The sequence below is a fragment of the Undibacterium sp. RTI2.2 genome (genome assembly GCF_035018705.1).
Lineage (GTDB): Bacteria > Pseudomonadota > Gammaproteobacteria > Burkholderiales > Burkholderiaceae_D > Undibacterium.
Genome location: NZ_JASJXN010000019.1, coordinates 57,672 through 99,344 on the forward strand (window position 1 = coordinate 57,672; position 41,673 = coordinate 99,344).

Annotated in this window: 34 protein-coding genes (1 of these 34 cut by a window edge); 21 read left to right on the forward strand and 13 right to left on the reverse strand. The window is 46.4% G+C overall.

Going from position 1 to position 41,673, the window contains the following annotated elements:
* The 3 genes from QN395_RS12165 to QN395_RS12175 form a co-directional block, all read left to right on the forward strand.
* Positions 1-245, forward strand: the final stretch of a protein-coding gene (locus QN395_RS12165) for a hypothetical protein (protein ID WP_322119008.1). 277 nt of this gene lie to the left of the window's left edge; 245 of the gene's 522 nt are visible here — the last part of the coding sequence; the start codon falls outside the window, past its left edge; the stop codon is at positions 243-245.
* 200 nt (positions 246-445) lie between these two features.
* Entirely contained in the window at positions 446-1,612 is a 1,167-nt protein-coding gene (locus tag QN395_RS12170; protein ID WP_322119007.1) for a cystathionine beta-lyase, read from the forward strand.
* A 56-nt stretch (positions 1,613-1,668) separates the two neighbouring features.
* On the forward strand, positions 1,669-2,169 hold the full coding sequence (locus QN395_RS12175; protein ID WP_322119006.1) for a hypothetical protein: 501 nt from the start codon (positions 1,669-1,671) through the stop codon (positions 2,167-2,169).
* A gap of 257 nt (positions 2,170-2,426) precedes the next feature.
* On the opposite strand, the gene acnA is transcribed toward QN395_RS12175, so the two are convergent.
* The 4 genes from acnA to QN395_RS12195 all read right to left on the reverse strand — a co-directional run bounded on the left by acnA (position 2,427) and on the right by QN395_RS12195 (position 7,843).
* Positions 2,427-5,162 carry an aconitate hydratase AcnA gene (gene acnA / locus QN395_RS12180; protein WP_322119005.1) on the reverse strand — a complete coding sequence of 912 codons (2,736 nt, stop codon included), beginning with the start codon at positions 5,160-5,162 and terminating at the stop codon, positions 2,427-2,429.
* Between the two features lie 90 nt (positions 5,163-5,252).
* On the reverse strand, positions 5,253-5,747 hold the full coding sequence (locus QN395_RS12185; RefSeq protein WP_322119004.1) for a hypothetical protein: 495 nt from the start codon (positions 5,745-5,747) through the stop codon (positions 5,253-5,255).
* 62 nt (positions 5,748-5,809) lie between these two features.
* Complete coding sequence (locus QN395_RS12190; protein ID WP_322119003.1) at positions 5,810-6,781, reverse strand: HpcH/HpaI aldolase/citrate lyase family protein; 972 nt, start codon at positions 6,779-6,781, stop codon at positions 5,810-5,812.
* 72 nt (positions 6,782-6,853) lie between these two features.
* Positions 6,854-7,843, reverse strand: coding sequence for a malate dehydrogenase (locus QN395_RS12195; RefSeq protein WP_322119002.1), 990 nt, complete (start codon positions 7,841-7,843; stop codon positions 6,854-6,856).
* A gap of 397 nt (positions 7,844-8,240) precedes the next feature.
* On the opposite strand from QN395_RS12195, the gene QN395_RS12200 reads away from it, so the two are divergent.
* The 13 genes from QN395_RS12200 to QN395_RS12260 all read left to right on the forward strand — a co-directional run bounded on the left by QN395_RS12200 (position 8,241) and on the right by QN395_RS12260 (position 22,290).
* Entirely contained in the window at positions 8,241-9,053 is an 813-nt protein-coding gene (locus QN395_RS12200; RefSeq protein WP_322119001.1) for a GntR family transcriptional regulator, read from the forward strand.
* 169 nt (positions 9,054-9,222) lie between these two features.
* Positions 9,223-9,630 carry a succinate dehydrogenase, cytochrome b556 subunit gene (sdhC, locus tag QN395_RS12205; RefSeq protein WP_322119000.1) on the forward strand — a complete coding sequence of 136 codons (408 nt, stop codon included), beginning with the start codon at positions 9,223-9,225 and terminating at the stop codon, positions 9,628-9,630.
* Positions 9,631-9,999 carry a succinate dehydrogenase, hydrophobic membrane anchor protein gene (gene sdhD / locus QN395_RS12210; RefSeq protein WP_322118999.1) on the forward strand — a complete coding sequence of 123 codons (369 nt, stop codon included), beginning with the start codon at positions 9,631-9,633 and terminating at the stop codon, positions 9,997-9,999.
* A 2-nt stretch (positions 10,000-10,001) separates the two neighbouring features.
* Positions 10,002-11,780 carry a succinate dehydrogenase flavoprotein subunit gene (sdhA, locus tag QN395_RS12215; protein ID WP_322118998.1) on the forward strand — a complete coding sequence of 593 codons (1,779 nt, stop codon included), beginning with the start codon at positions 10,002-10,004 and terminating at the stop codon, positions 11,778-11,780.
* A gap of 19 nt (positions 11,781-11,799) precedes the next feature.
* Complete coding sequence (locus QN395_RS12220) at positions 11,800-12,510, forward strand: succinate dehydrogenase iron-sulfur subunit (RefSeq protein WP_322118997.1); 711 nt, start codon at positions 11,800-11,802, stop codon at positions 12,508-12,510.
* Between the two features lie 133 nt (positions 12,511-12,643).
* Positions 12,644-12,949, forward strand: a complete 306-nt coding sequence (locus QN395_RS12225; protein WP_416200105.1) for a succinate dehydrogenase assembly factor 2 — start codon at positions 12,644-12,646, stop codon at positions 12,947-12,949.
* 78 nt (positions 12,950-13,027) lie between these two features.
* Complete coding sequence (gene gltA / locus QN395_RS12230; RefSeq protein WP_322118996.1) at positions 13,028-14,335, forward strand: citrate synthase; 1,308 nt, start codon at positions 13,028-13,030, stop codon at positions 14,333-14,335.
* A 276-nt stretch (positions 14,336-14,611) separates the two neighbouring features.
* Positions 14,612-17,467 (forward strand): 2-oxoglutarate dehydrogenase E1 component, encoded by a 2,856-nt coding sequence (locus QN395_RS12235; RefSeq protein WP_322118995.1) that lies wholly within the window; start codon positions 14,612-14,614, stop codon positions 17,465-17,467.
* A 105-nt stretch (positions 17,468-17,572) separates the two neighbouring features.
* On the forward strand, positions 17,573-18,841 hold the full coding sequence (gene odhB, locus QN395_RS12240; protein WP_322118994.1) for a 2-oxoglutarate dehydrogenase complex dihydrolipoyllysine-residue succinyltransferase: 1,269 nt from the start codon (positions 17,573-17,575) through the stop codon (positions 18,839-18,841).
* A gap of 1 nt (position 18,842) precedes the next feature.
* The gene (locus QN395_RS12245; RefSeq protein WP_322118993.1) at positions 18,843-19,178 is read left to right on the forward strand and encodes a PspC domain-containing protein; all 336 of its coding nucleotides are present in this window, start codon (positions 18,843-18,845) and stop codon (positions 19,176-19,178) included.
* A 39-nt stretch (positions 19,179-19,217) separates the two neighbouring features.
* A complete protein-coding gene (gene lpdA, locus QN395_RS12250; protein WP_322118992.1) occupies positions 19,218-20,645 on the forward strand; it encodes a dihydrolipoyl dehydrogenase in 1,428 nt (475 codons plus the stop codon).
* A 79-nt stretch (positions 20,646-20,724) separates the two neighbouring features.
* Positions 20,725-21,822: a cell division protein ZapE gene (gene zapE, locus QN395_RS12255; protein ID WP_322118991.1), complete on the forward strand. Its 1,098-nt coding sequence runs from the start codon at positions 20,725-20,727 to the stop codon at positions 21,820-21,822.
* Positions 21,823-21,843: 21 nt separating this feature from the next.
* A complete protein-coding gene (locus QN395_RS12260; RefSeq protein WP_322118990.1) occupies positions 21,844-22,290 on the forward strand; it encodes a hypothetical protein in 447 nt (148 codons plus the stop codon).
* Between the two features lie 417 nt (positions 22,291-22,707).
* On the opposite strand, the gene QN395_RS12265 is transcribed toward QN395_RS12260, so the two are convergent.
* From QN395_RS12265 to QN395_RS12280, 4 genes are all read right to left on the reverse strand, one after another.
* The gene (locus QN395_RS12265) at positions 22,708-23,556 is read right to left on the reverse strand and encodes an alpha/beta fold hydrolase (RefSeq protein ID WP_322118989.1); all 849 of its coding nucleotides are present in this window, start codon (positions 23,554-23,556) and stop codon (positions 22,708-22,710) included.
* 245 nt (positions 23,557-23,801) lie between these two features.
* Positions 23,802-24,971 (reverse strand): pyridoxal phosphate-dependent aminotransferase, encoded by a 1,170-nt coding sequence (locus QN395_RS12270; protein ID WP_322118988.1) that lies wholly within the window; start codon positions 24,969-24,971, stop codon positions 23,802-23,804.
* Between the two features lie 122 nt (positions 24,972-25,093).
* Positions 25,094-25,729, reverse strand: coding sequence for a uracil phosphoribosyltransferase (gene upp / locus QN395_RS12275; RefSeq protein WP_416200155.1), 636 nt, complete (start codon positions 25,727-25,729; stop codon positions 25,094-25,096).
* A 122-nt stretch (positions 25,730-25,851) separates the two neighbouring features.
* On the reverse strand, positions 25,852-25,986 hold the full coding sequence (locus tag QN395_RS12280) for a hypothetical protein (RefSeq protein ID WP_322118986.1): 135 nt from the start codon (positions 25,984-25,986) through the stop codon (positions 25,852-25,854).
* A 78-nt stretch (positions 25,987-26,064) separates the two neighbouring features.
* Here QN395_RS12280 and QN395_RS12285 point away from each other — a divergent pair, with 78 nt between their 5' ends.
* Positions 26,065-31,392, forward strand: coding sequence for a hypothetical protein (locus QN395_RS12285; RefSeq protein WP_322118985.1), 5,328 nt, complete (start codon positions 26,065-26,067; stop codon positions 31,390-31,392).
* A 404-nt stretch (positions 31,393-31,796) separates the two neighbouring features.
* On the opposite strand, the gene QN395_RS12290 is transcribed toward QN395_RS12285, so the two are convergent.
* The 3 genes from QN395_RS12290 to QN395_RS12300 form a co-directional block, all read right to left on the reverse strand.
* Entirely contained in the window at positions 31,797-33,110 is a 1,314-nt protein-coding gene (locus tag QN395_RS12290) for a DEAD/DEAH box helicase (protein WP_322118984.1), read from the reverse strand.
* Positions 33,111-33,197: 87 nt separating this feature from the next.
* Positions 33,198-33,461 carry a hypothetical protein gene (locus tag QN395_RS12295; protein ID WP_322118983.1) on the reverse strand — a complete coding sequence of 88 codons (264 nt, stop codon included), beginning with the start codon at positions 33,459-33,461 and terminating at the stop codon, positions 33,198-33,200.
* A gap of 102 nt (positions 33,462-33,563) precedes the next feature.
* Positions 33,564-33,998 (reverse strand): EamA family transporter, encoded by a 435-nt coding sequence (locus QN395_RS12300; RefSeq protein WP_322118982.1) that lies wholly within the window; start codon positions 33,996-33,998, stop codon positions 33,564-33,566.
* Positions 33,999-34,463: 465 nt separating this feature from the next.
* Between QN395_RS12300 and QN395_RS12305 the strand changes: the two genes are divergently transcribed.
* The 4 genes from QN395_RS12305 to QN395_RS12320 all read left to right on the forward strand — a co-directional run bounded on the left by QN395_RS12305 (position 34,464) and on the right by QN395_RS12320 (position 39,314).
* Positions 34,464-34,895 carry a MarR family transcriptional regulator gene (locus QN395_RS12305; protein WP_322118981.1) on the forward strand — a complete coding sequence of 144 codons (432 nt, stop codon included), beginning with the start codon at positions 34,464-34,466 and terminating at the stop codon, positions 34,893-34,895.
* A complete protein-coding gene (locus QN395_RS12310) occupies positions 34,895-36,475 on the forward strand; it encodes an MDR family MFS transporter (RefSeq protein WP_416200104.1) in 1,581 nt (526 codons plus the stop codon). The genes QN395_RS12305 and QN395_RS12310 overlap by 1 nt, the downstream gene beginning before the upstream one ends.
* A gap of 98 nt (positions 36,476-36,573) precedes the next feature.
* A complete protein-coding gene (locus tag QN395_RS12315) occupies positions 36,574-38,040 on the forward strand; it encodes an efflux transporter outer membrane subunit (RefSeq protein WP_323492388.1) in 1,467 nt (488 codons plus the stop codon).
* A gap of 116 nt (positions 38,041-38,156) precedes the next feature.
* Positions 38,157-39,314 carry an HlyD family efflux transporter periplasmic adaptor subunit gene (locus QN395_RS12320; RefSeq protein ID WP_322118979.1) on the forward strand — a complete coding sequence of 386 codons (1,158 nt, stop codon included), beginning with the start codon at positions 38,157-38,159 and terminating at the stop codon, positions 39,312-39,314.
* 331 nt (positions 39,315-39,645) lie between these two features.
* Here QN395_RS12320 and QN395_RS12325 read toward each other — a convergent pair whose 3' ends face one another.
* Together QN395_RS12325 and QN395_RS12330 are read right to left on the reverse strand one after the other, a co-directional pair.
* Positions 39,646-40,854 carry an MFS transporter gene (locus QN395_RS12325; protein ID WP_322118978.1) on the reverse strand — a complete coding sequence of 403 codons (1,209 nt, stop codon included), beginning with the start codon at positions 40,852-40,854 and terminating at the stop codon, positions 39,646-39,648.
* Between the two features lie 243 nt (positions 40,855-41,097).
* On the reverse strand, positions 41,098-41,301 hold the full coding sequence (locus tag QN395_RS12330) for a cold-shock protein (RefSeq protein ID WP_126129050.1): 204 nt from the start codon (positions 41,299-41,301) through the stop codon (positions 41,098-41,100).
* Positions 41,302-41,673 lie beyond the last annotated feature (372 nt).

Genomic DNA, 41,673 nt, shown 5'->3' on the forward strand with positions numbered 1-41,673 from the left:
GCCATAAAATCTTGTTGGCCGGCGAGGTCAATGGGACTACCTTAAGCATGGAAGAATCTGAAGATGGTATCGACGTTTCTGGTCAATGGGATGGTAAGTTAGAGGGCAAAATTCTGCGTGGCAAATGGCAGTCCGATGACGGTAAGACCATCAAAGATTTTATTCTCGAATTAATGCCGTCAGCAGTAAGTAAGACTGGTAAATCTAAGAGAGCATCTTCGTTGCATTTGAAGGCTGCACAATAATTCCTAGTCAAAGCTGGCTTTCCTGTCTGCTCAGAATATTAAAATTGCATTGCCTGGCACTCAGCCTCAGATAACGGACTTATAAAATTGTCCCTCGCTGTACTTCCAAGTAATCGCGTGATCTGTAACAATAGGTTCAACACCGCGTCAGAGTTTATATTTATCTTTGGGCGCTTCTATCTAAATTTCCGCGAGCGTTCATGATGACAATCCCAGGTACAAACACGACATTAATTCATTCTGATTATGTAGCACCAGATGGATTTGCGGCTTTTCCTACGGCGATTCATCACGCTTCTACGGTGTTATTTAAAGATGTTGCTGCAATGCGTGCTCGCAGTTGGCAAGATAAATCAGCCTATACATATGGTCTGCATGGAACGCCCACAAGTTTTACTTTAGAGGCGCGATTAGCTGAGATAGAGCAGGGCGACCATTGTTTGCTGGCACCTAGTGGCTTGGCTGCAATTACGCTGATCGATCTGGCTTTGTTGCAAAGCGGTGACGATGTTTTGATTCCAGATAATGTCTACAATCCCAATCGTGAATTAGGTGATTGGCTGGCAAGTAGTTTTGGGTTGAGTGTACGTTACTACGACCCGCTCATTGGCGCTGGTATTGCGGCACTAATCAAGTCAAATACCAAATTGATTTGGACCGAAGCGCCGGGTTCTGTATCGATGGAAGTGCCAGATATCCCCGCCATTTGTGCCGCAGCGCATGCGCAAGGTGTGGCGGTGGCGCTAGATAATACCTGGTCTGGTGGATTGGCTTTCCCCGCCTTTGCGCATGGTGTGGATATTGTTATGCAGGCATTAACCAAATATCAAAGTGGTGGTTCTGATGTCTTGATGGGGGCTGTTATTACCAAAGACAAATTATTGAATCAACGTCTTCAATCAGCCCATATGCGTTTGGGTTTTGGCGTCGGTATGGATGATGCCTATCTAATATTGCGTAATTTACCTAGCTTGAAATTACGTTTTGATGCGCATGATGCCAGCGCCCGTAAAGTCGCGACTTGGTTATCAACTCGTCCGGAGATCAATAAGGTTTTGCATCCAGCTTTGCCAGACTGTCCCGGACATCATATTTGGAAGCGCGATTTTAGTGGTGCTGGCGGTTTGTTTTCTGTGTTATTTGATAGCGCTTATACCGAGCAGCAAACGGACCGCTTTGTCGATGCCTTGAAGCTGTTTAAAATTGGCTTTAGCTGGGGCGGTGCGAATAGTTTATGCGTACCTTATCGTATTCAGCAGATGCGGACGACATGGCCACATCAAGGTGTGCTGGTGCGTTTTAATATTGGATTGGAAGACGCCGATGACTTAATTGCTGATATTGCGCAAGCGATGTCTGCTTTATAGCACTCAGCTTTTCTCAATTATTTAAAAGACGTAAATTCTGCTGGAAAGGCGTATCCATGATGAAAAAATCAAAACTGGTCATGCTCGTTGTGTTTGTATTGACCGGCTGTGCTACGCGTTCGTTAGAAGAGCCAGCCCCGCGTGGTCAAACTCCAGACGCAGGCAAAGCCGCGACCCCAAAACCTGTGACCGCTCCCAGCTCTTCGACTGCTTTTACGATCAATGGATACAAACGCGATCTTGCTCAATATATTACAAAGCACAATGCGGATAAATCATATTCAGAGCAGCCACAAGCGTTGTTGCGGTCTGTCATTGTTTTAAAATTTATTTTGGCGTCAGATGGTAAGTTAATCAAAAGCGAAATTATGCGCAGTAATCACGACAAAGTGACAGAGGCGACTGCTTTGAATAGTCTGCGAGTCAGTGCGCCATTCCCCAAGCCTCTGCCACATCTGGTGCGTAATGGACGCTTAGAAATTATTGAAACTTGGTTGTTTAACGATGACGGTCGCTTTCAATTACGGAGTATTGCTTTACCGCAAATCGACGAGTAACGATTGATTTTCAGTATTTATTTTAAATATACTGCTGACTAGTATATTTTAGTTGTCCAATGATTCTTTGGACGATCTGGCATAATTAGTATAAAAAATAGGGAGTATATGAAACTCCTTGGTCCAATCGTAGCTTGTTTGATTTTTGACTACGCAAAAAAAGAGGGCTGGATTTTGATCCAGCCCTCTTTTCATTTCATTCCTTAGTTACCGGCCTAAGTCGGTAACTAAGGTGATGAATGTCAGTTTTTCAACCCTTAAGCCGCTAACAGTTGACGCAATACAAATGGCAAGATGCCGCCATGCTTGTAATAGTCAACTTCAATTGGTGTATCGATACGCAACAAGACTTTGACTTCTTGTTTGTCACCATTGGCACGGTTAATCACCAGTGTCACTTGCTGTTGTGGCTTGATATCATCTTCGATACCTTTCAGGTCGTAGGATTCTGTGCCTGTAATACCCAAAGAATCAACGCTGTCAGTACCCAGGAACTGCAATGGCAATACGCCCATGCCGACCAGGTTAGAGCGGTGGATACGTTCGAATGAACGAGCGATGACAGCTTTAACGCCCAGTAATTGCGTGCCTTTAGCTGCCCAGTCGCGGGATGAGCCCGTGCCGTACTCTTCGCCACCGAAGATCATCGTTGGCGTGCCTTCAGCAACATATTTCATCGCGGCATCGTAGATCGCCATTGGCTCGCCAGTTGGCTGGAACAGCGTTTCGCCACCTTCAACACGAGAGCCGTCTTCTTTCGCTGGAATCATCAAGTTTTTGATACGCACGTTGGCAAAAGTACCGCGCATCATGATTTCGTGGTTGCCGCGACGTGAGCCGTAGGAATTAAAATCTGCTTTCAGTACGCCATTTGCTTTCAACCAAATACCTGCTGGGCTAGATTCTTTGATTGAACCAGCAGGAGAGATATGATCGGTTGTAATTGAATCACCAAACACACCCAATGCACGTGCACCAGTGATGCCAGTAGCAGCAGCTTTTGGCTCCATAGTAAAGTCAGCGAAGAACGGTGGCTCAGCGATGTAAGTGGAGGTTGGCCAGTCGTAGACTTGACCTTCTGCCACACCTTTGATGTTTTCCCACAATTTGCCTGGTGCACCTTTGACGTCAGCGTAGTTCTCTTTGAATGTTTTTGAGTTCATCGCGAACTTCATTAACTTCTGGATTTCTGCGCTGGTTGGCCAGATGTCGCCAAGGAAAATATCTTTACCTTTTACGCGGCCAACTGGTTCAGTCATCAAATCTCTTGTCATATTGCCCGCGATTGCATAGGCAACAACCAAAGGAGGGGAGGCCAAGAAGTTGGAGCGAATATTCGGATGAATCCGGGCTTCAAAGTTGCGATTGCCGGAGAGAATTGCAGATGCCACGATGTCGTTTGCTACGATGGCTTCGTTCATGGCAGGTGTTAAATCACCAGCGTTACCGATACATGTCGTGCAGCCATAAGCGGTTACGCCGAAGCCGAGTTTTTCTAGATATGGCAACAGACCCGCAGCTTCCAGATACTTGGTAACAACACGCGACCCTGGTGCCAGCGATGTTTTAATGTGTGGTGCAACTTTCAAGCCAGCTTCGACAGCTTTCTTAGCTAACAAACCAGCTGCCAATAGTACGCTTGGGTTGGAGGTATTTGTGCAAGACGTAATTGCAGCAATCAGGATATCGCCGTTTTTAACTTTAACGCCGTCTGCATTGGTGTAAACCGCATCCAGATCTTCAGCTTTTTTATTAAAGCCGTTCTCTGAGGTTGGTTTAGCAAACAAATCAGCGAAGGTCGATTTGACGTTACCGATTTCAATCCGATCCTGCGGACGTTTTGGACCAGCCAAAGATGGTGCAACGGTGTCCAGTGCCAACGATACTTCTGTTGTGTAATCAATGTCACCAGCTTTAGGAATGCCGAACATTTTCTGGGCTTTGAAATAGCCTTCAAATGCATCGATCTCAGCTTTAGTACGACCGGTACCTTTAAAATAATCAATCGTTGCTTCATCAACAGGGAAGAAACCCATAGTCGCGCCATATTCTGGTGCCATGTTGGCGATAGTTGCACGGTCTGTCAGAGACAATGTGCGTGTACCTTCGCCAAAGAACTCAACAAACTTGCCTACAACTTTTGCTTTACGCAGCAATTCTGTAATGGTCAATACCAAATCGGTTGCAGTACAACCTTCACGCAACGCGCCTGTCAGGTTTACGCCAACTACGTCTGGCGTCAGGAAATAAACTGGCTGGCCCAGCATGCCCGCTTCAGCTTCAATACCGCCAACACCCCAGCCAACGACGCCGATACCGTTGATCATTGTTGTATGTGAATCTGTACCTACCAGTGTGTCTGGATAGTAGATATCATTTTTCTTTGCATCTTTTACTTTATGTACGCCGCGTGCCAAGTATTCCAGGTTAACTTGATGGACAATGCCGAAACCTGGAGGTACAACGCCGAATGTATCAAAAGCTTGCATACCCCATTTCATGAACTGGTAACGCTCGTTATTGCGTTGAAACTCCAATTTCATGTTCAGATCCAAGGCTTTCTTTTCACGGAAATGATCAATTTGAACAGAGTGGTCGACTACTAAATCAACTGGTACTAAAGGCTCGATATTTTTTGGATTTTTACCTTGTTTCGCAGCGACGTTACGCATTGCTGCCAAGTCAGCCAGTAATGGGACGCCGGTAAAGTCTTGCAAAACTACACGAGACACGACGAAAGGAATTTCGTCAGTACGGTCGCCAGTAGCGCTCCAGTTAGCGAGTTGCTTAACGTGTTCGTCAGTGACTTTTTTGCCGTCACAATTGCGTAGGACAGATTCCAGCACAATACGGATGGAAATTGGTAAGCGCGAAATCTTTACACCCAGATTTTTTTCTAGTGCTGGCAATGAGTAGAATTTGCCTTTTTTAGAATCTGAAATCTTGAAATCTTTCAGGGTTTTGAATGCATCTTTATACGCATTTTGGCTCATGGCTATTCCTTTTTTTTACAAAAATCAATGATCAAAAAAATCTACTTATTAAATCACTTCAGTTAAATACGAAATGTACAAAACGCTTGTTTATTTCGCTTGCGATGCGGTCGAGAGTCGTTCGGTTTCTGCTACAACTTGCTCTGGTGTTTTACATTCATTGGCTAACTGTTGGCCATGACGTGAATCTAACAACATACTTTTAGATGGAATGCCGATAAATACAAATCCAGCTTTTTTATTTTCAAACCGGTTAGCACCGGTTGTCGTATCAATTCTGCTGAGACGATATAAACGTTTTTTCCAACGTATCGCAACGTGTTTATCATCGTCTGCGTTGGTATAAATAGTGAAGAAATTGCCGAGTTCACATTTGTAATCGAAAGTTTTATTTTCGGTGATGTCTGGTTCTAAATCATCTTCATCAGGTACAGCTTTTACTGGAGATAGTTTTTCCGCAATTTTATTTGTTTTGGCAGTTGCTTTTTTGCTGGTACTTGTTGTTTGCGCTTGTGACAAAAGTGGCGAACACAAAATGCTGGACGTGAGCGCCATAAAGCTGACGATGTAGATAATTTTCTTCATTCATATCTCCTGATTACATAAGTTCTTGGAACGTTGTTGAGTTTTATAACGATTACGATAAATCACAATAATATCAGCGCAGAATCTGGTAATGCTAACTGGCAGCGCTGGGCTTTTTTTAACAAAGTCCAATAATATCGGTAGCTGGCTCGATCATGTAGTCGTCCGGCGATCTGTATCGGCCCCCAGTCATTCTGTTGAGCCTCAATCAAAATTGAAATTGCCTCGTTAATTTCTGCAGTTCTTGGTGACAATGCTTTGACGATGGGCTTAATTTGATCAGGATGTATGCTCCACATTCTAGTGTAACCACATTCGATGCCTGCACGATTAGCATCACCTGCAACAATTGCAGTGTCTTTGATTTCAGTGGTTACATTATGTGACGCTACTTTGCCGAAACGATGGCAAGCTGCGGCAATCTCTAGCTTGGCGCGCATGACTAATGGATGCGTAAACTGTCCTGGTGATCGCATTGCACTAGACGGAATAGCACCATAATGCGCTGAAATAAAATCCATAATGCCAAATGACAGGCACTCGACTTGAGGTAAAGCGGCAATTTGATGAGCGTTGGCCAATGCGCCGTGAGTTTCTATTAAGACGTGAATGGGTGCGGGACTTTGTCGAGAACTCGTCGCGTACTGGTTAATTTTCTGTATGGCTTTGATGACTTGCTCTACGCCATCAACTTTTGGCAGTACCCAATAAGCAATTTTTTCTCCGGCAACAGGTGCAATCAGATCAATATCTTGTTCAAAATAAGGGCTGTTGACATCATGTAGGCGTACGCCAATTCGCTGCAGATAATTACTCTCTGATGCAATCAGATTGCCAACAAGTTTTGCATGTGCGACCTCATTGCCTGCTGCTGCGCCATCTTCACAATCAAATGTAATATCAAATACAGCACCCAGCGCATTTTGCAGCGACATGGATTTATGCATGAGTTTTTCAGATCCGGCATAGTGATCACATACCGGCAAAAATGTCGGTTGTTCCTGATCCTGAAATAAAACTTGGGAAGGGTGCATCTTCACGCTATGAGAGAGGAAGTGATTTGGCAAGTTGGACATAGACTACGACCAACTTGCCTCTGATAAAAATCAGCCAACCAGGTGTTTTACGCCATCACGCTCTTCTTGCAATTCTTTAAGCGTAAGGTTGATACGTTCTTGAGAGAATGCATCGATTTCTAAACCTTGAATAATTTTGTATTCGCCGTTTTCTGTTGTGACAGGAAAACCAAACATAGTACCTTCAGGAATCCCATAAGATCCATCGGAGGGAACGCCCATCGTTGTCCACTTGCCGTTAGTGCCAAGTACCCAGTCGCGAACATGATCGATCGCTGCGTTTGCCGCAGATGCGGCAGAAGACAAGCCGCGTGCCTCAATAATGGCTGCACCGCGTTTGCCAACTGTTGGCAAAAATACGTCTTTATTCCATTCTTGATCGTTGATCAAATCTTTAACCGATGCACCATCAGCAGTTGCAAAACGATAATCAGCATACATGGTTGGCGAATGATTGCCCCATACGCAAAGCTTTTCAATTGCGGCAACTGGTTTACCAATTTTTGCGGCTACTTGTGACAACGCACGGTTGTGATCCAAGCGCAACATTGCAGTGAAGTTTTTGGATGGCAAGCTTGGTGCCGATTTCATTGCGATGTACGCATTAGTGTTTGCAGGATTACCAACCACCAAGATTTTCACATTACGCGAAGCAACGGCATCTAATGCTTTACCTTGAACTGTAAAAATTTGTGCATTCGCTTCCAATAAATCTTTGCGTTCCATTCCCGGTCCACGTGGACGCGCACCAACTAACAGGGCAACATCGATATCCTTAAAAGCAGTCATCGGGTCACTATGAGCAGTCATGCCAGCGAGTAATGGGAATGCGCAATCGTCGATTTCCATCATAACGCCTTTAAGTGCTTTTTGCGCTTTTTCGTCAGGAATCTCTAACAATTGCAGAATAACCGGTTGGTCTTTGCCAAGCATGTCGCCATTGGCAATGCGGAATAAAAGGGAATAGCCAATTTGGCCAGCAGCGCCTGTTACAGCTACGCGCATAGGGGATTTTGCCATGATGCATCTCCGAAGTGGTGTGAAAATTATGTCGACTTAACGCTTTATAATCAATCATTTCAAACTCGATTATTAAGCATAAAAAGCACACAATGATACCGTTGAAAGTAGGGCGCGTCAGCCAAATTCACAAGCGACCTCTAATTTCTTAATCTATCAATATTAAGCTTCAATCTTTATATCAATCTACGGTGTTTGTGGATTTCTTCTTTACTTTGAATCTATAAGAACTAATATTGCTTGACGACTTTAATGTTGGTTCGTGTCAACTCGTTCATACGGGAGTTTAGGTTGGCTAGAACGAAGTGTCAATCAATATCTTATGTCTTATATAAGACATATTACTTGTTAATTTGTTGTGGACGGAATGCTACTTTCTGTGGTGAAATTGTGGTCTATGAATTCTACTGTGCCAACCGCCAATAATCAGGGTAATAATCCTAATAGCTCGACTGTAGGTGTTGCTGCGCCTGGTTATGTGACATCTGGCGCATCTCCTACTTTTAGCCCTTTATATCAGCAAATTAAAGCTTTGATTACCCAGAGTTTGCAGTCGGGCGAGTGGAAGCCTGGTGAGTTGATCCCTAGTGAGATGGAATTGGCTAGTCGTTTTAAGGTAAGTCAGGGTACTGTTCGCAAGGCGATTGATGAGCTATCTGCAGAAAATTTGGTTATACGTAGACAGGGGAAGGGTACTTTTGTCGCAACTCATCATGAGGCGCGCTCCCAATTCCGTTTTTTGCGCTTGGTGCCAGATGTTGGCATTCCACATTATCCTGAGAATAGAATTATCGAGGTGAAGCGGCTCCGTGCACCAGCTGATGTTGCGCGTGCACTAGATATCAAGTCAGGTGACTCTGTTGTGTTTATCCGAAGAGTTCAATCTTTTTCTAACGTACCCACCATTTTGGATGAATTGTGGTTGCCAGGGGTGATCTTTAAGGGATTGACTGCTGAGCGCCTTAATGAATACAAAGGCCCGATGTACGGTTTGTTTGAAACTGAGTTTGGTACGCACATGATCCGAGCGTCCGAAGAAATTCGAGCGGTTTGTGCTGATGAGGTTTCCGCTAATTTGCTTCAGTTAGATGTTGGTGCACCTTTGTTAAAGGTGGAGCGAATTTCGTTTACCTATGGCGATAAGCCTGTCGAGTTACGACGTGGGCTTTATCTGACCGACCAACATCATTATCGTAATGAACTGAGTTAATGCGGGTCATATAGGACGATTATTGGCATTACGTGTCAAAATACGTATTCAGATTTCGCAGTAAGATATGACTATTTTGTAGCAAAATGTCTTTTTGGTTGGTGCAATGCACCAAAATAGGCGAAAATTATAAAGTTCATGTACAGACTAGTTAATGGGGAGATTATTTATGTCTGAAGTAGTAAAAGCTAAACCTCGCTACGGGGTGATGCGGCTGATTGATGCCACAGGATATCGGCTGCCACTAGCTGGATTCGTTTCTATTCTGCACCGCGCAAGCGGAATGCTGATGTTTTTGCTCTTACCATTCATTTTGTATTTATTGGATAAAAGCATTACTTCAGAACTGTCATTTGCAGTGCTCAAAAATTTCACTTCGGGTATTTTTGTTAAATTGACTATTTTGGCGCTGTCATGGGCTTATTTGCACCATTTTTGTGCTGGTATTCGTCATTTGTTCATGGATTTTCATGTTGGCTTGAATAAAGACTCTGCACGTCAATCTGCCGTTGGTGTATTCGCTGTGAGCCTGTCTTTGGCTGCTTTGATTGCTCTTAAATTATTTGGAGTATTTTAAATGGCAAATAACAATATTGGGCCTAATCGGTTTGTCACTGGTGCGCATTATGGTTTGCGCGATTGGTTGGCGCAACGTGTCACAGCTATCGTTATGGCGCTGTATACCGTGTTGCTACTTGGATTGTTTTTAACGGCAAACGACTTCAGTTATGCTGGCTGGGCAGGTATTTTTGCGCAACAGTGGTTTAAGTTGGCGACCTTTGCTGTCTTTATGTGTTTGTTTTATCACGCTTGGGTAGGTATGCGTGATATCTGGATGGATTATGTGACGCACAGCGTTGCATTGCGTCTGGTGTTTCAAGTCGCCACTATTTTGTGGCTGATCGCTTGTGTCGGATATGCGGCACAGATTTTGTGGAGAGTGTAACCGTGGCAGCAATCAAACCCGCAATTCCATCCCGCCGCTTTGATGCGGTGATCGTTGGCGCAGGTGGCTCGGGCATGCGTGCTTCCTTGCAATTGGCAGAAGCTGGCCTGAACGTCGCTGTATTGTCTAAAGTATTTCCTACGCGTTCGCACACAGTTGCGGCACAAGGTGGTATCGGCGCGTCACTAGGTAATATGTCCGAGGATAATTGGTACTGGCATATGTTTGATACCGTAAAAGGATCAGATTATTTGGGCGACCAAGATGCAATTGAATTTATGTGTCGTGAAGCACCTAAAGTAGTTTATGAGTTAGAACATTTCGGTATGCCATTTGACCGTAACGCTGATGGCACTATTTACCAGCGCCCGTTTGGCGGACACACTGCAAATTTCGGTGAAAAACCAGTACAGCGAGCATGTGCGGCTGCAGATCGTACTGGTCATGCGTTATTGCACACTTTGTATCAGCGTAACGTTCGTGCTCGTACTCATTTCTTCGTCGAGTGGATGGCAATTGATTTAATTCGTGATGCTGATGGAGATGTCTTGGGCGTAGTTGCCTTGGAAATGGAAACTGGCGAAGTGATGATGCTTGAAGCCAAGCAAACCATCTTTGCAACCGGAGGTGCAGGTCGTATCTGGGCTGCCTCAACAAATGCATTTATCAATACTGGTGACGGTATGGGTATGGCTGCACGCGCTGGTTTGCCTCTGGAAGATATGGAGTTCTGGCAATTCCATCCAACGGGTGTTGCTGGAGCTGGCGTTTTGATCACAGAGGGCGTGCGTGGTGAAGGCGGTATTCTGGTCAATAGCCAGGGCGAGCGTTTCATGGAGCGTTATGCACCGACACTAAAAGATCTTGCTCCTCGCGATTTCGTTTCCCGTTCTATGGATCAGGAAATAAAAGAAGGTCGCGGTTGCGGTCCAAATAAAGATCATGTCATGCTGGATTTACGTCATATCGGAGCAGATACCATTCAGAAACGATTGCCATCGATTCTGGAGATCGCACATAAGTTTGCTAACGTAGATGCGACCAAAGAACCGATCCCGGTAGTGCCAACTATTCATTATCAAATGGGTGGTATTCCAACTAATATTTACGGTCAGGTTGTCGCCCCTAAAAACGGTAACCCTAATGAAATAGTGAATGGTTTATATGCGATTGGTGAGTGTGCATGCGTTTCAGTGCATGGCGCTAATCGTTTAGGTACCAATTCGCTGTTGGACTTACTAGTATTTGGTCGCGCAGCAGGTAATCATATCGTTGCCAGCAATTTGAAGGCTCGCAGCAATAAGGATCTGCCAGCGGATGCAGCAGATCTTGCATTATCTCGTTTGGCCAAACTGGAAACTAGCACGGGTACCGAGCGTGTACAGTACGTCGCGAATGCGATTCGTAAAACGATGCAATATCACTGCGGTGTATTCCGCACTGACGAGTTGCTGCAAGAGGGCGTCAAAGAGATCATGGAGTTAGATGAACGTCGTAAGCATGTCTCGTTCAAAGACAAATCTAAGGTATTTAACACAGCACGTGTTGAAGCCTTAGAATTGGATAATTTGATTGAAACCGCAAAAGCGACCATCACATCTGCTGCTGCGCGCAAAGAGTCGCGTGGTGCTCATGCGCATCGTGATTATGAGAAGCGCGACGATGAAAATTGGATGAAACACACGCTATGGTATTCGGAGGCTAATCGTCTGGATTACAAACCAGTTGTTACCAAGCCGCTGACTGTAGAGACCTTCAAGCCTAAAGCACGTACTTTCTAAGAATTGCGAAGAGAACAAAATGGCACGTACACTCAAATTTAAAATTTATCGCTACGATCCTGACAAGGATGCAAAGCCTTACATGCAAGATCTTACAGTTGAGCTGCAAGACACAGACAAAATGTTGCTAGATGCATTGCAACGCATCAAAGCTGACGTTGATGATTCTCTTGCCTTGCGTCGTTCATGCCGTGAAGGTGTGTGTGGTTCGGATGCAATGAACATCAATGGTAAAAATGGTTTGGCTTGTACCACTAATCTGAACGAATTGACTGAGCCTATTGTTTTGCGTCCTTTACCTGGTTTGCCAGTCATTCGTGATCTGATCGTGGACATGACGCAGTTCTTCAAGCAATACAACTCCATCAAACCATATTTGATGAACGAGTCGATTCCGCCTGAAAAAGAGCGCCTGCAAACGCCTGCAGAACGTGAAGAATTAGATGGCTTGTATGAATGCATCTTGTGTGCTTGCTGCTCCACATCTTGCCCTTCGTTTTGGTGGAATCCAGACAAATTCGTTGGCCCTGCCGGTTTATTGCAAGCTTATCGTTTCATTGCAGATTCACGCGATGAGGCGACCAATGAGCGCTTGGATAACTTAGAAGATCCGTATCGTTTGTTCCGATGCCACACGATCATGAATTGCGTTGATGTTTGCCCTAAGGGTCTTAATCCGACCAGGGCTATTGGCAAGATTAAAGAGTTAATGGTTAGGCGAGCTGTCTAGTCGTTGCAGAATTTAATCGAGTAAAACAATCGAGAGCTACAAGTTCGTTATTCCTCGAATGTTGAATTTGGAGCTCTTATTTTATGTAATTTTTGTTTTGCTTCGAATGGCAGTCTCAAGAATTGCATGAAATATGAATTCAGTATTGAAAGCAATTATGTCTGAAATTAAAATCGTATCCCATCAAAGTGACCCCGTAAAACGAGCTCGCCTAAGGTGGCGCTCCAGACGCGGTCTTTTGGAAAATGATCTCATACTCACTCGCTTTTTAGATTTACATGAGACATCTCTTACAGATGATGAAGTGGATGCTTTTGGTCGATTGATGGAATTGCCTGATAATACTTTGATGGACCTTATTTTGGCTAAAAAGCAACCAGAAGCTGAAGTTGATTTGCCGCACGTGCACGCACTTTTGGCTCGCTTGCAGATTGCCTGATGTTGATAGAGATTTATTGATAAAAATTTTCTCTCGTTTTTTTGATTAACGACTCAACTCTATGTTGAAGGAAGAGCCATGACGAATTCTGAAACAAAAGCCACACTATCTTTCTCTGATGGTTCTGCATCATTAGAAATGCCAATTTACAAAGGTACAGTTGGTCCTGACGTAATCGATATACGTAAATTGTATGGCGCAACAGGGATGTTTACTTATGATCCAGGCTTCATGTCAACGGCAGCATGTAACTCGTCAATTACTTACATTGATGGCGACAAAGGCGAACTGCTGTATCGCGGCTACCCCATTGAACAACTAGCAGTTAATGGCGGTGATTTTTTAGAAACTTGTTTCCTGCTATTGAACGGTGAGTTGCCAACAGTTGAGCAAAAGGCTGAATTTGTTGCTACTGTAACGAATCACACTATGGTGCACGAGCAGATGCAATTTTTCTTCCGTGGCTTCCGTCGTGATGCACATCCGATGTCTGTTCTGGTTGGTACAGTAGGCGCTTTAGCGTCGTTCTACCATGATTCCCTCGATATTAATAATCCACGTCACCGCGAAGTATCTGCAATTCGCTTGATCGCAAAAATGCCAACTCTGGTTGCTATGGCCTATAAGTATTCCATTGGGCAGCCTTTTGTTTACCCTCGTAATGACTTGTCATATAGCGCTAACTTCATGCACATGATGTTTTCTACGCCATGTGAGCCATATAAGGTAAATGAAGTTTTGGTTCGCGCTTTGGATCGTATTTTGATACTGCATGCTGATCACGAGCAAAATGCATCTACTTCTACAGTTCGTCTGGCGGGTTCGTCTGGGGCAAACCCATTTGCGTGTATCGCTGCTGGTATCGCTTGTTTGTGGGGGCCTGCACACGGTGGTGCTAATGAAGCTGCTTTGAGCATGTTGGAAGAAATAGGAAGCGTTGATAATATCTCTGAATTTATTGCCCAAGTAAAAGATAAAAACTCTGGCGTAAAATTGATGGGCTTCGGTCATCGTGTTTATAAAAACTATGATCCACGTGCTAAATTAATGCGTGAAACTTGCTATGAAGTTCTGCAAGAACTCGGTTTGCAAGATGATCCATTGTTTAAACTTGCGATGGCGTTAGAAAAAATTGCGTTGGAAGATGAATACTTCGTCTCTCGTAAATTGTATCCAAATGTCGATTTCTATTCCGGCATCGTACAACGTGCACTCGGTATTCCGACTTCCTTATTTACGGGTATTTTTGCCTTGGCTCGTACAGTTGGCTGGATCGCGCAGTGGAAAGAAATGATTTCTGATCCAGAGCAAAAAATTGGTCGACCACGCCAATTATTTGTCGGATCTCAGACGCGTACCGTGTTGCCTATTGATCAGCGTGGATAGTTGGTATCGAAAAAAGCGAGTCAGCTAGACTCGCTTTTTTTTACATTAAATATGTTATGCTTCAATTAGTAAGTAGATTTTTAGATGTAAATTCATTTTTAATTCAAAAAAGTTATTTTTTTAAATATACGAATGACAGTTTTGATTTAAAAGTGGAGTAGTTAGAAACCAGCCCTTCCCCACAACTTGATGTGCAATCCGCTAACCGGTCAGGCCGTGTCGCGGAAGGTTAGATTAACCCGCTAATCTCGCGAAACGCGAAGAAAGGTGAGCAAGATGATGCAACAATATAACGCTAACTCGTATTTGTTCGGCGGCAATGCGCCGTACGTAGAAGAACTTTACGAAGCGTATCTAAACAATCCCGGATCTGTTCCTGATAACTGGCGCGCGTATTTTGACGCGATGCAAAACGTTCCTGCGGTCGATGGCTCAAGTAAACCGGACGTAGCGCATGCACCTGTGATTGCTTCGTTTGCTGAGCGAGCCAAACAAGGTCCTATTCGTACAGTCAGTGCGAGTGCCGACGCCGAAATGGGTCGTAAACGTGTCGCTGCACAGCAATTGATTGCTGCCTATCGGTTCTTAGGTAGCCATTGGGCGAATTTGGACCCTTTGCAACGTCAAGAACGTCCAAATATCCCAGAACTTGAAGCTAGTTTTTATGGCTTTACAGATGCTGATATGGATATTCAGTTCAACATTAGCAACACCTATTTTGGGCCAGAAACCGCATCATTGCGCGATTTGCTGAATTCTTTGCGCGATACTTACTGTCGTTCGATCGGTGCTGAATTTATGTATATCAGCGACCCAACTGAAAAGCGCTGGTTACAACAAAAGCTTGAGTCCATTCGTTCGACTCCAAGTTTTTCCGCTGAAAAGAAAAAACATATTCTTGATCGCTTGACCGCAGCAGAAGGTTTAGAGCGCTACCTTCATACTCGTTACGTTGGTCAAAAACGTTTCTCACTCGAAGGTGGTGAGAGTTTTATCGCCTCCATGGACGAGACTATTCAACGTGCTGGTGAACGTGGTGTTGAAGAGATCGTTATCGGTATGGCGCATCGTGGTCGTTTGAACGTGTTGGTCAATACTCTGGGCAAGATGCCACAAGATTTGTTTGCTGAATTTGAAGGTAAACATGGTGACGATCTGCCAGCAGGTGACGTTAAATACCACCAAGGCTTCTCATCAGATATTTCCACTCCGGGCGGACCAGTCCATTTGTCCCTTGCATTCAATCCATCCCATCTTGAAATCGTTAATCCAGTAGTTGAGGGTTCGGTTAAGGCGCGTATGGAGCGTCGTGGCGACAAAGATGGTTCTCAAGTTCTACCTATATTAGTTCATGGTGACGCTGCGTTTGCAGGTCAGGGCGTTGTCATGGAAACGCTGAACCTCGCGCAAACACGTGGTTATGGTACTGGCGGAACGGTACATATCGTGATCAACAATCAGATTGGTTTTACTACATCTGATCCGCGCGATTCCCGTTCTACTTTGTATTGTTCCGACGTCGTAAAAATGATTGAAGCACCTGTATTGCACGTTAATGCTGATGATCCTGAAGCCGTTGTTCTGGCAACACAGATCGCTTTGGACTACCGTATGGAGTTCAAGAAGGATGTCGTTGTTGATATTATTTGCTACCGCAAGCTAGGTCATAACGAGCAGGACACACCAGCGCTGACGCAGCCTTTAATGTATAAAAAAATTGCTCAGCACCCTGGTACTCGTAAAATGTACGCCGATAAATTGGCAGCGCAAGGTACGATCCCAGCTGATGGTGGCGATACGATGGTCAAGGCTTTCCGTGATGCTATGGATGCAGGTAAGCATACGGTTGATCCGGTCATCTCCAACTTCAAGAACAAATATGCAGTGGATTGGATTCCTTTCCTAAACCGTAAATGGACTGACGCAGCAGATACAGCAGTACCTCTTTCTGAGTTGAAGCGTTTAGCTGAGCGTATTACGACGGTGCCAGAAAGCTTCAAGCCGCATAGTCTGGTTGAAAAAGTTTTGGGCGACCGCGCCACCATGGGTCGCGGTGAATTAAATCTTGACTGGGGTATGGGCGAGCATCTTGCCTACGCATCTTTAGTTGCGTCTGGTTATGCAATCCGTTTGACGGGTCAAGATGCCGGTCGCGGCACATTTGTACATCGCCACGCGGTTTTGCATGATCAAAATCGTGAGCGTTGGGATGCAGGTACTTATATTCCTTTGCAAAACATTTCAGACAAGCAAGCTCCATTCGTCGTGATTGATTCTGTATTGTCAGAAGAAGCTGTATTGGCATTTGAATATGGTTATTCCACTGCAGAACCAAATACATTGACAATCTGGGAAGCACAATTCGGCGATTTCGCTAACGGTGCTCAAGTTGTTATCGATCAATTCATCAGCTCCGGTGAAGTAAAATGGGGTCGTGCTTCTGGTTTGGTGCTGATGTTGCCGCATGGTTACGAAGGCCAAGGTCCAGAGCATTCATCTGCACGTCCTGAACGCTTCTTACAGTTGTGCGCTGACAATAATATGCAAGTGGTTCAGCCGACGAATGCTGCGCAAATTTTCCATCTCTTGCGTCGTCAGATGATCCGTCAGTTCCGTAAGCCTTTGGTCATCATGACGCCGAAGTCCTTGCTGCGTAATAAAGATGCGGGTTCTCCGTTGTCTGAATTAGCAAAAGGTAGTTTCCATACAGTGATTGGCGAAGTGGATGACAAGATCGATGCCAAAAAAGTGAAGCGTGTGATCGCTTGTTCAGGCAAGGTTTACTATGATCTGGTCAACGCACGTAAAGAGCGTGGTCAGACTGATACGGCGATTATCCGTGTGGAGCAGTTATATCCGTTCCCACATAAGAGCTTCTCAGCTGAGTTGAAAAAATTCCCACAATTGGCTGAGTTGGTTTGGGCACAAGATGAGCCGCAAAATCAGGGACCTTGGTTCCAGATTCAGCACAATATTTTTGAAAGTCTGGATGAAGGTCAAAAACTGGCATATGCCGGTCGTCCAGCTAGCGCATCGCCTGCTGTAGGTTACTACGACAAGCACTACGCACAACAAAAAGCATTGCTGGATACGGCATTTTCTAAACTCAAAGGCTACGTCCTGACTAAATAACGATCTTGTATTGACTGTGCGTATTCATTACGCATAAATCAATTAGTGATCCGTGGCGCAGCAGAAGCTGCTGCGCCCAACAGATATCCGAAACGGAGAAAAAACATGGCAATTATCGAAGTAAAAGTACCGCAATTATCCGAGTCAGTTGCAGAGGCAACTTTGCTCACATGGCATAAAAAAGTTGGTGAATCCGTCGAACGTGACGAGAACTTGATTGATGTAGAAACGGACAAAGTTGTTCTGGAGTTACCTGCACCAGAGGCCGGTATTATTACTCAAATCATCAAACCAGACGGTAGTACCGTGGTTGCTGGTGAAATCATTGCTATTTTGGATACTGACGCATCTGCCAAGGTTAGTCCGCTCCAAGTCACCGCACTCCCAGTTGCTTTAACAACTGATCCAGTAACTGATGCAATCAATAGTCTTGCTGCTAAATCTGCTGGTGTTGCAATGCCAGCTGCTGCAAAAATTTTGTCTGAAAACAATATGTCTGCCAGTGCAATTGATGGCACAGGCAAAGACGGTCGCGTTACCAAAGGCGACGCCTTAGCCGCAGTTGCAAAACCTGCCGTTACAGCGACTGCACCAGTAGTTGCGCCAATCGCAGCACCAGTTGCAAGCAAGCCAGCTTTGCAGCAAGTCAATGCGCCGGCAATGAACTTAGGTGATCGCCCTGAAGAGCGCGTGCCAATGAGCCGTTTGCGCGCCCGTATTGCAGAGCGCTTGTTGCAATCTCAATCGATGAATGCGATTTTGACGACCTTCAATGAAGTCAACATGGCACCAGTTATGGAATTGCGCAATAAGTACAAAGACAAATTTGAAAAAGAACATGGCGTTAAACTGGGTTTTATGTCTTTCTTCGTTAAAGCTGCCGTTGCTGCTTTGAAAAAATATCCGGTTATTAATGCTTCTGTTGATGGCAATGACATCGTGTACCACGGCTATTTTGATATCGGTATTGCAGTCGGTTCCCCACGTGGTTTAGTAGTACCTATCTTGCGTAATGCGGATCAAATGTCGATTGCTGAGATTGAGAAGAAAATTGGTGAATTTGGTGCCAAAGCCAAAGACGGCAAACTGACACTGGAAGATTTGACTGGCGGTACGTTCTCCATCTCCAACGGTGGTACTTTTGGATCGATGTTGTCCACACCGATTATTAATCCACCGCAATCCGCAATCTTAGGTGTGCATGCAACTAAAGACCGTGCTGTTGTTGAAAATGGTCAAATTGTAATCCGCCCGATGAACTATCTTGCGATGTCTTACGACCACCGTATCATTGATGGTCGCGAAGCAGTTTTAGGTTTGGTCGCAATGAAAGAAGCATTGGAAGATCCAGCTCGCTTGTTGCTAGATCTGTAATATGAACTTCGCTGACGAAATCAAACGTCTGCACGAACTGCATCAGTCGGGCGCACTGACTGATGCCGAATTCGCGCAAGCCAAGGCTAAGTTGCTGGCGTCGAATGAAAGTGCTGAACAATCATGGTCTGGCACTGATCAAACGATCAATCAATTAAATCAGTTCCGCCGGTCCAGAAAAGATCAATGGCTAGGTGGCATTTGTGGTGGTCTTGGCAAACTTACCGGAGTCGAATCCTGGATCTGGCGTTTGCTTTTCGTTATGTTCACTTTCTATTTTGGTTCTGGTCTGGTGGCTTATATCCTTGCATGGATATTTATCCCGGAAGAAGAATAAATAGAGCGAACACAATCTGAACACATCAGGAAAATATTCATGAGTAAACAATTTGATGTCGTCGTTATCGGCGGCGGCCCTGGCGGCTATATAGCAGCGATCCGTGCAGCACAGCTCGGTTTTTCCACCGCATGTATCGATGCATGGAGTACTGATAAAGGTACGCCAGCATTAGGCGGCACCTGCACCAATGTTGGTTGCATTCCTTCCAAAGCTTTGCTGCAATCATCCGAGCATTATGAGCATGCCGGCCATTCCTTTGCAGATCATGGTATCGAAGTCAAAGGCCTGGCGCTTAACATCGGCCAAATGCTGGCACGTAAGAACACCATCGTTAAGCAAAATAATGACGGTATTGTGTATCTCTTTAAGAAGAACAAAGTAACGTTTTTCCACGGTCACGGGTCTTTTACCAAGGCAGTTGAAGGCGGCTATGAAATCAAAGTCGTAGGTAAAACAGAAGAGAGCATCGTTGGCAAGCATATCGTTCTGGCGACGGGTTCTAATGCACGTGCTTTGCCGGGTGCGGAGTTTGATGAAGAATTGATTCTGTCCAACACTGGCGCCTTAGAGTTGCCAGCAGTACCGAAAAAACTGGGCGTCATCGGTGCCGGTGTAATCGGTTTGGAAATGGGCAGCGTCTGGCGTCGTCTGGGTGCTGATGTGACTGTGTTAGAAGCTCTGCCAACCTTCCTTGGCGCAGTGGATGAGCAAATCGCAAAAGAAGCGCACAAACTGTTTGTGAAACAAGGTTTGTCCATCAATCTCGGCGTAAAGATTGGCGAGATCGTCAAAGGTAAGAACGACGTCACCGTCAATTACAGTGATGACAAAGGTACTGTGCATGTAGCGGTATTCGATAAATTGATCGTCTCCATCGGTCGTACACCTAACACCAACGGCTTGAATGCGGATGGTGTTGGTTTAAAACTCGATGAGCGTGGTTTTATCGCGGTTGATGGTGATTGCAAAACTAATTTGCCAAATGTCTGGGCGGTTGGTGACGTCGTGCGTGGCCCTATGCTGGCACACAAGGCGGAAGAAGAAGGCGTTGCAGTTGCTGAGCGCATCGCTGGTCAGCATGGTCATGTCAACTTCAATACGATTCCGTGGGTTATTTATACTTCACCTGAGATCGCCTGGGTTGGCCGCACTGAGCAACAGTTGAAGGCAGATGGTGTTGCTTACAAAGCTGGCACATTCCCATTTATGGCGAATGGTCGAGCCCGTGCTTTAGGTGATACGTCCGGGATGGTCAAATTCTTGGCAGATGCGACGACGGATGAAATCTTAGGCGTACACATTGTCGGTCCAATGGCATCGGAGTTGATCGCAGAAGCTGTTGTAGCAATGGAGTTTAAAGCCTCAGCAGAAGATATCGCCCGTATTTGTCACGCACATCCATCTCTGTCGGAAGCGACTAAAGAGGCGGCGTTGGCAGTAGACAAACGTTCGTTGAACTTCTAATCAGAACGATTTTTGAACATGACGCCGCTGATGGGATAAATATCCTCTCAGCGGCGTATTTATTCCTAAGCGGTAAAAAATGAATGTTCTAGAGTTTTATCAAGAAGCCCTGACCAAGCGTGGTTTTCAAGCGGATGCTGCACAACAACTCGCAGTCGATCGGCTGCAACAATCCTATGATGAATGGGTGGAATACAAATCCAAGCGCGCCAACAAGTTCACCCGTTTGATCACCCGTCCCGATGTACCACGCGGCGTGTATATGTGGGGCGGGGTAGGGCGTGGCAAATCGTTTTTGATGGACAGCTTTTATTCTGTCGTGCCAGTTGTGCGTAAAACTCGTCAGCACTTTCATGAATTTATGCGTGCAGTCCATCGGCAGTTGGATGAGTTGACTGGTGTAGCGGATCCGCTGGATGAAGTCGCACGTCGCATTGCTAAAAAATACCGTCTGATTTGCTTTGATGAGTTCCACGTATCCGACGTGGCTGATGCCATGCTCCTATACAATCTGCTGAACGCCTTGTTTGAAAACGGCGTGTCATTTGTCATGACATCCAACTATCAGCCCGACACTTTATATCCAGACGGACTGCATCGCGATCGTATGTTACCCACCATTGCGCTATTGAAAGACAAGCTAGATGTCTTAAATGTCGATTCGGGTAACGATTACCGCAAGCGTGCGCTGGAACAGGTGGATGCTTATCTCACACCGCTCAATGCAGCGACCGATAAAGCGTTACGCACAGCATTTTCCAAACTGGCAGACACCGCTGATGAAGACTCCAGAGTCAATATTGAGGGCAGGGACATCAAAGCCTTACGGCGCGCCGGTACTGCAGTGTGGTTTGACTTCAGCACGCTTTGTGGCGGCCCCCGTTCGCAGAATGATTATCTTGAAATTGCCAGCCGTTTTCATACCGTGATATTGTCCTCGGTCCCGCGCATGTCGGCAGCAATGTCGTCTGAGGCACGTCGCTTTACCTGGTTGATTGATGTGTTTTACGATAACAAGGTCAAGCTGATTATGTCGGCTGAAGTGCCTGCAGAAGAGTTGTACACACAAGGTACTTTATCGAATGAGTTTCACCGTACCGTATCGCGTATTATCGAGATGCAATCGCGTGAATACATGGAAACCGATCAGCGGCACAGTACTGATACTCTCACTTAACTTATTCTGAAAGCTTGATCTATGACACCGTTTCACCGCAGATTTACTTATTTGTCGTCTGTCCTGGCTATTGGTTTATTCAGTTTTTGCTCAGTATCCTCTGCTCAGATACAAGATCCGCCTTTGACGCTGGATGAGTTGGCTAGTGTTGTCGGCAAACTGGATCAGACGTATGCACCAAAAGCCATTCAAACCGTCGAAGCTGCCGATGCCGCATTAGCCCAAGTAGAGCCAACCCAAAGACAATTGCAAGCTTGGTATATTCGCACTCAACACACCTGTTACGAACGTTTTTTCGTCAACTCTTGTCTGGACAACGCCAAGCTTAGTCGCCGCAAGCATTCTGTTATTTTGCAGCGTATCTCAGTAGAAGCAAAAGCTTATAAACGCAAAGAGCATATTGAAGAACTAGATGCTGAGTTGAAATTAAAAAATGAGCAAAAACAGTTGGACGAGCAGAAAAAGTAATAACAATGATAATGCGCACTGCATGGTGTTGCCGGGCTGGCACCGAATATTGCGTTATTGTTGCGCTGCTTAAAGAGCGAGATCAATATAAATAAATCCCCTAAAATATCTAAAAAAAGGGGAGTATGTGTCAAAAATAGCCTCATTGTCCAGAATAAACCTAGACGTTAAAATATACTGTGGGTAAGTATATATGATGCTTGAATGCCGGTTTAGGCGTCAGCTATAGCGCCAATCTAATGTTTAATTCAATGCTAACTTAGGTGCGAATTCAGGTGCAAATTCAGAGCGTACTCAAACGAGTTAGCGCCTTCTGCAAGGTCTGCTCTTGCTTAGTAAAACGAAACCGTACGATGTCGGATTCGCTTGCTTGCTGATAAAAGCCCGATAGCAGAATTGCTGTCACATCACGATCACTCAATGGACGGCGACACCGGTGCCGCTTAACTGTGTTTTGGCAATCGAGTCCTTGATCGCTTTTGCAGTCATTATTCTGCGAATAGCTGCTACAACGACCTCTGGATTGGCGACTTGTATTTGATGGTCAGAATCGACGATGGTCGTGTTGGCGTTTGGGTAAAGTCCCTCGACCATAGCTGCTAGTTTGGGGCCAGAATCAGTAACGCCGAAATCGACAGCAATTGCGCCTGCTGATTTGGGGACGTTAAACAGTCGCTCTACAGGAATTTTATTTGCCCATGGTAATGCAAGAACTTCTTCGCCGGTATTGAAGATTTGGTCTATCTCGTGATTAATTACTGTACTAAAAAAGATCTGTTTGGCAATTCGGGTATAAAGCGGGAAGTCGGCTGTTTTTTTGATGACGCCAGGATAGATGGCATCAACCAGAACAACACCCGCAACGTCCTGGGGATACATCCGGGCAAATAGCTGCATGTACAACCCGCCTAATGAATGACCAACCAGCAGATAAGGTGGTTTTAAGCCTTGGTGTTGCAAAGTCTTGCGTAGTTCTTCCACAATCGTTCGGCCATCACGTAGCGCTTCCGTTTCATCACTTTTGCCATAGCCGGGACGGTTGTAGGCAAATACGGTCGCCTCGTTTTTAATATCTTCAATAACTTTGCTCCACTTATCCAGAGTTTCGCGTGATCCGTTTTCAAATACGACGATGGCTTTGGATTTGGTAGTCTCAATCTGCAACACTTCAATATTGTGATTGTTGATCTTTTCGATTCTGCTTTGTGCATATGTATTGAGTGATATGGCGAATGCGACGAAAGCGAGAGTTAAGCGTAATAGCATAATTGAATCCACAGGTTGAAAATCCTGAGATTATACGAATGACAATTTGAAATTAGATGTGAAGCGACAAAGCACAAAATCTTCGGGATGAAATGCAATATTTGACCGATAGCCCGTATTGGTGAAAACCAGCAGAAAAGCCAAAGGGAAATAGAAAGGGGATTAAAAAAATAGGGAGTATGGTTAAATATAGCACCTACGTGCATGTATATAAAAGGTGCCGTAAATATACTCTATCTAAGTATTTATATTTCCTGCAGGCGTTGCAATGCGGCATGCAAGGTCTGCTCTTGCTTAGCAAAGCAAAACCGTACAATCCCGGATTCGTTTGCCTGCTGGTAAAAGCCGGACAGTGGAATCGCTGCCACACCTATTTCGCTGGTCAACCAGCGTGCAAAATCCAGCTCTGACTGATCAGAAATCGCTGAATAATCGACACATTGGAAGTAAGTTCCTTGTGCTGGCAGCAACTTAAAGCGGGAGTTTTTTAAACCGTCACGGAAAAAATCCCGTTTTTGCTGATAGAACGCAGGCAAGTCCAGATACGGTGCAGGATTTGCTAAATAGTGCGCCAGTCCCAATTGCATTGGCGTATTGACAGTGAATACATTAAATTGATGCACTTTGCGGAATTCTTGCATCAGTGCGACCGGGGCGGTGACATAACCTACTTTCCAGCCAGTGACATGATAGGTTTTGCCGAAGCTGGAGATAATAAAGCTGCGAGCCGCCAGTTCTTCGTAACGCGCAAGAGACTCATGACGCAAGCCGTCAAATACCATATGCTCATACACTTCATCCGATGCAATCAGCACCTTGGTGTTGCGCACAATCTCGGTTAGCGACTGAATATCTGCCGGACTCAGCACAAATCCGGTGGGATTGTGCGGCGAGATCAGCATGATCAGACGGGTTTTATCTGTGATCTTGGCAGCTAGCTTGTCCCAGGGAATGCTGTAACCGTCCGTGCCTAGTTCCATCGACACCAATACCGGCACGCCGCCAGCTAAGCGGATGGCTGGCACATAGCTGTCATAGGCAGGTTCAATCACGATCACTTCGTCACCAGCGTGTACGCAAGCCAGCAAAATCGTCAATATGCCCTGAGTTGCACCCGCAGTGACGGTGATTTCTGTTACCGGATCATAGCTATGGCCATAAATTGCGTAGATTTTTTTAGCAATTTCGGCCCGTAATAGCGGTAGACCAGGCATTGGCGGGTACTGATTATGCCCATGGCGCATCGCACTACTGACTGCATCCAGCAAAGCAGGATCGCAATCAAAATCAGGAAAGCCTTGCCCCAGATTGACCGCATTTTTCTCCGCAGCCAAAGCCGACATAATCGAAAAAATCGTCATGCCGACGTCGGGCAATTTAGAGCTGAGTTGCAATGGGGGATTGAAAGAAGTCATCTGAATCAGATTGAAAGGTGTGATCAAGAAGAGCAATACCAGCTAGTCAGAATAGTTAGCGGTATTGCTCTTGGGTACTAAACTCGACTAGTTTAGTGTTCTTAATATTGCATTGAATAAATTTACTTAGTTCCGAATAAACGATCACCCGCATCACCAAGACCAGGGATGATGTAGCCATGTTCGTTCAGGCAATCGTCTATCGATGCTGTCAGGATAGACACATCAGGATGGGCCGCTTGCATCACTTTGATGCCTTCAGGTGCAGCCAGCAAGCAAACAAATTTGATTGACGTCGCGCCATTTTGTTTGATGCGGGTAATCGCCGCTGCTGCCGAATTGCCGGTTGCCAGCATAGGATCGACCACGATCACTAAACGTTCTGCGATATCTTCTGGCACTTTAAAGTAATACTCGACCGGCTCCAATGTTTCAGGATCGCGGTACAAACCAATATGACCAACGCGTGCCGCCGGTAACAAATCCAGCATGCCATCCAAAATACCGTTACCAGCACGCAGTACTGAGATGACGCACAGCTTTTTGCCGCTGATGGTCGGCGCCTCGATGGTCGCCATCGGGGTTTCTATTGTCACTTTTTCCAAAGGCAAATCGCGGGTGACTTCATATGCCAGCATCTGGCTAATTTCACGCAACAGACGGCGGAAGTTATCCGTGGTCGTTTCTTTGCTGCGCATGAGAGTGAGTTTGTGTTGCATCAGAGGGTGTCTGATTTCGGTCACATAGTCTGACAAGATAATTCTCCGTAATGAGGTCGGGGGTCTGAGTTAAGTAACAAATGAGTTTCAGATGAGTCACAGATGACAGACCCTAGCGTGTCCAAATTGAACCAGCAGTTATTTTACGTCCCCAAGCGCATTTATGGGCGCCGGCAATGGAATTGTTTCTGTTTATCTTCATCAATAACTAGCTCTGATTTGATCCCGCCTTCGTAAAAATTGGAAATGAAGGACTTTTCCGCTTCTACTCCCGCAATTGTTTGCAAATCGTTCATTGATAATCCATGTTAAGAAGTTCCGGTAGGGCGCTATCCACAGTGCCAAAGGAGCGGTCAGACAATCAGGAGCATGGCATGGACGCAAATCAAACATTGTTAAACAGATTATCCTTAGGGTCGTACCCTCTGGACGCTGGACAACGAGACGATTTCCATACCTCGGATGCCGCGCTGGAGTCACATTCTCGCATCGATGTTAAAGGCATACGCGAAGCCATCGCCCGCGTAGAGACAGAAGCGAGAGCCACCGTCGCTACAGAGGCAAGAACACAAGCCGAAGCCCGCGCCCGTGCGCTGGCAGAAGCCCGTGCCGAAGCCGAGGCAGAGTCAGCCAATCTGGCGCAAGAGAAATTACAGTTAGAAGAAGAAGCCAGTGCCAGTAGCCATGCGCGCTTGCAGGCAGAGCGTCAATCGCGTGCCGCCAGTCAGGCCAGAATTGCCGCCGACAGCCAAGAAACACAAGACATGCTAGAGCGCACCAGATTAGATACCCTGGCGCGCGAGCAAGCAGAAAAGCGTTCTAAACTAGAGCTGCAAGCCACACAACGCGCCAGCGAACAATTGCAAGCCGATACCGAAATTAACGCCAAAGCCAAAGCAGCCGCAGAACGATTAGCCAAAGAAAGCCAAAATGCCCGCAACTGGGCGGCAGAACGTTTTGCCGCATCCCAGGCAGCTAAAAACGAGGCCGAAGAACGCGCACGTGCCGATGCACGGATGGCCGAGCTGGCTCGTGAGCGCGAGCGGCGCGATAAAGAAGCACGCGAAACCACAGAAATGCTCGCCAAAGTCCGTAGCGAAGCACTACAAGTCAGCAAAGAGCGCGAACAAGCAGAAGCCATGGCGCTAGAATTTGCCATCAACCGTGCCCCGGCAGAAGTCCGCGCACGCGAAGATGCACTTGCCCGCGTCGCCGTAGAACAAGAGCATGAAGCTATCGCCCAAGCCCGAGCAGAATCAGATCGGCGCGCCACTGCAGCCATACAATTACGCATGCAATCTGAGCTGGAATTGCGTAATGCGTCCGCCAGAAGGGAGCAAACCGAAGTCGTCGCCGCCACCACAGCCCAAGCCCGTCGTGATGCGGAAGAACGGATAGAGCAAGTTACTCAACAAAGGATACAAACCGAAAAAGAGCTACAGTCCAAGGCCCTGATCCGTATCGAGGAAGAGCAACAAGCCGATGCAGAAAACCGCATTAGATTAGAAGCAGAAGCACAAGCGACTGAACAGGCCAAGCAGCGCCGTATTGCAGAACTGCATGCCACCAAGTTAGCTCAGCAACGCATGCAGGAAGAACAGCGCGCCGTCACGTTGGCCAAACAGCGCGCTACTATCGACCAGCAAGCAGAGCAACTCGCCCGCGAACAAGCCGATGCAGAACAACAAGCGTTGAAAGCAGCAACGTTTCAAGCCACCGTCTTAAAGCAAACCTATGCCGTCGCGCAGCAAAAAGCCAAGAGTGCATTGGAATTGGCGCAGGCAGAAAAATTAAGAGCAGATGCCGAACAAAAAGCGGCCTTGGCGTTGCAGCAAAAACTCCAGGCAGAGCAACAAAAAATAGAAACAGCCAATGCCCGTGCGCAAGCAGAGCAAGCCCGCGCCGCTATTTTAATCATGCAGCAAGAAGCCGAGCAAACTGCCCGTATTGCGGCAGAGACTAGCTGCACGGCAGAGAAGTTAACCTTGGAAAAAACCATGGAACAAGTCGCCTTGCAACAACAGCTTGCCGCCGTTAATCTCAAAAAAGAACAAGAAGCCAGCGAACTGGTTCGGGTTCAGCAGCAACGCAACGATAACGAGCTAAAAGCACTCGATGCCGTACAAGAAAAACTCATTGTCGAGCGTAAACGTGCAGACGCCGTTCAGCAAGTATTAAAGCTGACGCAAGAAAAATTAGTGATTGAACAGGTCGCCCAGATCGAGACAGAATCACGCATACGCGCAGAACAAGAAGCCAAAGCCGTAGCGCAAGCCAAAGAACAATCCGAGCGCGAGCAACGACTGGCCTTAGAGGCATCTGCTACAGCAGAAAAATATGCGCTAGAACAAGTGCGTGTACAAACGGAAATGCAACGCCAGGCGGCCAAAATTGCGCTGGTCAAAACCCGCCAGGTAGTAGAGCAAACCAAGGCTGAACAAATCCGTTTTGAAGCAGAACGCGATGCCGCCTTAGCAGCACAAGAAAAACTCGAAGCCGAGAAAAAAACCGCAGAAGAAATCATTGCCCGTGCCAGCGCCGATCGCCAGCATGCGTCCTTGTTACAAGCGCGTCAGGAGCAAGAAGTGCAAGCGCGTGAAGCACGTCAGGCATTGATTGAGGCAGAGCAGTTACGCTTACAAAAAATCACTGAACACGCTGCCTTACAAAAACAGACAGCTGCCAATGCACAACTAAAAGTGGCTGAATTAGCCGAGCTGCAAAAAACCTTGCAGCAACGTGCAGAATCCGAGCAAAAAGCGCTGGATATCGTGCAACAAAAATTACAGGTAGAAAAACAATTATTGGCTGAAATTGATGCCAAAATCAAACTAGAGCAAGAGCAAAAAGAAGCGCACTCGGCCCGTCTGCAAACAGAGCAACAAGCAAAAATAGCAATAGAAGCACAAGCCAAAGCCGAACAAGAACAATTAGTACAAGCGAAGGCGCAAGCAGAGGCAGAGCAACAATCCGCCATTGCCGCAGAGGCGCGTGCCGTTGCTGCAACTCATTTGTCGCGTTTAGAAAAAGAAAAAGCTCTGGCACAACAAAGTGCTTTGGCTGCACTGCAAGACAAACTGATTTTGGAAGAAAAAAAATCCAAAGCCGTACAAGAAGAAAAGCAATTGCAGCAAGATCGCCTCGCTGCAGAAAAAATCGCCACCGAAGCCGCAATCGCAAAAGCAGAAGCAGAACGCCAGGCCAATGTGCTGGCGCAAGCCCGAGTGATCGCAGAACAGCAAGCAAAAGAATTGGCAGAAGCTAATTTGCAGGCAGAAAAAGAGCTGTATGAAAATGTCAGAATCTATGCCGATACCAAGCACAAAGCACATCAACTTAATGTAGAAAAATCGCGCAAACTATCTGACTTAGAGCACGTTGCACGTCAGCGGCTAGAAGCAGATGCAGCACTGGTAGCAGCAACTGAAGCAAAATTACAAGCTGAGCAACAGGCCTTACAAGAAACTACCGCCAAGCACAATGCAGAGCAAGCCCTGACTCAGTTTGCACAGGCAAAACAAGAGGCAGAAAATCTCGCCAGAACCGCTATCGAAGCCAACTTGATCACCACGCAACTCTTGTATCAGGAGGCTGCCGCTCAGGCCGATGCGCAACAGTTGGTACAACAACTCGCTGAACAAAATCTGCAAGAACAACAAGCTTTATCTGCACTAATCGCACAACGTCAGACAGCAGAGCAAGCGACACAAATCTCTATCCAGCAAAGACAAGATGCAGAGATACAAGTGTTGCTCATCGCAGAGCAACGCCAGTTAGCGGAAGAAGAAAAAAATGTCTTAGTACAAGCACGTTTGCAAGCAGAGCAAGAGACCAAACTCAGCGTAGAGCAATTCAATTGTCATGAAAAACAATGGCTGGCAATCTCAGTAGAAGAGTCGATGGTCAAGCGCCAGGCTGCTACTGCCTTACATGAAAAAACACAATTGCTGATTGACTCCAGCGCAGCAGAGCAAGTACGGTTAGAGGCAGAGCGCGAGCTAGCACAACAGCTGCAGAAAAAATTAGAGGCAGAACAACAGGCGCATGTTTTTGTGCAACAACGACTGCAAGCAGAAGCACAGTTGGCACAAACAGCCATTGATATTGCAGAACAAGAAGCCCAGGCCGCAGCAGAGGTACAACAATTACTGGCGACTCAGCAGACGTTGTTTGCTGCATCTGCTGATCACGCAGATGCGCAGCGTGAAGCAGTCCGTGCTGCAGAATTAAAAGCGCAGGAAGCTAGCGAGTTAGCTCGTTTAGAAAATGAAAAAGCCGCCAATGAATTGCTGGCATTAAGCCTGATCCAACAAAAACGGGCAGCAGAACAAATCGCTGCGGACGAAGCCGCACAAAGAGTGCAAATCGAGCAAACCTACCTGGCCTTGTGCACAGCTAGAGCCTTGGCAGAACAAGAGGCAAAAGCTGCAATACATGCAAAACAAGAAGCCGAGCAAGAAGCCGCTACATTTGCGCAGCAATATGCAAGAACACAAGAACACAATGCCAACCTGGCGCAAGCTCATGCTGACCAATTATTGGCTTTGCAGCATGCAGAATTACAGGCAGCAGAGCTGGCGCAAATTAAATTGCTGGCAATGGAAGAGCAAGCGCAATTACACACAGTCACCATTAAACGAAATCAATTGGCAATGGAGGCAATAAGCCAAAAAATGGAATTTGAAAAAGTACTCGCTGCCGAGGCAGAGCAACGTCTTCGTATCGAACAAGAATTATGTCAGCAAAGTGCAGAGCGAGTCACCTTAGAGCAAGCCGCCAGCATCGCTGCACAAGAAAAACTGGCAATAGAACAAACACTGAGCCAAGCCGCACAAAACATCATCAACGCGCGTGCCAATCTTGAGGCTGAGTTGAATCATCAAACCGGCTTGCAAACTGAGTTAGATGCAAAATTGGTCGAGGCAGAAAAAAATCGTTTGCAAGAGTTGATGCAAGAAAATCAGGCGATTGACCAGGCACTACAAAGTCAGCAAGCCATTAATGAAGAAATGCATCAAAAAATGCTGCGTCGGATTGCGCAAGAACAAAAAACCAATAACTTGCTGCAAGAGAAATTGATGGCTGAAAATCAGGCTGCGATCATCGCTGATGCTGCCGCTGTTCAGGCGCAACAAGCAGCGCAGCAAGCGGCAGAGCTGGTGGCAACGCGTCTGCAACAAGCACAGGCTGACGCTAATTTACTCAAAGAACAATTTCAACAAGACTTGCAACTGGCTGAACAATTAACCGAGCAGCAAGCAGAACAATTGCGTCTGCAATTACAGCAAGAGCATCAACAGGCAGAAACAGTGGCCAATGAACTGATTAGCCGTTTATCGCACAATCAGGCGACCAGCGCAGTGTGGCGTCAGCGCGCTCAAGAGATGTTGTTGCAAGCGCCAGTTGCCGTTGTCATCCCAGAGATGCCAGCAATGCCAAGTCAAAACTTGCCACCGTTCCGCTTACGCAGCTCTGTTGTGGCAGGCGTATTGGCATTCGCCGGGGTTGCAACAGCAGCGACTTGGGGCACGCTCAGTTTTCAACAAACGTCACAAGCGGCAGTAGTAAAAAATAATGCACCGGTGGTTAGCCAAACTCGCCAAGTCAGCCAAGTCAGTCAGTTAGCACAAAAAATACAAAAACCGGATGCGTCTTTGCATATGTCGTATCAAATTGCGAGCGTGGATAAAGCAGTAAAGTAAACACAAGCCGGCGTCAGGTTTTGGGTGAACTACAGGAATAACGATCAGACTGTCGCTGAAGCTGTTAGTAAATTATTTCATAGTGGATGCAAATATACTTGGGGTAGGTATATATTAATCGTCCATATATTCATTGGACTATATGGAATAAATTTAAAAAATATAGGGGAGTATATGGATTTCTCTACATTTATTTGTAAATTAAAAAAACAATAGACCAGTGATGGTCTATTGTTTTTGTCTTTAATTATCCTAGAAACGGCAGCTGGAAGAGTCTGAGTTTGCATTTTTTCGGTTCCCCAGCAAGACCAGATGAAGACCTAAGCTTCATGTTGCAATGAGGAGCGATGCAGCTGGGTGTATTAGAAAATGTGCAATCAGATTGGTAGCGCCATCAGCAAAATTTACGTTTTGGGCTTTCTGGACCCCGTTCCGGCTTGACGCTGGCTCCCTTTATTAATGGCAGTTTTCGTCTTCGCCTTCGGTAAGGTTTTAGCGACGGGATTTGTAAATACTTTAGGTTTTTTGAGCTTCTTCGGTTTTTTCAATACTTGTCCAGCCGTATTGGTGACAGGCACCCGGTGCTCGGCTTCAAAGCCAGGTTCTTCGATTCGCTGTAGGGTATTTTTGGTCAGTATTTCTATTGCTGCCAGTAGCTCTACCTCGTCCGCGCAGACGATAGAAATCGCTTCGCCTGTGGCGCCAGCTCTGCCGGTGCGGCCGATGCGATGGATGTAATCTTCTGCCACCGTCGGCAAATCAAAATTAACGACTTGTGGCAAATCGTCGATATCTAATCCGCGTGCGGCGACATCGGTTGCGACCAGAATTTGTATCTCATTTGCTTTAAAGCTGTTTAAGGCACGGAGGCGGGCAGGTTGTGGTTTATCGCCATGGATGGCATCGGCTTTAATGCCTTTGGCGATTAAAGTATCGACTAGTTCATCCACACCTTTGCGAGTTTTGACAAAGACCAGCACCTGACCCCAGCGCCGCTTTTTTAATAAATGGCAAAACAATTCCGCCTTGCGTTTTTTGTCGACCGGGATCATCCACTGTTTGACACTTTTTACTGTGGTATTGCGCGGACTGACTTCAATACTCAGTGGATCGTTCAGCAAGCCTTTTGCTAGGGTGCGAATGGCGTCTGAAAATGTGGCAGAGAACAGCAAAGTCTGGCGGCGCTTTGGCAGCGTCGCCATGATGGCATCTAATTCGCGCGAAAATCCCAGATCTAACATCCGGTCTGCTTCGTCCAGTACCAAGGTTTGCAGTTGATCAAACTTTACCGCGTTTTGGCTATGTAAATCGAGTAAGCGCCCCGGTGTCGCCACTAATACATCCAGGCCTTTACGCAACTTCATCATCTGCGGATTGATGCTGATGCCGCCATAAGCAACTGCCATGCGTAAGGGCAAACTACCGCCATAATCGCAAAAGCTTTCATACACTTGCTCCGCCAGTTCACGCGTAGGCACGAGTACCAAAACACGCACAGAATTGCTGGCAACTTGTGGGCCTTCCATGGTCAGTCGCTGTAATAGCGGCAGCGCAAAGCCTGCGGTTTTACCCGTGCCGGTTTGCGCCGCTGCCATCAAATCACGACCGGCTAAAACAGCAGGAATAGCCTGCGCCTGAACGGGAGTGGGAGTTTTATAACCGAGAGTATCGAGCGTGCTTTGCAGCGCGTCGATTAAGCCGAGGGAAGCAAAAGTCATAGAAGAAAATAGTAATTACTGGTGACTAAAAGCCGTTGCTGAACAAGGATCTGGCGAGGCACACAATCAAAGCCAGACTCAGGTTGATTATGCTTCCATGTCCTTACTCAACATACTGGCGACCAGTTCGTTCAAACCAACGTCGCGCTCTTTTGCCAACGCATGTAATTGTGCGACCAGATCGCTATTGAGCTTGACGGCGAATGGCACCAGACCCAAAGCCTGATCAAGTTTGCGCTGTTCACGCTTATCGATAACGACCGCATCGGTTTTGCCGAAAGCAGCACCCTGCGCATCCATCTTACCCATCAATTTTTTGGCATCGCTCTTTGCCATTCCAGTTTTTTTCACTTTGATTGCCTTGTTAATTTAAAGGACGCATTTTACGCAGTATGTGGTGGGGCGGGCTGTTTGTTTTGATTTGATATCCCAATCTTGATATTGCCACCTAGATCAGCGTTTAAAAGCCAGCAGTAAAACTCCGCCAGCGACCATGGTAATACCTGCCCATTCGCGCAGGGAAGGGCGTTCGTCTAGGAATATAAATGCGAAAACAACTACTAACACCAGACTCAACTTATCAACCGGCGCGACCTTGGATGCGTCGCCTATTTTTAGCGCCCGGAAGTAACAAACCCAGGATGCGCCAGTAGCGAGGCCAGACAAAATCAGGAATAACCAGGTTTTCGAGGATAGCTCAAAAGGATTCGACCATTTGCCGGTATAGGCAACGAATGCGGTTAGTACAATAATGATGATCGCAGTGCGGATTAATGTGGCCAGATCAGAATCGACACCCTGAATGCCTATCTTCGCAAAAATAGCGGTCAATGCCGCAAATACAGCGGAGAGGATCGCCCAATAAAACCAGCCTGTGGATGAAGCCATATTTTTCTCCTTTTAAAGGTTTATCCATCATAAATCTAAACCATGTGCAGCATTGACAAAAAATTACTCCGCTCATTTAGAGTAAAGAAAGTAAGACGTTTTAGCGAACCCGTTCTTCATGCCAAGCATAATTAAGGCGTCAGTCCAAATGATGTGGATGCTGGTTGAATATAGTTACCAGCAATATACTCCCCATAAAATTTATTAAAAATGTCTGATTGTCCAAAGAATATATGGACAATTAAAATATACTTACTACGAGTATATTTATTTGCAGAAATTGATTTAACCTACATTGGTAATCTGCATGTACGCAGCATGACTCAATCAGACCAAAGTAGTTAGCTTCATCCAGCGCTATACCCGAAGACATTTCCTAAACATTTCCCACACATTTCACTTTGCTGCACTGCAAAACATGTGCTATCTTATAGTTAGTCATCTAACTATTAGCTCACTTATCTTATGCCCTCTATTGAAGAACGATTTTCCGCCGCATTACACAATACGGCACGTACCTGGCGGCAAGCGCTGGATCGGCGCTTGAAGTATTTGGGTGTTGGCCAAGCAAGCTGGATGGCGATTGCGAGTATCGCTAAGGCTGGTAAGCCTTTATCGCAAACCGAGTTGGCTAATTTGCTGGCCGTGGAAGATCCGACCATGGTTGCAATGATTGATCGCTTGGTCAAAGCAGGTCTGGTCAACAGGGTGCCATCGCAAACTGACCGGCGGGTAAAGCAAGTTGTACTGACCGATGCGGGCAACGAAATTTATCTGAAAGTGAAAACCGAAGCCGATGCGTTTCGCGCCGAATTTTTATCCAAGATTGATCAGGAAAAACTGATTGCAGCGACCGAATTATTAGAAGCGTTACAAGCGGCGGCGGAGTTGGCGTAATGAGCAGTGCATCTTCTGCCGCCTTGGGCGGAGCGACTATTCCCGCAGCCGATGATCCCAGCGTCAATCGTTTCATGATCACGATTTCTATCATGCTGGCGACGATTATCCAGGCGCTGGATGGCACCATTGCGAATGTCGCATTACCTCATATGCAGGGCAGCTTATCAGCGTCGCAAGATCAAATCACTTGGGTATTAACCTCATTTATTGTGGCTGTGGCCATTACTACGCCTTTGACGGGCTGGTTGTGTGATCGCTTTGGTCAGAAAAATATTTTCCTCATTTCTGTCGCTGGTTTTACGTTAGCGTCGGTGTTGTGTGGTTTGTCCGGTTCGCTCGGCCAGATCGTCGCCGCGCGCTTGTTGCAGGGTATTTTTGGTGCGGCGTTAGTGCCGTTGTCGCAAGCGGTTTTACTGGATATTAATCCGCGCGAAAAGCATGGTTCTGCCATGGCTGTCTGGGGCATGGGTGTGATGATAGGGCCGATTCTTGGCCCGACATTGGGTGGCTGGCTGACGGATAGTTATAACTGGCGCTGGGTGTTTTTTATCAATGTGCCGCTGGGCACGATGGCGTTTTACGGTATCTGGAAATACATCCACAAAACGCCGGCAGCACGCCGCATGAGTTTTGATATGTTTGGTTTTGCCACCTTGAGTATCGCGATTGGTTCTTTACAAATGCTGTTGGACAGAGGCGAGCAGAACGATTGGTTTTCTTCAACCGAGACTTGGGTAGAAGCGATCATTTTGGCGATGAGTTTTAGCTATTTTGTCGCGCATACCGCGTTACGGCCGGCGGGTAAATCGTTCCTCGATTATCGGCTGCTAAAAAATCCTAACTATGTGACGGGCCTGCTGTTTATTTTTATCGTTGGTATGGTGCTGTTTGCAACGCGTGCTCTGGCGCCGTCCATGCTGCAAGGCTTGATGGATTACCCCGCCAAAATTGCAGGCCTTGTTACCGCCCCTAGCGGTCTTGGCACCATGTTGGCGATGATGATCGTAGGGCGCCTGGTGGGCAAAGTTGATCTGCGGATTTTATTGGGTATTGGCTTCTCCATTACCGCATTCTCGCTCTGGCAAATGACCCGTTACACCTTAGTACTCTCCCAGAGCGATATTGTGTGGCCCGGTGTGATTCAGGGGATTGGACTGGGCTTGGTATTCGTGCCTTTGAGTGCGGCGACTTTTGCCACACTTACGCCAGAAATGCGCGCTGACGGTACCGCGATTTATAGCCTGGTTCGCAATATCGGCAGCAGTATTGGCATCGCTTTGGTGCAAACGCTGTTAGTGCGCAATACGCAAATCGCCCACTCTTCGCTGGTCGAAAAAGTCACCAGCACGAGCGCGGCATTTCAGGATAGTACCGTAGCGTCGGTTTATAACCTGGCGACAACCAGCAGCCTGACGACATTAAACGGTGAAATTACGCGGCAAGCATCGATGATCGCTTACGTCAATGACTACTGGTTGATGATGATCATGACCCTGATGGTGATCCCACTTTTAATTTTGATTCGTCCTCCGAAAAAGAATGCAACGATCGAAATTGATCATGCAGCGATGGACTAGAGGCGTGGCAATGAATAACGCTAAAAGATGGCAATCACTTTTTTCAAACCAGATTACAAATCTGTTTTAACTCATCTCAAATCGTGAAAAATACGACTGTGAAAATTTCTTTCTTACTCAAAAGAGCTGCGCCGCTTGCGCTGATGTTGGCTATTGCTGGCTGTGCCAGTATTCCACCAGATCAACATCTGTTTCCGCAAAAAGATATCGCAAGTGCGCAGCTGGCCTCAGACATTAAGTTGGCAAGCGAAGGGTGGCCCGAAAAGCAATGGTGGACGCAGTATGGCGACGCACAATTAAATCGCCTGATTACCCAAGCCCTGACCAATAGTCCAAGTCTGGGTATGACTGCCGCACGTATCGGCTCTGCCAATGCAGCGTTAAAGATCAATAGTGCAGATCTGGCACCCGAGATTAATTTCAACGGACAGGAAACCCGGCAACGTTATTCCTCCAATGGCTTGTTCCCAAAACCGATTGGTGGCAGCTATTACACGGAAACGATTCTGCAAGTGCAGGCGCGATATGACTTTGATTGGTGGGGAAAACATCGGGCACAAATCGTCGCGGCAGTGGGTGAAGTCAATGCACGTCGTGCCGATTATGCGCAAGCTGAGTTAACTTTAGCGACAGCGATTACGCAAAGTTATTTCAATTTACAAAGTCAGTGGGCGCTGCTCGCCAGCATGCAAAAAAGCGTCGCTAAACAAAGCGACATCGTGGCAGATAAAGCGAAGCGTGTTCAACATGGTTTGGCGACGGCAGATGACCAGCGGATGGCCGATGCAGAACTCAGTCGCATGAATGGACAGATTGCACAGATCGAAGCGCAAATCGGCGGAGAACGCGAAGCTTTACACGCTTTGATTGGTGGCGATAGCACAGTATTGGCTGATTTAAAACCGCAAGAGTTGCATGATATTTCTCACGCGCTACCCTCTAAATTAGGCATGGACTTATTAGCCAGAAGACCGGATTTACAAGCATCGCGCTGGCGTGTCGAAGCATCGTTGAGCCGTGTTGAGGCGGCGCAGGCGGCGTTTTATCCAGATATTAATTTAACCGGTTCCTTAGGCTTAGATTCTTTATCGCTGGGTGATTTGCTTAAATTTGCCAGCCGCACTTTATACATTGGCCCGACCATATCCTTACCGTTATTTGATAGCGAACGTATTCAGGCCCAGCTTGGTGCCAGTCGTTCGCAACGCAATGAGGTGATTGCCGATTACAACCAAAGCGTTTTCATTGCTGTACGTGACGTGGCACAACAAGCGATCAATGTGCGCGGCATCGATAGCAAGCTGCAACAACAGCAAAAAATAGTACAGACCAATGCAGACATGCTCCGCTCAGCGCAGGCTAAGTTAAAACAAGGACTGGCAGAGCGCGGCACAGTCATCAGTGCAGAACTCGCCTTGTTAAGGCAGCAGGATGATGTGTTGCAATTGAAGAATCAGCAAATGCAAGCCGAGGTATCTTTGATTAAAGCGCTGGGTGGCGGCTATCAGGCTGATCCTGCGCCCCTGAATTCAAACAGCAATCAGCAAACGGCGCAGAGCCATTGATGCGCCTATTGAGTGTGATCAATGAACCCACTCAGTTTTAAAAATGAGCTCTCAGTGAAACAGATTAGCACTCACTGTAACTAACAAAATCAACAGAAATCAACGGAATATTCGCCATGACGACCGACAACGACAAGCTACCGAATTCTAATAAACGTAAATTCGTTTTATTAGGGATCACCTTATTTTTTATTTTGGCAGGTATTGCTTATGCCATTTATTACACTTTGGTTTTATCGAAAGAAGTAGATACCGATAACGCCTATGTCGGCGGCAACCTGGTCACACTATCTTCACAAGTCACAGGCAATGTGCAAGAGATTCGTGCAGATGAAACCCAGTTGGTAAAAGCAGGTGCAGAGATATTAAAGCTCGATCCGATTGACGCCAATGTCGCACTCACCCAGGCAGAAGCGCGCCTCGGAACGACAGTACGACAATTGCGTGAGCGGTATTCCAATGTGGCGCAATACGAGGCGACTATCGAGCTTAAAAAGTTGAGCTTAAAAGATGCAGCAGATGATCTGGCGCGTCGCCAGCCTTTGGCCGCTGACCATACCTTGTCCGGTGAAGAAGTCGCACATGCAAAGCAAGCTGTCGATAACGCGAAAGCTTCGCTCGACGTAGCAATCAAGCAGGCGGATGCCAGCCGTGCAGCGGTCGCGGGAGTGAGTCTGGTGGAGAATCCTAGCGTCTTATCCGCAAAAGCGGATTATGTACAAGCCTGGCTCGCTGCTCGGCGTAACGCGGTACTGGCGCCAGTCACCGGGTATGTTGCCAAGCGCAGCGTTCAAGTGGGTAGTCGCGTCACTCCGGGTACAACATTGATGTTGATAGTGCCGCTGGATCAGTTATGGGTCGATGCTAATTTCAAAGAATCAGAATTACAAAATATCCGTCTGGGACAGGCTGCCCGGATCGAGGCAGATGTATATGGCAGCAAAGTGGTGTACCACGGTAAAGTCGTCGGATTATCCGCAGGTACTGGCAGTGCATTCTCCTTGCTGCCAGCACAAAACGCCACCGGCAACTGGATTAAAGTCGTGCAGCGGGTGCCAGTGCGTATCTCGCTCGATCCAAAAGAATTGGCAGAACATCCTTTGCGCATTGGCTTATCGACCTTGGTCACTTTGGATATTAGCCATCTGGATGGCGCTACGTTGGGTGCGCCGATGCCAGCAGCGCCGGTATACGCAACACAAACGTTAAGCCAACCTGTGCAAGAGGCCGAATCCGCCGCCGACGCGATTATCAAAAAGAATTTGGCGAAGTAAATCAAGGGTATAGGTCAGCTTGACGATCGGAAGCGATTTAACCGAAGTCAGTCTGTGTTAAATATACCGACCGATCTTAGTATTAAGCTGAAAGCGCAGAGCATAGAGAAGTCTTCTATGCTCTGCGTTTTTACATTGAAATTACCAAGAGTTGGCCAACCATAAAGCTCGCAGACCAGTCAGAGTTCAATTGATGACTTAAAATATACTGAGGGTAAGTATATTTAATTGTCCATATAATCATTGGACAATGAGGCATATTATTGAAAAATGAGGGGGAGTATATTGATTTTTCTGCTACCGTCGCCTTTGATTCAACTGGCATTTTCAACTACGATCTACTTTTACGCTGATCAAACAAGAACTTCATCAACGCAATACTGGCGATCAAACTGCCCACGGTGCCGACCCACATCCAACCACCGCTAACGTACAAGCTACTGCCAATACCCGATCCGGTTGCACCACCGGCAAAAATACAAGTCATGTAAATACTGTTGATACGACTGCGACTAGCTGGGTCTAGCGCATACACTTCCCGCTGACCAATCACCATACTTATTTGCACGCACAAGTCCAGCAATACGGCAGTGATTCCCAATCCGATCACACCTAAAGCGGGGATCATAAGCGAAGGCCAAAAACTCAAAATGGCACCGATCATCGCCATCAAACTACCGATGCGCCCATGTCCCGCATCTGCAAGCCTGCCAGCAAACGGCGCAGCAAACGCACCGGCAGCACCAACCAAAGCAAACAGGGCTATCTGCGTTTGAGAAAAACTAAAGTGACGCGCCAGCTCTACCGGTGCAACCGTCCAAAATAAGGCCATAGAGCCAAACATGCTCGCTTGATAAAACGCTCTTTGCCGCAACACTGGCTGGTGACGAAATAGCGTCAGTAAAGAGCGCAATAGCTGAAAGTAAGTGGCAGAATGTGCTGGCTGGCGTTTAGGCATCGTCACCAGCAGTAACACAACAATTAGCACCATTAACACGCTGGCCATCAAAAATACGGCGCGCCAGCCGAAGTGATCAGCGATCAGACTCGCGATCGGGCGTGATAGCAAAATGCCGAACAACAGACCACTCATGACACTTCCAACTACCCGACCACGGCTGGATTCATCTGCCATATGTGCCGCCAGCGGTACGATCATTTGGACAGACACAGAGCTAAATCCGATGAGGATAGAAAAGAGCAGAAAAACATTGGGGCTATGTGCGGTCGCCGCACCCACCAGACTCACCATCGCAACGACCAAAGTGCTGACCATGAGCTTACGGTTTTCCAGCAAATCACCAAGCGGCACCAGCAACAACATCCCAAGCGCATAACCTGCTTGCGTCAGAGATACGATCAAGCTGGCAACGCTATCGGTCAAGCCGATTTCTGGCGCAATCAGTTCAATCAATGGCTGGGAATAATAAATATTAGAGACAATCGCACCACAACAGAATGCGAAGAACATGACTAAATTTTTGGTCAGTACAGGCTTTACTGACGCTGCGCCGTCGGGTGCAATGGAAAGATTGGACATCGATTTTCTTGGAAAAATAAAATAAAGCAGAATTAATGCGCAAGAGTTTAACAATTAACGCGGATTGACGTAAAAAACTCGTTCGTTTGCAAATAGTATTCAACCTAGATTTTCCATTGGAACATCTGGGTGCAAAATAATTTACTCAAATTTTTTAATCAATCAATCAATAAAAATGAAGAGAATGAAAATAAAAAAGCCCCGCCGAAGCGGGGCTTTTTACGAAATCTCTAATCAAAAAGATTAAGGATTCTGGATGTTGGAAGCTTGCTTGCCTTTAGGGCCTTGCGTGACTTCGAACTGTACTTTTTGACCTTCTTTTAAAGTCTTAAAGCCGTTCATCTGGATTGCGGAAAAGTGGGCGAACAAATCCTCACCGCCGTCATCCGGAGTGATAAAGCCAAAGCCTTTGGAATCATTGAACCACTTGACGGTACCTGTTGCCATAATGCATCTTTCAAATATAAACTAATCACACGAGCCGTAAAAGCAAGAAACCTAGCATAAAGCAGTCTTCCCCTAAACTTGCTCACTTCTATTGACGATTTGCTGCGTATTTATTGTCAATGAATGTCATTCTTGGCGGAAAAAAAAGTAATGTCAAGATATTTTGTTGCTATATCAGACACTGTTTGCAACACTGTTGTTTTTTTACTTAATGACAATAGACCGGGCTTTTTTGTTTTAATACATACGAGCGAATGTTATTCGGGTGTATATCACTTTCAATAATTTATACTTAAGAGCTTCTTGCAAAATACCCAAACCAGTAAAGTCGAGCATGGGTGTGGCCACTGTTGCGATTGGTTTTCTTGTTTG

Excerpts from the sequence above, each read along its gene's own strand:
- QN395_RS12170 (WP_322119007.1), top strand. The coding sequence starts at position 446 with ATGATGACAATCCCAGGTACAAACACGACATTAATTCATTCTGATTAT.
- QN395_RS12175 (WP_322119006.1), top strand. The coding sequence starts at position 1,669 with ATGATGAAAAAATCAAAACTGGTCATGCTCGTTGTGTTTGTATTGACC.
- acnA (WP_322119005.1), bottom strand. The coding sequence starts at position 5,162 with ATGAGCCAAAATGCGTATAAAGATGCATTCAAAACCCTGAAAGATTTC.
- QN395_RS12185 (WP_322119004.1), bottom strand. The coding sequence starts at position 5,747 with ATGAAGAAAATTATCTACATCGTCAGCTTTATGGCGCTCACGTCCAGC.
- QN395_RS12190 (WP_322119003.1), bottom strand. The coding sequence starts at position 6,781 with ATGCACCCTTCCCAAGTTTTATTTCAGGATCAGGAACAACCGACATTT.
- QN395_RS12195 (WP_322119002.1), bottom strand. The coding sequence starts at position 7,843 with ATGGCAAAATCCCCTATGCGCGTAGCTGTAACAGGCGCTGCTGGCCAA.
- QN395_RS12200 (WP_322119001.1), top strand. The coding sequence starts at position 8,241 with ATGAATTCTACTGTGCCAACCGCCAATAATCAGGGTAATAATCCTAAT.
- sdhC (WP_322119000.1), top strand. The coding sequence starts at position 9,223 with ATGTCTGAAGTAGTAAAAGCTAAACCTCGCTACGGGGTGATGCGGCTG.
- sdhD (WP_322118999.1), top strand. The coding sequence starts at position 9,631 with ATGGCAAATAACAATATTGGGCCTAATCGGTTTGTCACTGGTGCGCAT.
- QN395_RS12220 (WP_322118997.1), top strand. The coding sequence starts at position 11,800 with ATGGCACGTACACTCAAATTTAAAATTTATCGCTACGATCCTGACAAG.
- QN395_RS12225 (WP_416200105.1), top strand. The coding sequence starts at position 12,644 with ATGAATTCAGTATTGAAAGCAATTATGTCTGAAATTAAAATCGTATCC.
- gltA (WP_322118996.1), top strand. The coding sequence starts at position 13,028 with ATGACGAATTCTGAAACAAAAGCCACACTATCTTTCTCTGATGGTTCT.
- QN395_RS12235 (WP_322118995.1), top strand. The coding sequence starts at position 14,612 with ATGATGCAACAATATAACGCTAACTCGTATTTGTTCGGCGGCAATGCG.
- odhB (WP_322118994.1), top strand. The coding sequence starts at position 17,573 with ATGGCAATTATCGAAGTAAAAGTACCGCAATTATCCGAGTCAGTTGCA.
- QN395_RS12245 (WP_322118993.1), top strand. The coding sequence starts at position 18,843 with ATGAACTTCGCTGACGAAATCAAACGTCTGCACGAACTGCATCAGTCG.
- lpdA (WP_322118992.1), top strand. The coding sequence starts at position 19,218 with ATGAGTAAACAATTTGATGTCGTCGTTATCGGCGGCGGCCCTGGCGGC.
- zapE (WP_322118991.1), top strand. The coding sequence starts at position 20,725 with ATGAATGTTCTAGAGTTTTATCAAGAAGCCCTGACCAAGCGTGGTTTT.
- QN395_RS12260 (WP_322118990.1), top strand. The coding sequence starts at position 21,844 with ATGACACCGTTTCACCGCAGATTTACTTATTTGTCGTCTGTCCTGGCT.
- QN395_RS12265 (WP_322118989.1), bottom strand. The coding sequence starts at position 23,556 with ATGCTATTACGCTTAACTCTCGCTTTCGTCGCATTCGCCATATCACTC.
- QN395_RS12270 (WP_322118988.1), bottom strand. The coding sequence starts at position 24,971 with ATGACTTCTTTCAATCCCCCATTGCAACTCAGCTCTAAATTGCCCGAC.
- QN395_RS12280 (WP_322118986.1), bottom strand. The coding sequence starts at position 25,986 with ATGAACGATTTGCAAACAATTGCGGGAGTAGAAGCGGAAAAGTCCTTC.
- QN395_RS12285 (WP_322118985.1), top strand. The coding sequence starts at position 26,065 with ATGGACGCAAATCAAACATTGTTAAACAGATTATCCTTAGGGTCGTAC.
- QN395_RS12290 (WP_322118984.1), bottom strand. The coding sequence starts at position 33,110 with ATGACTTTTGCTTCCCTCGGCTTAATCGACGCGCTGCAAAGCACGCTC.
- QN395_RS12300 (WP_322118982.1), bottom strand. The coding sequence starts at position 33,998 with ATGGCTTCATCCACAGGCTGGTTTTATTGGGCGATCCTCTCCGCTGTA.
- QN395_RS12305 (WP_322118981.1), top strand. The coding sequence starts at position 34,464 with ATGCCCTCTATTGAAGAACGATTTTCCGCCGCATTACACAATACGGCA.
- QN395_RS12310 (WP_416200104.1), top strand. The coding sequence starts at position 34,895 with ATGAGCAGTGCATCTTCTGCCGCCTTGGGCGGAGCGACTATTCCCGCA.
- QN395_RS12320 (WP_322118979.1), top strand. The coding sequence starts at position 38,157 with ATGACGACCGACAACGACAAGCTACCGAATTCTAATAAACGTAAATTC.
- QN395_RS12325 (WP_322118978.1), bottom strand. The coding sequence starts at position 40,854 with ATGTCCAATCTTTCCATTGCACCCGACGGCGCAGCGTCAGTAAAGCCT.
- QN395_RS12330 (WP_126129050.1), bottom strand. The coding sequence starts at position 41,301 with ATGGCAACAGGTACCGTCAAGTGGTTCAATGATTCCAAAGGCTTTGGC.